This is a genomic window from Streptococcus gallinaceus (genome assembly GCF_024170225.1).
Lineage (GTDB): Bacteria > Bacillota > Bacilli > Lactobacillales > Streptococcaceae > Streptococcus > Streptococcus gallinaceus.
In genome coordinates this window covers 173,015-230,685 of record NZ_JALJXU010000004.1, presented here as the reverse complement: position 1 = coordinate 230,685, position 57,671 = coordinate 173,015, and the positions used below count along the sequence as shown (strand labels likewise).

Annotated in this window: 57 protein-coding genes, 3 tRNA genes and 2 pseudogenes (2 of these 62 running past the window's edge); 11 read left to right on the top strand and 51 right to left on the bottom strand. The window is 43.6% G+C overall.

Annotation, left to right across the window (positions count from 1 at the left end; translation table 11 throughout):
- The 12 genes from J2T50_RS06595 to J2T50_RS06540 all read right to left on the bottom strand — a co-directional run.
- On the bottom strand, window positions 1–181 hold the 5' portion of the coding sequence (locus J2T50_RS06595; RefSeq protein ID WP_253364939.1) for a PadR family transcriptional regulator. It extends 143 nt beyond the left edge of the window; the window shows 181 of its 324 coding nt (coding positions 1–181); the start codon lies at window positions 179–181; its stop codon lies beyond the left edge, outside the window.
- A gap of 105 nt (window positions 182–286) precedes the next feature.
- Window positions 287–982: a histidine phosphatase family protein gene (locus J2T50_RS06590; RefSeq protein WP_253364937.1), complete on the bottom strand. Its 696-nt coding sequence runs from the start codon at window positions 980–982 to the stop codon at window positions 287–289.
- An 89-nt stretch (window positions 983–1,071) separates the two neighbouring features.
- The gene (locus J2T50_RS06585; RefSeq protein ID WP_253364935.1) at window positions 1,072–1,653 is read right to left on the bottom strand and encodes a TlpA family protein disulfide reductase; all 582 of its coding nucleotides are present in this window, start codon (window positions 1,651–1,653) and stop codon (window positions 1,072–1,074) included.
- A gap of 74 nt (window positions 1,654–1,727) precedes the next feature.
- Window positions 1,728–2,495, bottom strand: coding sequence for a M15 family metallopeptidase (locus J2T50_RS06580; protein WP_436300185.1), 768 nt, complete (start codon window positions 2,493–2,495; stop codon window positions 1,728–1,730).
- Window positions 2,496–2,781: 286 nt separating this feature from the next.
- On the bottom strand, window positions 2,782–4,119 hold the full coding sequence (locus J2T50_RS06575; protein WP_253364933.1) for a PFL family protein: 1,338 nt from the start codon (window positions 4,117–4,119) through the stop codon (window positions 2,782–2,784).
- A gap of 11 nt (window positions 4,120–4,130) precedes the next feature.
- Window positions 4,131–4,397 (bottom strand): ACT domain-containing protein, encoded by a 267-nt coding sequence (locus J2T50_RS06570; RefSeq protein ID WP_253364931.1) that lies wholly within the window; start codon window positions 4,395–4,397, stop codon window positions 4,131–4,133.
- A gap of 94 nt (window positions 4,398–4,491) precedes the next feature.
- Window positions 4,492–5,592: a type 2 isopentenyl-diphosphate Delta-isomerase gene (gene fni / locus J2T50_RS06565; protein ID WP_253364930.1), complete on the bottom strand. Its 1,101-nt coding sequence runs from the start codon at window positions 5,590–5,592 to the stop codon at window positions 4,492–4,494.
- A gap of 9 nt (window positions 5,593–5,601) precedes the next feature.
- Entirely contained in the window at window positions 5,602–6,681 is a 1,080-nt protein-coding gene (locus tag J2T50_RS06560) for a phosphomevalonate kinase (protein ID WP_253364929.1), read from the bottom strand.
- The gene (mvaD, locus tag J2T50_RS06555; RefSeq protein ID WP_253364928.1) at window positions 6,678–7,706 is read right to left on the bottom strand and encodes a diphosphomevalonate decarboxylase; all 1,029 of its coding nucleotides are present in this window, start codon (window positions 7,704–7,706) and stop codon (window positions 6,678–6,680) included. The genes J2T50_RS06560 and mvaD overlap by 4 nt, the downstream gene beginning before the upstream one ends.
- Before the next feature lies 1 nt (window position 7,707).
- Window positions 7,708–8,658 (bottom strand): mevalonate kinase, encoded by a 951-nt coding sequence (mvk, locus tag J2T50_RS06550; protein WP_253364927.1) that lies wholly within the window; start codon window positions 8,656–8,658, stop codon window positions 7,708–7,710.
- 316 nt (window positions 8,659–8,974) lie between these two features.
- On the bottom strand, window positions 8,975–9,295 hold the full coding sequence (gene yajC / locus J2T50_RS06545) for a preprotein translocase subunit YajC (RefSeq protein WP_253364920.1): 321 nt from the start codon (window positions 9,293–9,295) through the stop codon (window positions 8,975–8,977).
- A gap of 104 nt (window positions 9,296–9,399) precedes the next feature.
- Complete coding sequence (locus J2T50_RS06540) at window positions 9,400–10,059, bottom strand: MFS transporter (RefSeq protein WP_366515779.1); 660 nt, start codon at window positions 10,057–10,059, stop codon at window positions 9,400–9,402.
- A 193-nt stretch (window positions 10,060–10,252) separates the two neighbouring features.
- On the opposite strand from J2T50_RS06540, the gene J2T50_RS06535 reads away from it, so the two are divergent.
- Entirely contained in the window at window positions 10,253–10,537 is a 285-nt protein-coding gene (locus J2T50_RS06535) for a DUF2316 family protein (RefSeq protein ID WP_253364909.1), read from the top strand.
- 53 nt (window positions 10,538–10,590) lie between these two features.
- Here J2T50_RS06535 and J2T50_RS06530 read toward each other — a convergent pair whose 3' ends face one another.
- The 7 genes from J2T50_RS06530 to J2T50_RS06500 all read right to left on the bottom strand — a co-directional run bounded on the left by J2T50_RS06530 (window position 10,591) and on the right by J2T50_RS06500 (window position 17,197).
- The gene (locus J2T50_RS06530) at window positions 10,591–11,208 is read right to left on the bottom strand and encodes a hypothetical protein (RefSeq protein WP_253364908.1); all 618 of its coding nucleotides are present in this window, start codon (window positions 11,206–11,208) and stop codon (window positions 10,591–10,593) included.
- 174 nt (window positions 11,209–11,382) lie between these two features.
- On the bottom strand, window positions 11,383–13,158 hold the full coding sequence (locus tag J2T50_RS06525; RefSeq protein WP_253364907.1) for an oleate hydratase: 1,776 nt from the start codon (window positions 13,156–13,158) through the stop codon (window positions 11,383–11,385).
- A gap of 97 nt (window positions 13,159–13,255) precedes the next feature.
- The gene (locus tag J2T50_RS06520; protein WP_253364906.1) at window positions 13,256–13,795 is read right to left on the bottom strand and encodes a TetR/AcrR family transcriptional regulator C-terminal domain-containing protein; all 540 of its coding nucleotides are present in this window, start codon (window positions 13,793–13,795) and stop codon (window positions 13,256–13,258) included.
- Between the two features lie 49 nt (window positions 13,796–13,844).
- Window positions 13,845–14,204 carry a DUF2200 domain-containing protein gene (locus tag J2T50_RS06515; protein ID WP_253364905.1) on the bottom strand — a complete coding sequence of 120 codons (360 nt, stop codon included), beginning with the start codon at window positions 14,202–14,204 and terminating at the stop codon, window positions 13,845–13,847.
- Window positions 14,205–14,253: 49 nt separating this feature from the next.
- Window positions 14,254–15,546 (bottom strand): adenylosuccinate synthase, encoded by a 1,293-nt coding sequence (locus J2T50_RS06510; RefSeq protein WP_253364904.1) that lies wholly within the window; start codon window positions 15,544–15,546, stop codon window positions 14,254–14,256.
- 170 nt (window positions 15,547–15,716) lie between these two features.
- Window positions 15,717–16,337 carry a DsbA family protein gene (locus J2T50_RS06505; protein WP_253364903.1) on the bottom strand — a complete coding sequence of 207 codons (621 nt, stop codon included), beginning with the start codon at window positions 16,335–16,337 and terminating at the stop codon, window positions 15,717–15,719.
- A complete protein-coding gene (locus tag J2T50_RS06500; protein WP_253364900.1) occupies window positions 16,337–17,197 on the bottom strand; it encodes an SDR family oxidoreductase in 861 nt (286 codons plus the stop codon). Before J2T50_RS06500 ends, J2T50_RS06505 begins: the two co-directional genes overlap by 1 nt.
- Window positions 17,198–17,334: 137 nt before the next feature.
- Here J2T50_RS06500 and J2T50_RS06495 point away from each other — a divergent pair, with 137 nt between their 5' ends.
- From J2T50_RS06495 to dusB, 4 genes are all read left to right on the top strand, one after another.
- Window positions 17,335–17,769, top strand: coding sequence for an Rrf2 family transcriptional regulator (locus J2T50_RS06495; RefSeq protein WP_253364899.1), 435 nt, complete (start codon window positions 17,335–17,337; stop codon window positions 17,767–17,769).
- An 87-nt stretch (window positions 17,770–17,856) separates the two neighbouring features.
- Complete coding sequence (gshAB, locus tag J2T50_RS06490; RefSeq protein WP_253364898.1) at window positions 17,857–20,106, top strand: bifunctional glutamate--cysteine ligase GshA/glutathione synthetase GshB; 2,250 nt, start codon at window positions 17,857–17,859, stop codon at window positions 20,104–20,106.
- 69 nt (window positions 20,107–20,175) lie between these two features.
- Window positions 20,176–21,048, top strand: a complete 873-nt coding sequence (hslO, locus tag J2T50_RS06485) for an Hsp33 family molecular chaperone HslO (protein WP_253364897.1) — start codon at window positions 20,176–20,178, stop codon at window positions 21,046–21,048.
- A complete protein-coding gene (gene dusB, locus J2T50_RS06480; RefSeq protein ID WP_253364896.1) occupies window positions 21,035–22,024 on the top strand; it encodes a tRNA dihydrouridine synthase DusB in 990 nt (329 codons plus the stop codon). Before hslO ends, dusB begins: the two co-directional genes overlap by 14 nt.
- 132 nt (window positions 22,025–22,156) lie before the next feature.
- On the opposite strand, the pseudogene glpK reads toward dusB, so the two are convergent.
- The 5 genes and pseudogenes from glpK to J2T50_RS06455 all read right to left on the bottom strand — a co-directional run bounded on the left by glpK (window position 22,157) and on the right by J2T50_RS06455 (window position 28,296).
- Window positions 22,157–23,663 (bottom strand): annotated as a pseudogene (gene glpK, locus J2T50_RS06475) (glycerol kinase GlpK).
- A gap of 70 nt (window positions 23,664–23,733) precedes the next feature.
- Entirely contained in the window at window positions 23,734–24,771 is a 1,038-nt protein-coding gene (locus J2T50_RS06470) for an AAA family ATPase (protein ID WP_253364895.1), read from the bottom strand.
- A 101-nt stretch (window positions 24,772–24,872) separates the two neighbouring features.
- A complete protein-coding gene (locus tag J2T50_RS06465) occupies window positions 24,873–25,385 on the bottom strand; it encodes a GNAT family N-acetyltransferase (RefSeq protein ID WP_253364894.1) in 513 nt (170 codons plus the stop codon).
- Window positions 25,386–27,836, bottom strand: a complete 2,451-nt coding sequence (locus tag J2T50_RS06460) for an ATP-dependent Clp protease ATP-binding subunit (protein WP_253364893.1) — start codon at window positions 27,834–27,836, stop codon at window positions 25,386–25,388.
- 1 nt (window position 27,837) lies between these two features.
- Window positions 27,838–28,296, bottom strand: a complete 459-nt coding sequence (locus tag J2T50_RS06455) for a CtsR family transcriptional regulator (RefSeq protein WP_253364891.1) — start codon at window positions 28,294–28,296, stop codon at window positions 27,838–27,840.
- 143 nt (window positions 28,297–28,439) lie between these two features.
- Between J2T50_RS06455 and J2T50_RS06450 the strand changes: the two genes are divergently transcribed.
- The gene (locus tag J2T50_RS06450) at window positions 28,440–28,799 is read left to right on the top strand and encodes a DUF6568 family protein (protein ID WP_253364889.1); all 360 of its coding nucleotides are present in this window, start codon (window positions 28,440–28,442) and stop codon (window positions 28,797–28,799) included.
- 36 nt (window positions 28,800–28,835) lie between these two features.
- Here J2T50_RS06450 and J2T50_RS06445 read toward each other — a convergent pair whose 3' ends face one another.
- From J2T50_RS06445 to rpsB, 3 genes are all read right to left on the bottom strand, one after another.
- On the bottom strand, window positions 28,836–29,978 hold the full coding sequence (locus J2T50_RS06445; RefSeq protein WP_253365004.1) for an MFS transporter: 1,143 nt from the start codon (window positions 29,976–29,978) through the stop codon (window positions 28,836–28,838).
- A 75-nt stretch (window positions 29,979–30,053) separates the two neighbouring features.
- Window positions 30,054–31,094, bottom strand: a complete 1,041-nt coding sequence (tsf, locus tag J2T50_RS06440) for a translation elongation factor Ts (protein ID WP_253364887.1) — start codon at window positions 31,092–31,094, stop codon at window positions 30,054–30,056.
- A 113-nt stretch (window positions 31,095–31,207) separates the two neighbouring features.
- Complete coding sequence (gene rpsB / locus J2T50_RS06435) at window positions 31,208–31,984, bottom strand: 30S ribosomal protein S2 (protein ID WP_253364885.1); 777 nt, start codon at window positions 31,982–31,984, stop codon at window positions 31,208–31,210.
- A 247-nt stretch (window positions 31,985–32,231) separates the two neighbouring features.
- Between rpsB and J2T50_RS06430 the strand changes: the two genes are divergently transcribed.
- Window positions 32,232–32,302: transfer RNA gene (locus tag J2T50_RS06430), tRNA-Cys, on the top strand.
- 102 nt (window positions 32,303–32,404) lie between these two features.
- Here J2T50_RS06430 and nusG read toward each other — a convergent pair.
- The 4 genes from nusG to pbp2a all read right to left on the bottom strand — a co-directional run bounded on the left by nusG (window position 32,405) and on the right by pbp2a (window position 35,623).
- Window positions 32,405–32,944, bottom strand: a complete 540-nt coding sequence (gene nusG / locus J2T50_RS06425) for a transcription termination/antitermination protein NusG (protein ID WP_253364883.1) — start codon at window positions 32,942–32,944, stop codon at window positions 32,405–32,407.
- Window positions 32,945–33,055: 111 nt separating this feature from the next.
- Window positions 33,056–33,232, bottom strand: coding sequence for a preprotein translocase subunit SecE (gene secE / locus J2T50_RS06420; RefSeq protein WP_253364881.1), 177 nt, complete (start codon window positions 33,230–33,232; stop codon window positions 33,056–33,058).
- 9 nt (window positions 33,233–33,241) lie between these two features.
- Window positions 33,242–33,394, bottom strand: coding sequence for a 50S ribosomal protein L33 (rpmG, locus tag J2T50_RS06415; protein ID WP_253364879.1), 153 nt, complete (start codon window positions 33,392–33,394; stop codon window positions 33,242–33,244).
- Window positions 33,395–33,442: 48 nt separating this feature from the next.
- Complete coding sequence (gene pbp2a / locus J2T50_RS06410) at window positions 33,443–35,623, bottom strand: penicillin-binding protein PBP2A (protein WP_253364877.1); 2,181 nt, start codon at window positions 35,621–35,623, stop codon at window positions 33,443–33,445.
- 152 nt (window positions 35,624–35,775) lie between these two features.
- Between pbp2a and J2T50_RS06405 the strand changes: the two genes are divergently transcribed.
- Both J2T50_RS06405 and J2T50_RS06400 read left to right on the top strand, forming a co-directional pair.
- On the top strand, window positions 35,776–36,744 hold the full coding sequence (locus J2T50_RS06405; protein ID WP_253364874.1) for an NAD(P)/FAD-dependent oxidoreductase: 969 nt from the start codon (window positions 35,776–35,778) through the stop codon (window positions 36,742–36,744).
- Between the two features lies 1 nt (window position 36,745).
- Window positions 36,746–37,609, top strand: a complete 864-nt coding sequence (locus J2T50_RS06400; RefSeq protein ID WP_253364872.1) for an RluA family pseudouridine synthase — start codon at window positions 36,746–36,748, stop codon at window positions 37,607–37,609.
- A 27-nt stretch (window positions 37,610–37,636) separates the two neighbouring features.
- Here the strand turns inward: J2T50_RS06400 and purR are convergent, their stop codons facing one another.
- From purR to rsgA, 6 genes are all read right to left on the bottom strand, one after another.
- Window positions 37,637–38,458 carry a pur operon repressor gene (purR, locus tag J2T50_RS06395; protein WP_253364869.1) on the bottom strand — a complete coding sequence of 274 codons (822 nt, stop codon included), beginning with the start codon at window positions 38,456–38,458 and terminating at the stop codon, window positions 37,637–37,639.
- Between the two features lie 93 nt (window positions 38,459–38,551).
- A complete protein-coding gene (locus tag J2T50_RS06390; protein ID WP_253365002.1) occupies window positions 38,552–39,493 on the bottom strand; it encodes a 3'-5' exoribonuclease YhaM family protein in 942 nt (313 codons plus the stop codon).
- Window positions 39,483–40,721, bottom strand: a complete 1,239-nt coding sequence (locus J2T50_RS06385; protein WP_253364868.1) for a DNA recombination protein RmuC — start codon at window positions 40,719–40,721, stop codon at window positions 39,483–39,485. The genes J2T50_RS06390 and J2T50_RS06385 overlap by 11 nt, the downstream gene beginning before the upstream one ends.
- A gap of 1 nt (window position 40,722) precedes the next feature.
- Window positions 40,723–41,355, bottom strand: coding sequence for a thiamine diphosphokinase (locus J2T50_RS06380; protein WP_253364866.1), 633 nt, complete (start codon window positions 41,353–41,355; stop codon window positions 40,723–40,725).
- Complete coding sequence (gene rpe, locus J2T50_RS06375) at window positions 41,348–42,007, bottom strand: ribulose-phosphate 3-epimerase (RefSeq protein ID WP_253364864.1); 660 nt, start codon at window positions 42,005–42,007, stop codon at window positions 41,348–41,350. Before rpe ends, J2T50_RS06380 begins: the two co-directional genes overlap by 8 nt.
- A gap of 14 nt (window positions 42,008–42,021) precedes the next feature.
- Window positions 42,022–42,894 carry a ribosome small subunit-dependent GTPase A gene (gene rsgA, locus J2T50_RS06370; RefSeq protein WP_253364862.1) on the bottom strand — a complete coding sequence of 291 codons (873 nt, stop codon included), beginning with the start codon at window positions 42,892–42,894 and terminating at the stop codon, window positions 42,022–42,024.
- A gap of 116 nt (window positions 42,895–43,010) precedes the next feature.
- Here rsgA and J2T50_RS06365 point away from each other — a divergent pair.
- A tRNA-Leu gene (locus J2T50_RS06365) sits at window positions 43,011–43,093 on the top strand.
- A 90-nt stretch (window positions 43,094–43,183) separates the two neighbouring features.
- A tRNA-Ser gene (locus J2T50_RS06360) sits at window positions 43,184–43,272 on the top strand.
- Window positions 43,273–43,310: 38 nt separating this feature from the next.
- On the opposite strand, the gene J2T50_RS06355 is transcribed toward J2T50_RS06360, so the two are convergent.
- From J2T50_RS06355 to J2T50_RS06290, 14 genes and pseudogenes are all read right to left on the bottom strand, one after another.
- Window positions 43,311–44,153 (bottom strand): methyltransferase domain-containing protein, encoded by an 843-nt coding sequence (locus tag J2T50_RS06355; protein WP_253364860.1) that lies wholly within the window; start codon window positions 44,151–44,153, stop codon window positions 43,311–43,313.
- A 1-nt stretch (window position 44,154) separates the two neighbouring features.
- On the bottom strand, window positions 44,155–45,027 hold the full coding sequence (rsmA, locus tag J2T50_RS06350) for a 16S rRNA (adenine(1518)-N(6)/adenine(1519)-N(6))-dimethyltransferase RsmA (protein ID WP_253364857.1): 873 nt from the start codon (window positions 45,025–45,027) through the stop codon (window positions 44,155–44,157).
- Window positions 45,028–45,264, bottom strand: a complete 237-nt coding sequence (locus J2T50_RS06345; RefSeq protein ID WP_253364849.1) for a hypothetical protein — start codon at window positions 45,262–45,264, stop codon at window positions 45,028–45,030. It abuts the gene before it with no gap.
- A complete protein-coding gene (locus J2T50_RS06340) occupies window positions 45,261–45,587 on the bottom strand; it encodes a hypothetical protein (RefSeq protein WP_253364847.1) in 327 nt (108 codons plus the stop codon). The genes J2T50_RS06345 and J2T50_RS06340 overlap by 4 nt, the downstream gene beginning before the upstream one ends.
- Before the next feature lie 217 nt (window positions 45,588–45,804).
- The gene (locus J2T50_RS06335) at window positions 45,805–45,957 is read right to left on the bottom strand and encodes a hypothetical protein (RefSeq protein WP_253364845.1); all 153 of its coding nucleotides are present in this window, start codon (window positions 45,955–45,957) and stop codon (window positions 45,805–45,807) included.
- Window positions 45,958–46,236: 279 nt separating this feature from the next.
- Window positions 46,237–46,806, bottom strand: coding sequence for a ribonuclease M5 (gene rnmV / locus J2T50_RS06330; RefSeq protein ID WP_253364837.1), 570 nt, complete (start codon window positions 46,804–46,806; stop codon window positions 46,237–46,239).
- Window positions 46,799–47,572 (bottom strand): TatD family hydrolase, encoded by a 774-nt coding sequence (locus tag J2T50_RS06325; protein ID WP_253364832.1) that lies wholly within the window; start codon window positions 47,570–47,572, stop codon window positions 46,799–46,801. Before J2T50_RS06325 ends, rnmV begins: the two co-directional genes overlap by 8 nt.
- A gap of 73 nt (window positions 47,573–47,645) precedes the next feature.
- Window positions 47,646–49,310 (bottom strand): annotated as a pseudogene (locus J2T50_RS06320) (glycoside hydrolase family 13 protein).
- Window positions 49,311–49,417: 107 nt separating this feature from the next.
- Window positions 49,418–49,555, bottom strand: a complete 138-nt coding sequence (rpmH, locus tag J2T50_RS06315) for a 50S ribosomal protein L34 (RefSeq protein WP_082781213.1) — start codon at window positions 49,553–49,555, stop codon at window positions 49,418–49,420.
- Between the two features lie 193 nt (window positions 49,556–49,748).
- Window positions 49,749–50,381, bottom strand: a complete 633-nt coding sequence (locus J2T50_RS06310) for a ribonuclease P (RefSeq protein WP_253364831.1) — start codon at window positions 50,379–50,381, stop codon at window positions 49,749–49,751.
- Complete coding sequence (gene jag / locus J2T50_RS06305) at window positions 50,374–51,321, bottom strand: RNA-binding cell elongation regulator Jag/EloR (RefSeq protein WP_253364830.1); 948 nt, start codon at window positions 51,319–51,321, stop codon at window positions 50,374–50,376. The genes J2T50_RS06310 and jag overlap by 8 nt, the downstream gene beginning before the upstream one ends.
- A gap of 21 nt (window positions 51,322–51,342) precedes the next feature.
- Window positions 51,343–52,155 carry a YidC/Oxa1 family membrane protein insertase gene (locus J2T50_RS06300; protein ID WP_253364829.1) on the bottom strand — a complete coding sequence of 271 codons (813 nt, stop codon included), beginning with the start codon at window positions 52,153–52,155 and terminating at the stop codon, window positions 51,343–51,345.
- Complete coding sequence (rnpA, locus tag J2T50_RS06295; RefSeq protein WP_253364827.1) at window positions 52,139–52,498, bottom strand: ribonuclease P protein component; 360 nt, start codon at window positions 52,496–52,498, stop codon at window positions 52,139–52,141. The genes J2T50_RS06300 and rnpA overlap by 17 nt, the downstream gene beginning before the upstream one ends.
- A 177-nt stretch (window positions 52,499–52,675) precedes the next feature.
- Window positions 52,676–57,671, bottom strand: the 3' portion of a protein-coding gene (locus tag J2T50_RS06290; RefSeq protein WP_253364825.1) for an isopeptide-forming domain-containing fimbrial protein. Its footprint extends 4,160 nt past the window's final position; the window shows 4,996 of its 9,156 coding nt (coding positions 4,161–9,156); its start codon lies off the right edge, out of view; its stop codon occupies window positions 52,676–52,678.

The window sequence follows — 57,671 nt, the reverse complement described above, 5'->3', positions numbered from 1 at the left end:
CCTTTTCCATCTTTGCCAAGGTACCGTACATGGTTCCAGGACTGATGATCACCTGCCCTTTTGTCATCTCCTTAGTCCGCAAGGTAATGTCGTAGCCGTGTCGTTCCTCTTGCAAGGCAAATAAGATATAGAAGGCCGTCTCGGTCATGGGAATATATATCCGCTTCAATTTTTGATCCATACTACCTCCCAATTCGATATATCGAGCCTCTATATAAAATATATCGCAACTCGATGTATTTGTCAATGAGAAAATAAAAAAAGAATGCATAAAGCATTCTTTCCCCTATTCCTCTGCAGCGATAATTTCTGCGCCGCGGTGGCGATAAGACATATCTCCGACAGCTTCGATGTGGAGTTTGCCATCTTTGTAATGTAAAACTGTGATAGAGCCATTATCAAGAGAGAGGTTTGTTGGACGCTCTGGCTCCAGAAGATCCACCAAGGTTGCAATGGTCATACCGTGGCTGACAACCAAAGCATTGCCGCCCCCTTGTTTTTCGAGATTTTCTGCGATAGAAGTAAATCCATCCAAGATACGACCACTCAACTGCTCCCACGTTTCAGCCCAGTTAGCTGTATCTGCTTCATAGACACCATTACAGATTTGCTCGAAATCCATCTTATCTGCTTCAACAATCCCATTGATACGAGGGAGCACACCACTAAAGAGCTCCACGTCGTACATTCCTTCAAAACTACCAAAACACCACTCACGAATCCGTTTGTCCTGATAGTAAGGAATTTGCCCTAGAATCCCTAGTTCACGCTGGGCAATGGTAATCGTCTGAACCGTCCGACCCAGGTCGCTTGAAACGGCTAGCTTGAATTGCAATCCAGCATCCTTTAGCCCCAAACCAAGCTCACGGATTCCCTCTTCACCATTTTTTGTCAAAGGCGTGTCTGCCCAGCCTTGGATACGACCAATGGTATTAAACATGGTTTTACCGTGACGGGAAATGTACAATTTTGTCTCTGTCATTTTACTTCCTCCGAATATTCCTTATCTTATTATAGCACGAAATAACACTTCTATTCAGAAAAAAATCGCCTCTAGAGAGACGATTCCGATTAGATAACGGCTTTGAAGTTAGACTCCAATTGTTTTTGAGATTGGTTTACTTCGTAAGCAAATTTGATTTCACCATCTTTATCCAAAATATACATAGTTGGAATGTATTGGACACCTACTGAATCTGCTGCTACGAGATTATTGTCATAATAATAGGTAAAGTCATACCCTTTGTCCGCAAAGTACTTCTGACCAGCACCCAATTTTTCACGGCTACCATCTACGATATTGATCATGACAAAGTTAACATCATCTTTATACTTTTTGTACATGCTGTCAATGATTGGCAACTGCGCTTGGCAATCAGGACACCAGCTAGCCCAAAACATAACAAATGTTGGCTTATCTGATGTCTGCAAACTAGAAAATGCAACTTTTTTATCATTTTCATCTGTAAATGACATCGTCTTGATATTGGTCCGAATCGTGTCCGTTACTTTCTTTTGAACACCGTCGTTCTTACTCGACGAAGCTGTCGTAGAACTAGTCGTAGACGGACTTGAGTCCTGTACTAAGAAATACACACCACCTACAAGAGCAAGGCCTGCAAGCAGAGTTAAAATCCAATACTTGATTTTCATAAATTCCTCCATTTCTGAAAAACTATTATATCATACTTTTTCAAAGACAGCTTTTTCGAGGTTTTCTTTTTTTCTTATTTTCTATTTTTCTGAAGCAAGGCGACGTATTCTTCCAAGCTCAACTGATGTTCCGTCATATATTTGGCCGATTCGACACCGACATAACGATAATGCCAGTCTTCATAGCCAACCCCTGTCGATTCTGTCTTTCCTTCTTGAAAACGCAGAACAAATCCGTATTCTGGGGCGATTTGTTGAACTTGACTCGCAATCTGCGGGTCACTTTCGTTCAAGGAATTCACCGTGCTCATGTCGATAGCCAGCCCCGTCATATGCTCACTCGCCCCCGCTGGTTGTGAATACGTCTGCACTTTGGCCTCAGCAGCCTCCCGACTGAGACTGGTATCCGCCGCCATTTCTTGCTGGATATAGGAATTGTAAATCGTTTCCTGATAAGCGACGCTGCGGTAGCCAGAAATAAGGTGTTCATTTGGGTCAATCGCTTGCGCTGCTGCTAAAAACTTAGTCACATTTTCTGCAATTCGAGCATCTACCGGTATCCCACTAACCTCTGCCAACTGGGGATTCAACTCTGCACGAACATGTTCCCGATTGACCAAGAGCAACTCCCAGTCACTCGATGAAACCGCCGGCAAATCCGCTTGCTGGCTGGAAGAGGTTGAGGAGGTTCTGGTCGACTGGCTTGTCTTAGAAACCGAACTTGCTTGTCTTTGAGACTTTTTATCCGTTACAACTACCACCATGCTTGTCAAAGCGAGAACAAACAGCACTACTATACAAACTATCTGATACCCCTTATTTTTCATCCGATATCCCTCCATCATTTTCCTTCATTATAGCAGGATAGCAAACGAAAGAAAAGAGAGAGTGGGACAAAAATCGTGATTTCGCAGAAATCGATTTTGTCGTCCCGCCTCAGCACAGTTGACTAGCTTCAAAGGTTCGAGGAACTTTTGAAGGTTGGAGATAGGGCTAACAAAGTTAGCCTCAAATATTCGAAATTGCTTGCATAGCAAGGAATGAGAACACTCAGTCAACCACTGCGTTAAACTGTTAAACTTATTAAAAAATTGAAGAAGCTAGGACTGATTCCCGGGTTCTTCACTGCTAATTTTTAAAACTGTGAATCGGTGCTGGAATTTGTCCCCCACGCGCAATGAAATCAGCTGATGAATTTTGATTAACGCGCATGACAGGAGCAGTTCCTAGCAAGCCACCAAATTCAATCATATCGTCTTCTTTTCCTTTAGGAATAATCCGTACAGCTGTCGTTTTTTGATTGATCACACCGATGGCTGCTTCATCCGCAATCATAGCTGCAATAGTCTCATAAGGCGTATCCTCTGGAATGGCGATCATGTCCAAACCAACCGAGCAGATAGCTGTCATGGCTTCCAATTTTTCAAGATTGAGTGAGCCATTTTGCACCGCAGCAATCATGCCCTCATCTTCTGAGACAGGAATGAAGGCACCTGATAAGCCACCGACTTGGTTACAAGCCATTACGCCACCTTTTTTAACGGCATCATTGAGAAGGGCAAGCGCAGCTGTTGTCCCATGAGTCCCGACCGCTTCAAGTCCCATTTCTTCCAAGACGCGAGCGACAGAATCCCCAACTGCTGGAGTAGGAGCCAGTGACAGGTCCACAATCCCGAACTTAACGCCCAAGCGTTCGCTGGCCATTTGCCCAACCAACTGACCAATACGGGTGATCTTGAAGGCCGTCTTTTTAACCGTTTCTGCAACGACATCAAAAGATTCCCCGCGCACTTTTTCAAGGGCACGTTTTACCACACCAGGTCCTGAGACACCGACATTGATGACCACATCCGCTTCGCCAACGCCATGGAAAGCCCCTGCCATAAAGGGATTGTCTTCAACAGCATTGGCAAATACAACCAGCTTGGCAGCTCCCATATCAGAAGCTTGAGCCGTTTCCTTGATAATGCGTCCCATGTCTCGCACTGCCGTCATGTTGATGCCTGACTTGGTGGAGCCGATATTGACAGAGGAGCAAACCTTGCTCGTTTGAGCCAAGGCTTGAGGAATCGAGTTAATCAAGATTTCATCCCCTTTTTGGTAGCCTTTTTGCACCAAAGCCGAAAATCCACCAATGAAATCCACACCAATCTCATGTGCAGCCTTATCCAAGGCCTTAGCAAGAGGCAAATAGTCTGTAGCATCCGTTGCTGCACCGATTAAGGCAATAGGCGTCACCGATACACGCTTGTTCACAATAGGAATCCCCAACTCAGCTGCAATCTCATCTCCAACAGCCACTAGATTTTTAGCCTTGCTAGCCACTTTTTTGTAAATTTTTTCAGCCGCACGGTCAATATCTGGGTCGATGCAATCAAGAAGCGAAATCCCCATAGTAATGGTCCGAATGTCGAAATTCTGCTCCTCGATCATGGCAATTGTTTCCGTAACTTGTCTAATATCCATGAATCAACCTCCTAGATATTGTACATAGCGTCAAAAATAGCCGCACTTTGAATGTTGATTTTCACTTGAAGCGACGCTCCAAAAGTTTCTAATTCTGAACGTAAGAAGCTGAAATCCTGCTGTTCATCACTAGACACGACGGCCATCATGGTGAAGTATTCATCCAAAACAGTCTGCGAAATATCATCGATATTTAAATTCAAGTCAGCCAACTTACCTGCTACACCTGCCACGATTCCTTTACTGTCTTTTCCAACAACGGTTACAATTGCTTTCATTTGTCTGCTCCTTTTATTTTTATCATTTTATCATAAATATACGGCTTATTATATTAAAAGTAAACAAAAAAGGGAATAACTATCCCTTTTTCTATTATTTACGAACATTTCTGTGATTTGCAGAACGACTTGCATATTGTTTCCAATCAATTCCACGCGCTTCACACCATCTCTGTACATTGGCTCCTAAAATGATGTCTTTCTGGCGCAATTCAGCAACGTTACGGGCACCAACCAAGGTCATCAAGGAACGAGTATAGTCTTTAAAGCTATTTAGCTCACTCAGCATCGGCTCTAAACCTCGCTCACTGGTGAAAATCTTCAAGAAACGATTGGATAGACCCACTGCATCCGCCCCCAAAGAAAGAGCCTTAATAATATCAAGCGGATTTTTTACACCGCCAGAAGCAAGAACTTGCGGACGAATCTGGTCAGGCATATTCATGGCTTCAACCAGAGAAGCCACGGTTGAATTTCCCCATCCTTCTAAGAAATCATAAGAATCCAACACGCGACGGGCACTTTCGATTTTCACAAAATCTGTCCCACCTGTGCCTGAAACATCAATGGTCTGAACACCTACAGATGTCAATTGCTCGACTGTTTCACGACTCATCCCAAAGCCAACTTCTTTGACAATCACCGGCACTTCAATTTCCTTGACGATTTTTTCAATATTGGTCAGCCACATAGAGAAATCGCGGTCTCCTTCAGACATGACCAGTTCTTGTGGTGCATTGAGGTGGATTTGCAAGGCATTAGCCTCAAGCAAGTCAACTGCTCGCTTGGCATTTTCTACATCATGATGCGCGCCAAGGTTGGCAAAAATAATCCCCTTTGGATTTTCAAAACGCAGAACCGAAAATGTCTTGGCCACTTCTGAGTCCTTAATAGCTGCGCTAACCGAGCCAGAGGCTACTGGCGTTTTACTAAGGCAAGACATAATCCCAATCGTTTGGTTGATTTCACCTGTTTTTTTAGTTCCACCTGTCATGGCGTTGATGTAATAAGGGGTAGGAAGTTCAATTCCAGCAACGGTCGTTGAAATATCAACATCTTCCACACTCATTTGAGGTAGGGATTGATGAACAAATCGAGCTTCCTCAAAATCACGAGCTGTTTCTTCACAGTATTGGTGAAGGGCTAAATCCACATGCTGGTCCTTTCTATTTGCAAAGTAATCGTAAATAAACATCTTTTCTCCTTACTGCCTTGCGGCGATCGATAGGGGCAATACTTGAATTTTTTCTTTTGCCCAAGCAGCGATAATGGCTTCTTTTTGCTCAGCTTTTTCCACAAAACAAATCCCGCAGTCGCCACCACCAGCTCCTGATGATTTAGCGGCCGCTTGATACCTTTCTGCGATACGACAGAGGGTTTCCAAAGTCTCTGTCTCAATCACCATCTCCATATCCTCGGCAAACTGCCTGAGCAGAGCCCGATTTTCAGAAATAGCTAGTTGGAACTTTTGGGCATCATCTAGTCGACAGGCTGCAATCAACTGTTCAACACAGACCTGGCTGGCTGCTAAAAATCCTTGGTAGGCAACTTCTTTTTCTGCTTCATTCAAATGACCTTGTACATGACTTACCAAGTCTGCTGTTGAAGCAGCAGCACCTGTCCAGCCCACCATCATTTCCACATGACGAGGGAGGTCTAGACTCTCAATTGCCAAACCTGCCCAAGGCTGCTCAATCAGTTCTGATATGTTTAGCTGAGCCATTTTTTCAAAAAGCCAGGAACGATCTACTGAGTGATAGGCAATCACTCCACCAAAACTAGAGGCTGCAATATCTCCAAAAGAGCCTTTTATCCCCAAACTCACCTGAGCCAATACGGACAATTTGTAGACCAAGTCCGGTCTTGCGTCCTGCCCAAAAAAGGTCAGGACAGCCTGAACCACTGCTACAGTCACCGCACCAGATGAGCCCAATCCGTACTTTTGACCCGTCCGTTCATTATCCAACTCAGAGGAGATAGATAGCTTATAAAGTACGTTTACCTCTACTCGTTGTGAAGCCAGATAATCTTCTGTCGTCTGCATAGCGGACTCAACCAGGGCGTAGGGATGACTGGTGTGGCAATGAATTTTTGCATTTTTCCGAGTCCAGTCCACAAGCAACTGAGGATTCTGACTGGAAAAAATGGTCCCCGTTTCTGCTGATTCCATAGTCACACAGATGGTTTGATCAAGAGCAGCAATCACAGCTGGGTAACCCGCTTCCACCACCGCATACTCTCCAGCTAGATAGAGTTTTCCTGGTACTCTTATCGCTACCTTCATCTAGGCTCTCCTGTAAATGTTGCAAGTGACGCTTGCCACTCTTCCTCTGTCAAGACAAAGGCAGCCTTGCCTGGCAAGCTTGGAATGATTTTTTCCGCTGGTAAGTAGTCTTGTAAGGCTCGGATCAGTCGCTCCATGTCTGATTGGCGGCACAAAACTTTCACATTTGGGCCTGCATCCATAGTCATATAGGCCGAGATTCCCAGCTCTTCTCGAATGATCCGAACAGCTTCTTGCACCTCTAAGCTTTGGGCTGAAAAATAGGTAAATGGCGGATTAGCAGAAAGGGTTGTGGCATGCATCTTCATACCGTTGTGCTCCGTAATCTTACCAAGTGTTTCAAAATCACGAAGAGCAATGGCTTTCTTGATATTCTCCAAATCTTCTGCAGCAGTGTCCACCCAAGCCTGGTAAAAAGAGGAAGTCGCAACCGTATGCTCCATTCCCACACGACTCGCAATCTTCTTCTGACCTGTATTGACCGCTAAAATAATCATTCCAATATCCCAGCTAGCGTCATCCACAGGACGAGCCATCGAGTCAGCTGAACAAGTTCCCTTGTCCCACTCGACAAAGCCTCCAAACAAACTACGGGTACTTGAACCTGACCCACGACGAGCAAATGTCGAAAGTTCCTCAGGACTCAGCTCCAACTCAAGCGCTGTTGCAGTTGCCAGAGCCAGAGCAGCAAAAGCTGAAGCTGAGCTAGCCAGTCCTGCTGCCGTTGGCACAAAATTCAAACTCTCAACACGAGCAAATCTGCTCTCATCTTTATATTCGCGAAACAAATCCAAAAAACGAGAAATTTTTGAAATTTCTTTTTCTGATTGCAATTTTCCATTGAGAGAAAAACGATCTTCCGTCAAATTATCGTCAAAAACAACCTTCGTATCTGTGTAAAATGCATCCAGTGTCAAGGATAAGCTTGAATTCATGGGCAAAAATAAGTCCTTGTCCCGCTTTCCCCAGTACTTGATAAGGGCAATATTGGTATGGGCACGAGCCCGGCTAACTGCTTGTGTCATATTATTCTCCTAAATATTGTATCCACGTCCGACGTGCCCCAGCATCTGTCAAGGTTGCCGCAATCATTTGGGCGGTTTTCTGGTCAGCTGCAAGAGCAATCATACAACCTCCGCGGCCACCACCCGTCAACTTAGCACCAAGCGCACCTTGTTGACGAGAAATGGTCACATACTCATCTAAGGTGTCCATCGAAACACCTAGCTTTTGCAAATAGATCTGAGCTTGATTCATCAAGTCACCTAGCACGCCCACCTGCCCCTTTGCTAGAGCATCACGCGTTGCTTGGGTTAACCGTCCCAACTCCTTAATCCAGGTCTCCGCCTCAGGATTTTCAGCTACCAGACGAGCCACATCCGAAATGGCTTGATGGGTATTGCCTGTGATTCCCGTATCTGCTACGACTAGATAGGCATCCAAGCGGAGCGAAATAGCCTCTATCGTTTGCCTTTTGACAAAGTAAATCGGAGATTTCCCGCTGGTTGTCAGAGCGTCGATGCCCGAAGGATTCCCGTGGGCTATTTTTTCTGAGGACTGGACAATCTCCCACAACTCTTGGTCTGTTAATTCTTTCTGATAAAAGGCGAATAAGGACCTAGCAACGGCTACAGCCACAGCTGCACTTGAGCCCATGCCTCGCTCAGCTGGAATACTGGAGCGAATCTCAATATGAATGGCTGGATCTGTCGGAGCCCCAATACGATAGAGGGAAAACCGAATGGCATGCTTCAAACTTTCCCACACCTTGGGCATTTGATGAACCAATCCCTCATAAAAGGCACAGGAAACAGACAAGGCATCCCCTTTTTTACTGACCTGAGACACAATTTCTACCGCCGAAAAAGGCATGGCAATAGCTGGTTGCCCATAGACAACCGCATGTTCACCCATTAAAATGATCTTGCCACTTGCTTTTCCAATCGCCACATCAGAACCTTCTTTCTCAGATTTCATCTTTACTATTGTACCATTTTCTATAAAAAACTTCTAAACAAAGAAAATCACCCAACAGTCGTTAGGTGATTCTCTAGGAGATTTATGAAAAGAAAATTTTAGGATTGAACTTAGTATACAAAGACAAGCTTAATCTTTTCTGAAGAATTTCTAAAAGAAAACTGAAACAGATAATCAGGCAAACAACAAAGAAAGACAGCCCAACCGAACTACCTTTCTGGAGATATATGAAAAAGAATAGACTAAGTATAGCGTTGCTTCCTTAAAGAAGTCTTAAACTAGTGATTTTTTTACAAAAAAAAATAAAGAGTAGGAACTACTCTTCATTTGATTCTACTGCAGACTCGATCTGTTCAGTTGCTGACTCAACAACAGGGCTTGCTTCAACTTTTGCTTCTGTCACGCGCTCACGAATGGCAAAACGAGCAAATGTCAAGTAAACACCGTCTACATCCAAGACAACTTTTTTATCGTCGATTTCATCAACAATACCATACAAGCCACCAATTGTAAGGACTTCATCCCCTTTTTGGATAGCACTCATCTTTTCTTGCTGTTTCTTTTGTTGTTTGCGTTGGCTATAAAACATCCAAGCAATCATTGCAAGCATAAGGATGGGAAAAAGAAATTGATTCATTCTGACACCTCAAAATATTTAATAAGTTCATTATAACAGATTGAAGGAAAATTGCAAAAAGAACTAAATCTTCTCAAAACCTTCTGATCGAAGAATGGCCAGGGTCATGATGACAGTTGTAACGAGAAGAAAAATGACAGCTGGTTGCCATGAACCAAAAAAGGAATACGTATAGCCGAATAAAACAGGGTCAGAAATACCCGCCTGATTGCGCCAGATAGAAGTCTGTTTTCCTGCTTAACAGCTGTTGAAATGGGCGGGTATTTGCCAAAATTCGGCAACCATACTAGAAATACAATCACAATAACCGTCGTCAGCTCCCAAATGAAGCCCCACCAAGAAGTCAGCTCCGTAATCGGAACAGCAATCATAGAAGCCAGCGCGGAAACTAACCCCATGGTAGTCGTGTAAACAGTTGTCATCAGGCCGATTTTTTCTGGAAAATGCGCCACGATGAGGCTTGGTAACAGTACATTTAAAACAGCGATGGAAGCCCCTAACACCATGGCTCCCATGTAAAACAAGGGAAGATTGACCAAACGGATAGCCGAGCCGATCGCCATGATAAACAGAACGAGGACGAAGAGCCGTTCCACTCCCATTTTCCGTGCCAACTGAGGGGCAAAGGATGAACAGACCGCAAACATTACTAAAGGAAGGGAGGTAACCAGTCCCAAGGAACTGATGGATACGCCAAAGGCTGCTGCAACCTGCGGTAAAATAATCGGAATGGTGGTAAAGGGGATTCTCAAGACGAACCCAATTACAATAACTCCAAGAAAAATAAGCCAATTTGTCGATGTTTCAATCTTTTCTCCTGTCTGCCATTATAGCACAGAAATAGAAATATATGAAAAAATAGCAGAATATGACACCTTTCTTGAAGAGATTGACGTCCTGTGATATATTAGATAGCAACCTATGTATTTATTTTCTAAAAACCTAAAGGAGAAAACAATGTTAACTAGACAAGAAGTCATTCATACTGCTCAGGAATTACAGGAAAATTACCGTCGACTTGCCTATCCCGAAGAGCGAGTTCTGGCAGATACCAAACTCTCCAGCCGACAGTTGCAGCGCGTCCTCCAAGTCAACGGAGCAGATCCCGGCCATGTATGGATGGTGCGTGATTACCTAGAAGAAATGCTGCAAAAAGAGGGAAAAGAAGTATATCCATTTAGCCGCTTGGCTGATCATAGTGCCAATCGTTGGTTTTCTTATGAAAAACCTTGGAAATACTGACAAAGACAAAAAAGCTCAACTTAGACAGGCTAGCTGCTAGGCTGAGCTTTTTATTATTGCAAGCTACGGATAATTTCCACACGGGTAATCCGGTCGCCGTGCATATTGTCGATACGAAGGGCAAAATTATTGTAGTAGAGGCAGGCCCCAATCGCAATCGTTTTTTCCTCTTCTTCCAAACGACGAACCATGAAGTCGCGCAAAGTCTCATGTTTCTCACCCGGAATCGATACGCGGGCAAGGACATTGGCGATTTTCACCTTTTGGCTAGCACGGACAACGATGCTGTTTGAAGTGTCAAATTGAGTAAAGAGGTATTTCCGAACGGCAAAGAGAACGGCTACGGAGACAATCCCGATGAGGAAATCCGTTTCACTTGGATGATTGACAACTAACTGACGGGCAATGGCAAAGAGCAATACCTCGATAACCGTGTTTGGAGATGGTTTTGAAAACATCTTAATCAACTCGATACCAACGGCAATCGTCATCGCTCGAGCCAAGAAGTCTCCAAATAAATTGTCCACATTTCCAGTTGCAACCACGATTCCCATCAAACTCTGAACGAGTGAGAAGGTGAAAAATACCAGCGCAATAGCTAAAATAACAGACAATAAAATTTCAAGGTAATAAGCGATTTCAGTGACTAATTCTTGTAAAAACTTTCTCATAAACTTCCTTTTCTTTCCTATTCATTGGGTGAAGCCCTCTATTTATTATAGCATGATAACGCTTGTATCTCTATCAGAAGGTTTTGTGAGATTTTTTACATAGCCTCCCAACGCCCATTTTCTAAAGTTTTTGAATAAAAAAACGGAGAGAATCCTCTCCGGAAAATGCATTTCTTATAGCAAATGATAGCGTTCAAGTAATTCTTCGACAACTGTTCCCTTTAATTTCTTGCTCAGGCCCTTTTCAGCAACTTTGGCAAACCAAGGAAGATTCATGTCGCGTAATGTTTTACCATCCATCATCTTAGCTGTCGCATCCAGCAAGCAACGGATATCGTAGACAGAGTTGAAGACTTCAGGCACACCACGGTCGATATCCAACAAGGTATAAACAGCTTCCATGGCTGTCCGAACAGATGTTTCTGTTGTGAAAACACAATCTCTTTCCACTTCTACAAATTGACCGATAAAGGCAAAGTTAATGCAATCATCTGGCACAACTTTTGGCCTATCACCAACTGCCCGTGGCATAAAGAAGGCTGTAATATAAGGCATCATACATGGAATGCAGGTCACATCTTCCTTAGCCAAGGTGTCGATTTGATTTTTTGGCACACCAAGATGATAAAGCCATTCTCTTGTGATATCGTAGCCACTACAATTTTTCATTGGCTTCTTCACATAATCACCAAGACGGTCTGTGTACAGTCCATAAATCCAGACGACCAGTTGGTCCTTAGATTGATTCTTAAAATGAGGTTGGCGATTCAAAGTATAACTCATGAGCCAACTAGAATCCTTGGCCGTCACGATGCCTCCAGTCACGACTTTTCCACTAAACGGATCGCGTTTACAAACGGCTTCAATATATTTTGGAATGACATCTCCGCGAACTGTTGCTGTAGCGGATTCCCAGTTGGTTTGAGCGATGTTGGTGCAGAACTTTTCAGGACGTCCAAAAGCTCGGTCTTGCCCTGCAATCTTCCGCCAAAGTTGCCAACTAGCACCCTCACCATTTGCGACCTTGGCCTGTGGTGCGTGTTCATGGTCTCCCAAGCTAGCCTCTTCTACACAAGAACCATTGGTCACAAAGACCAAATCATCAGACGTGAGTTCAATGTGTTCTTCTTGACCTTCACGAATCCAGTCCATCCCAACAGCTACTTGCTTCCCATTGCGACGTTCAAAATGGACATTGGTCACTTGCGTTTGGTATTGGAAATGGACATTGTGCGCTTCCAGATACGAAATCAATGGCAAAATCAAGGATTCGTATTGATTGTACTTGGTGAATTTCAAGGCAGAAAAATCAGGTAGTCCACCGATATGATGCACAAAGCGATGCAAATAGCGTTTCATCTCAATCGCACTATGCCATGTTTCGAAGGCAAACATGGTTTGCCAATAGAGCCAAAAATTGGATGCATAAAAATCTTCTGAGAAGACATCGTCAATTGTCTTATCTTCCAACTCCTTGTCGCTTGTCAAAAACAATTTGACCAATTCTTGCGAAGCCTTGTCAGACAAGGTAAACTTGCCATCTGTATGAGCATCTTGGCCTTGGTTGACAGTTGCACGACAGAGAGAGTAGTTGGGGTCCCGTTTATTGAGCCAATAAAATTCATCCAAGACAGAAGCATCTTCTACTTCTAGAGAGGGAATGGAGCGGAACAGATCCCACAAGCACTCAAAATGATTTTCCATTTCCCGGCCGCCACGAATGATAAATCCTTTTTGACTGTCTTCAATCCCGTCGCAGGCACCGCCTGGAATCTCAGCCATTTCCAAAACGTGAATGTGTTCTCCCTTCATCTGTCCATCACGAACCAAGAAAGCAGCCGTTGCCAAAGCACCAAGCCCCGCACCAACAATATAAGCCTGCTTTTCATCAACTCGTTCTGGTTTTAAAGGACGAGCAAATGCTTCATAATTCCCATTTGAATAATACATAGGACAAAACTCCTTTACCTTTTGATAGCTCTATTAAACACCTTTTTAGAGACGAAAAAAATAGACAATGTCTGCGACTTGTCTAAATTTTTTATATTTATCCATGATTATTTGACAAAATAGTGACAGTCTGAGAAATCCGTTGCACCAAAGACTGAGCTGACTCACGATGTCCCGCAGCAATCCAGTCCAGCAAAAATCCCACAAAAGCATACTTGTAAAAATCCGTGATATTCTCCACTTGCTGAGCGGATAATCGAGCTGACTGGTGATTAGCAAGCACCACTGGCTTAATCAGTGACGCAGCCCGTTCATAGAGAAAGTGCTCAAGATAGGACCGATTAACCGAATGATAACTGTGGTAAATGAAGAGCTCATTGGCTTCGATATAGTGGCAAATAGACAAGAGGCCTTCCTGCCAAGAGGTAGACGTTCGATTTGCCCCAATCATAGCTTCGCCATCATTGATAAAGACCCATTCCAATAGATCGTAAATGTCCTTAAAATGATAATAAAATGTTTGGCGATTGACCCCCATGAACTGGACTAGCTCGGTCACTGTGATTTTATCAAACGATTTAGTCTGCATCAGGTCTTTCAATGCTTGCTCAAAGGCTAATTTTGTCAGTAATTTCATCTTGTCACCTCTGACTTATTGTAACACAGTGAGCTGGAAATACATAGACCTAGTCTTTGGCGTACTTGTCTATCACTTGCTCAACGGTTTTCCCCTTGGCTAGCCAGTCGACTAATTTATCCAGACGACGCAGTTCTTGCATGGTTGGGTCTTCTATTGTTTCAATCTGCACATCACAGATTTTCCCTGTGATATTTGTCCGGGCGGGATGATAGGCTGGACCTTGATTGATAAAATCTCCATAGGTTGTTTCAGACTGCTTGAGCTCTGCCAATTGCTCCAAGGAATAGCCCGTCAACCAACTCGTGATGGCATCAACATCTGCCTCACTCCCCCCTTTTCGCTCCACCTTGGCCACCAAAGCCTTATAGACCGATGGAAAGGTCATCTGATAAATACGATGTGTCATGTTTCTCCTTTGAAAAAGTCACGGCATGCCGTGACTCTCATCTTCTATATTAAATATTTGCCCAAACAGACTCAAGAATGTTTGTCTGTTCACGACCTGGGCCTACTGAGAAGGTTGAAATGCGAACACCAACCAATTCACCTACACGACGAACATAGTTACGTGCATTTTCTGGTAGGTCTTCTAAGCTACGACATGCTGTGATGTCTTCTTCCCAACCTGGAAGTTCTTCGTAGATTGGCTTACAACGTTTGAGCTGCTCAAGACTTGCTGGGTAATGGTCGATACGCTCTCCATCCAAGTCGTAAGCCACACAGATTTTCACAGTGTCAAGTCCTGACAAGACGTCGATTGAGTTCAGAGACAAGTTTGTAATCCCTGATACGCGACGGCTATGACGCATGACAACTGAGTCAAACCAACCTACACGACGTGGACGACCTGTTGTTGTTCCGTATTCTTTACCGATTTCACGGATACGGTCTCCGGTTGCATCGAAGAGTTCTGTTGGAAATGGTCCGTCACCAACACGGCTAGTGTAGGCTTTACATACCCCAACAACCTTGTTGATTTTTGATGGTCCAACACCTGAACCAATGGTTACGCCACCGGCAACTGGGTTTGAAGAGGTAACAAATGGATAGGTTCCTTGGTCAATATCCAACATGACACCTTGTGCCCCTTCGAAAAGGACACGTTTGCCATTGTCAAGAGCATCGTTCAAGATAACAGATGTATCTGTTACATATTGCTTGATTTGTTGACCGTATTCATAGTATTCTTCGAAGATATCATCAAATGCGATGGATTCTGAATCGTACATTTTCTCAAAGAGACGGTTTTTCTCTGCCAAGTTTGTTTTCAAGCGTTCTGCAAAAATCTCTTTATCCAGAAGGTCAGCGATACGGATACCAACACGCGCAGCCTTGTCCATATAAGCTGGGCCAATCCCTTTGATGGTCGTACCGATTTTGTTGTCGCCTTTGGCATCTTCTTGTAATTGGTCAAGCTTGATGTGGTAGGGCAAGATAACGTGGGCACGGTCTGAAATCCGAAGATTGTCCGTCGTCACCCCTTCTTCATGTAGATAAGCCAGTTCTTTCACCAATGACTTGGGATTGACCACCACACCGTTCCCGATCACAGAAATTTTCTCTTTGAAGAAAATACCTGATGGAATCAAGTGCAATTTGAACTTTTTACCGTCAATCACGATGGTATGTCCTGCGTTGTCACCACCTTGGTAACGTGCAATCACTTCTGCATCGGCTGATAAGAAGTCTGTAATTTTCCCTTTACCTTCATCGCCCCATTGCGTTCCTACAACTACTACTGATGTCATATTGTGTATACCGGGCAACTCAGTGCCCAATCCTTTCCTGATCAACTAGGCAGGAGTTTCACCTGCAAGTTTTACATTACACTCTATTTTATAAAAAAAACGAACATTTTTCAAGAAGATACCTTAAAAAAGAGTGAACAGGCCACTCTTTTTCTTATTTTTTGATGATATTATGCCATTTGCTGAACAAGTCTGTAATGACTTTCCAACTCTTCCAGCGTCATAGCTTCGCTACGCAAATCGTAAATTTTCCCATTTTTTTCAATTAGGAGTGTTGGATAAGATTGGACACCAAATGCACGCGCCTTGGCAATGTCTGAGTGGTTTTTCCCGCTGGCTTGCTCACCCAGAAAGGCTTGAGCCAGACTATCTTCTTCTAGTCCGTAGGCTTGGGCTAGGTCTGTGTAGGTTGCGACGTCAGAGAGGGATTTTCCATCTTGGTAAAAGGCCATTTGTAGATCTTGGGCTAGGTCCAAATGCTTGTCCATAGGAAGTTGATCTCGCAATAATCCATAGCCAATCGCGGCATCATTGGAAGACAAAACCAAGTCGCCTACTTCCAATAGTTTCTCATAGGTTGAACCAAAGGTAACACCAAACAACTCTTGAATCTGCTGATTGGCTTCTGGGAGGTGTGGGTACTGAGACAGACTGGCCCCGCGGTCAAACAATCCTCCAGAGATGACTTCCATATCAAGCTCAGGATGTGCTTTCATAAATGGAAGTAAGACCGCTCCGAAACCATAACACCAGCCACAATAAGCATCCCAAATATAGTAAACTTTCATCATTAAGCCTCCAATAAGGTGCGAAGGCTCTCTACAACAGGAGTCGCTGGGCGTCCCAAGATGGCTTCCAAATCTGAACTCTGAGCATCTAAGTAATTTTCAGCGATGGCTGCTTGCAAGCCTGCAAAATCAGGAGCAGCTTGTTCTGGGAAGCCTCCTGCTACTAAGGCTGCAACGACATCATCAAGACTACCTTTTTCAGCTACCATGTCTTTTCCTGTCGCTTGTGATAGAGCAGCAGCCAAGTCAGGATAGGCCAAGCTTTGACCAGATAATTCAAGAATTTCTTGTGGACGATCAGCTAGCAATACTTTTGCACCCGCTTCTGCCAAATCCTTACGAGACACCCAAGCGACCTTGCTGTCTGCATTGGCACCGTAGACTAATTTTCCTGATGTCAGGGCTGGCAAGATGAGCGGCATTTCATTTTCCAAGTACCAGTTGTTGCGTAGGCTAGTGAAGGCGAGACCCGATGCTTTCAAGGCTGCCTCAGTATAACGATGGTCGTCTCCGAGGGCAAAGTCTTTTGCAACTGTATCTGCACCTGCAAGTGAGGTATAGGCCATGTAGCTCACACCTGCTGCTACTGCTGCATCAATCACATTTTGATGCTCTGCCTGACGATTGCCGGGAACACCTGAAACTAACAAGACTTTATCAATCCCTTTAAAAGCCGCGAGCAGACTATCCTTATCTGTGTAATCTCCAATACGAATCTGAATACCAGCCTCTTTCAGAGCTTTCCCTTTTTCCTCTGAACGCACCAAGGAAAAAATATTTTCCTTATCAATGGCTGTTTGTAAGTAATCAATCACAGCACGACCATAGCCACCATTTGCACCTGTAATAAGATAATTTGTCATCGCTATACCTCTTTTGTTGTATTTTTATTTTATACATGCAGTTTACAAGATAAAAACTAACTTGTCAAGAGAAATGTTTTTTTATTTTATACAAGTGTGCTATAATAAGTCTACATTCTGAAAGGAAAGGTTTTCTTATGAAACAATCCGTCTTATTAAGCGATAGTGTCCATATCATGGTCTACCTAGCCACTGTGACCGAGCCTCATTTGCTAAAAAGCGATGCCATTGCAGATAGTATCCTGACCAATCCATCCAATGTCCGAAAAATCATGGGGCAATTAAAAAAAGCAGGTCTCATCACTAGTCAACAAGGCAAGGCTAGCCCACAGATTACAAAGCCCTTGACTGACATCAGTCTACTCGATATTTTCAAATCACTTCCTGGTGAGAACGAGCTCTTGTCCGTTGATAAAAAAACCAATCTCGAGTGCAAAGTCGGAGCAAATATCCAAGCAATTCTGCAGGAACGCTACCAAGAAATTCAAAAAATTGCTGAGGAAGAAATGGCCAAAACAAGCCTTGCAGAGCTAGTCAGTGACCTGACAGCGCAGACCGCCACTTGCCCCTGACAAGCCAGTTCAGCCGTAGCGGAAATTTGTCATTCAGCGCCAAAGAGTTTACAATAAAACTAACGAATAAAGCAAGGTAAGACACGCATGAAACTTTCACAACTTTTACAAAATGCACCCGCAAATTTGCCTATTTTGCAAGCAACTTTTGGTCTGGAAAGAGAATCCCTCCGCATCAATACCCAGCACCGAGTTGCCCAAACACCACACCCATCTGCTTTTGGTTCTCGAAATTATCATCCTTATATCCAAACAGACTACAGCGAGCCACAAATCGAGCTCATCACACCAATCGCTCAATCAACCGAGGAAGCACGTCGGTTTTTGGGAGCTATTACCGACGTAGCGCAACGCTCATTGGAACATGATGAGTACCTTTGGCCTCTTTCCATGCCACCATACATCACGGCAGATGATATTCAGATTGCTGCTTTAGAGGACCCTGTCGAATACTGCTACCGTCAAGGATTGGCAGAACGTTACGGCAAACTCCTCCAGTCCATGAGCGGCATTCATTACAATATGGAGCTGGGAAAAGACCTGACTGCTCAGCTTTTTTCACTCAGTGGTTACTCAGATAAACTGGCTTTTAAAAATGACCTCTATCTGAAAATCGCGCAAAACTTTCTCTACTATCGCTGGTTTTTGACCTACCTCTATGGCGCAACACCAATTTCTGAAAAAGGATTTTTAGAAAAAGACTTGACGCGCCCTGTTCGTTCTCTGCGCAATAGTTCCTACGGCTATGTCAACCACGAAGACATCCATGTCTCCTTTGCCAGCTTGGAAAACTACATTTCCGACCTAGAGGGTTATGTGCAGTCGGGGCAATTATCCGCAGAAAAAGAATTTTACTCTGCTGTTCGTCTACGTGGTAGTAAGTTTGTCCGTGACTATCTAGAAAATGGAATTCAGTATATGGAATTCCGCTCCTTTGACCTCAATCCATTTGACCATCTGGCCATCAGCCAAGAAACCATTGATACTGTTCACCTCTTTATCCTTAGCTTGATTTGGATGGAAAATTTGGACAATGTTGATGAGAAATTATCTTGGGCGACTGACCTCAACGAAGCCATTGCCCTTGCTCATCCTTTGGATCCACTACCTGACCAAGCCCCTATACAGGATATTTTGACTGCCATGACAGCTATCATTGATCAGTTCCAGCTGGGGGATTACTACCTTAGCTTGTTGGAAAAAGTCAAAGCGGCACTTGCAAATCCAGAGTTGACACTTGGTGGGCAGCTTTTTGCTCAGATTGACCAACTATCATTGGAAGTATTTGGACGCAACCAAGGCGCAGCCTTTCATCAGCATGCCTGGACGGCACCTTATGCGCTCAAGGGCTACGAAAGCATGGAACTCTCTACTCAGATGCTCTTGATTGACATCATCCAAAAAGGGGTTCATTTTGAGATTCTGGATGAAAATGACCAATTCCTCAAACTCTGGCATGGCAACCATGTCGAATACGTCAAAAATGGCAATATGACTTCTAAAGATAACTACGTTGTCCCACTGGCTATGGCCAATAAAACTGTCACCAAGAAAATTTTGGATCAGGCTGGTTTTCCAGTTCCAGCAGGTAGCGAGTTTGCTACCAAGGAAGAGGCCCTCAACTACTATCGCTTAGTTGCGGATAAGGCCATTGTCGTCAAACCAAAGTCTACTAATTTTGGTCTAGGGATTTCCATTTTCCAAGAACCAGCTAGCTTGGCGGATTATGAAAAAGCCATTGATATCGCCTTTGCGGAAGACTCTGATGTCTTGGTGGAAGAATTCATCCCGGGAACTGAATACCGTTTCTTCGTTCTTGATGGTAAATGTGAGGCAGTTCTGCTCCGCGTCGCTGCCAATGTCGTTGGAGATGGTCGGCAGACCATTCGCGAGTTAGTCGCAGAGAAGAATAAAAATCCTCTCCGCGGACGTGACCACCGCTCTCCCCTTGAAATCATCAACCTTGGTGACATCGAACTTCTCATGCTCGAACAGCAAGGCTACACAGCCGATACCATTTTACCTACTGGTGTCAAAGCTGACTTGCGTGGCAACTCCAACATCTCAACGGGTGGTGATTCCATTGATATGACAGAGCAAATGGATCCTTCTTACAAGCAACTGGCTGCTGATATGGCTAGCGCCATAGGAGCTTGGGTCTGTGGGGTCGATCTCATCATCCCTGACCGCCACCTAATCTCCACAAAAGAAGTGCCAAACTGTACCTGTATCGAGCTCAATTTCAACCCGTCCATGTACATGCACACCTATTGTCATGAAGGACCAGGCCAAATTGTAACACGAAAGATTTTAGATAAATTATTTCCTGAGGTTTAATGACCAGCTTGCCATTTGGCAAGCTTTTTCTCTTCGCTCCCACCTTGCTTTTGTGCTATAATATTCCTTATGGACAAACTGATTAAAACTATTTCAAGTAATGGGCATTTCCGTGCTTTTGTGCTCGATAGCACAGAGACTGTACGGACTGCTCAGGAAAAACATGACACAATGGCTTCTTCTACAGTGGCTTTGGGGCGAACTTTGATTGCCAGCCAAATTTTAGCTGCAAATGAAAAAGGGGATACAAAAATCACCCTAAAAATTCTCGGAGATGGTGGTCTTGGTGCAGTCATTGCCGTTGCAAATTCTAAGGGACAGGTCAAGGGCTACATCCAAAACCCCGATGCTGACTACAAACGGACTTCTACAGGTGAGGTTATCATAGGCCCACTCATCGGTGCAGGGCAATTTTTGGTCATTACCGACTATGGAACAGGCCATCCTTACCATTCTATGACTCCGCTCATTTCCGGGGAAATCGGTGAAGACTTCGCCTACTACATGACAGAAAGTCAGCAGACACCATCTGCCATCGGGCTCAATGTCCTCTTGGACCAAGATGATAAAGTCAAGGTCGCTGGAGGCTTCATGTTGCAAGTCTTGCCTGGTGCGACCGACGCTGAGATTAGCCGCTTTGAAAAACGGATTCAAGACATGCCTGCTATTTCTAGCCTCTTGGCCTCTGAGAATCCTAGTCAAGCTCTCTTACAAGCCATTTATGGTCAAGATGAGTACAAACTCTTATCAGAAGAGCCCTTGCACTTCGTTTGTGACTGTTCAAAAGAGCGCTTTATGGATGCACTCGCTAGCTTGCTAACCTCTGACCTACAAGAAATGAAAGAGGAAGATAAGGGAGCTGACATTACCTGCCAATTCTGCGGCAGCCACTACCACTTTGATGAAACAGACTTGGAGGAACTCATTCATGACAAATCTTAACACCCCCTTCATGATTGGAAATGTTGAAATTCCCAATCGTACCGTACTAGCTCCTATGGCTGGTGTGACAAACTCTGCCTTTCGTACCATTGCCAAGGAAATGGGTGCTGGACTGGTTGTCATGGAAATGATTTCCGAAAAAGGCTTGCTTTACAATAACGAAAAAACCCTCCACATGCTTCATATCGATGACAATGAAGCTCCAGTTTCCATCCAACTTTTCGGCGGAGATGCTGAAGGGCTCAAGCGTGCGGCGAACTTTATCCAAAACAACACTAAAACCAACATCGTTGACATCAACATGGGTTGTCCCGTTAACAAGGTCGTAAAAAATGAAGCTGGCGCTAAATGGCTCAAAGACCCTGAAAAAATTTACCATATCGTCAAGGAAGTGACTTCTGTTCTCGACATTCCCTTGACAGTTAAAATGCGGACTGGCTGGAATAGCCCTGACCTAGCTGTTGAAAACGCCCTGGCTGCTGAGTCTGCCGGTGTTGCTGCCTTGGCCATGCACGGACGTACCCGTGAGCAAATGTATACAGGGACAGCGGACTTAGAAACTCTGACCAAGGTTGCCAAGGCCATTACCAAGATTCCATTCATCGCAAACGGCGATATCCGTACTGTCCAAGATGCTCGTCAGCGTATCGAAGAAGTCGGAGCCGATGCCGTCATGGTTGGACGTACTGCCATGGGGAATCCTTACATTTTCAATCAGATTAACCACTATTTGGAAACTGGCGAAATCCTGCCTGACCTCTCTTTCGATGATAAACTCAACATCGCATTTGAACACTTGACACGTCTGACAGCCCTCAAAGGGGAAGGCATTGCTGTTCGTGAATTCCGTGGACTAGCACCTCACTACCTTCGTGGAACAGCCGGTGCTGCAAAAATCCGCGGAGCCGTTGCCCGTGCCGAATCCATCGCAGAAGTCCAAGACCTCTTTGATCAAGCACGCGCACATGCCAAATAAAACCTAGATAAGCCATATTTATTAAAATAAAAGGAGTTGGAACAAAAGTTCCCAACTCCTTTTTTGTACTAGAAAACAGTGATTTAGTGAAAAGAGACTTCTACGAAATCACGATTTTTTCCTACTCTTTTTTTATTCATCCTCGGCAAAAACCTGAGTAGCCTTGACTGCTTGTTTCCAGCCTTTATAAAGCCGTTCTTTTCTCTCCTCTTCCATCATTGGTTGGAAGATTTGCCCGAGTTGATTTAAGGATTGGAGTTCGTCCAAATCTTGCCAAAATCCTACTGCTAGACCTGCCAGTAAAGCTGCACCCAAAGCTGTCGTTTCCAGATTTTTAGCACGCGCGATTTCAATACCTAGAATATCTGCCTGAAACTGCATCAGATAGCTATTCATAGCTGCACCACCATCCACTTTTAACCGAGGAATTTCAATCCCCGAATCCAGACGCATAGTATCTACCACATCCCGAACCTGATAGGCAATCGATTGGAGAGTAGCCTTCACAAAGTCTTCCTTGCTGCTCCCCCGCGTCAAGCCAAAGACAGCTCCACGCGCTTCTGAATTCCAATAAGGTGCCCCCAAGCCCGTAAAGGCAGGTACAACATAGACTTCATCATCACTTTTTGAATTCTGCGCCAGGTCCTCAGATTCCTTGGAGCTCTCAATCATCTGCAAACCATCACGAAGCCATTGAACTGCACTCCCTGCAATGAAAATCGACCCTTCCAGCGCATAATTGACCTGACCATTAATGCCGTAAGCAATTGTCATCACCAAATTATTTTCAGACAGTTGCATCTCCTGACCTGTATTCATGATGATGAAAGAGCCTGTGCCATAGGTATTCTTGATCATGCCCGGTTCAAAAGCCAGCTGACCAAATAAGGCTGCCTGCTGGTCGCCTGCCATCCCCGCAATCGGCAACCTGTCCACCATAGAAATGATAGGCTACTGTCGTCCCATAAATCTCTGAATTTGACTTCACCTCTGGCAACATGGCAAGTGGAATGTTAAGCAAATCCAAGATTTCTTGGTCCCATTTGAGTTCTTTAATATTGTAGAGCATGGTCCGCGACGCATTGGAATAATCTGTCACGTGCACTTGCCCACCGGTCATTTTCCAGACAAGCCAAGTATCAATGGTGCCAAAGAGCAATTCTCCCTTTTCCGCACGCTCCTGTGCTCCATCAATATGGTCCAAAATCCAGCGAACCTTTGTCGCTGAAAAATAAGCATCTATCATCAAGCCCGTCTTCTCATGAATCATGTCAAGATGACCAGCCGACTTGAGGTCCTCAGCTAAATCCGCTGTCTGACGTGACTGCCAGACAATGGCATGGTAAATCGGTGCTCCTGTCTGTTTGTCCCAGACAACCGTTGTTTCACGCTGATTGGTAATCCCGATCGCCGCAATCTGGTCTGGCTTAATCCCGCTTTCAATAAAAGCATCCGCAATCACCGACTGCACCGAATGCCAGATTTGATTGGCATCATGTTCTACCCAACCTGCTTGTGGAAAAATTTGTGGAAACTCTTTTTGGCTACTTGCCACTTGTTGGCCATCGTGATTGAAAATAATGGCTCTCGAACTGGTTGTTCCTTGGTCAATAGCCATAATATAAGGCGCTGTTGTCATATCAACCTCTCGTAAACGTTTTCTTTTATTATACCTCAAAAGAGTAAAAAAAGCAGGATGAACCTGCTTACTAGTCTCCTTGATAAATGGCATCAATCAACTCAATGGCTGTTTGATAATTTTCAGCATAGCTTCCATCTAAGAAATGCAGAGGCACCTGCGGATGATTGCGCATCACCAATTCTTTCAAGAGCTCAGTAAATGCTTGACGAATCGACTCATCGGCCATGGACATATCACGGAATCCATCATCCACATAAGACCCCGTTGGCAATACAAAGAGAATCAAAGCCCATTTCTCACTCTTGGCAGTATCTGCACAAAGCGAGTGAAAAGAGGTCGACGTCTTACCGATATAGTAATCGTAGTAAGCCTGAGTCACTGTCGAGTTGGTATCAGCAATAACCAGCCCTTGATTGCTATCTGAGTCAATCAGGTCTGCCGTTTGACGGTACTGCCCCGTCAAGAGATAATTGTAGTCCTTGCCTGTCAACTCATCATCGCGGACATTGTAGCGCTGCTGGTAATAGCGCGAGTACTCAAGCGACACCGGACTAGAATAATACCGCCCCAAATCACGTGCCAAAGTCGTTTTCCCATTAGAGGCCGAGCCAACAATCAAGGCATTTTTTGAGAAATGGCGTCGAAAAGGTCTCGCAATCTCATTCCAATACTTGATTGGATTTTCTCGAATCAAGGTCGCTGAAATTCCAAAATTTCGCTCTGTAAAATGTGCCTTAAAGCCACGGCTTTCGAGTTCCTCAGCATAATTTTTTTCTGAAACATAGAAATACAACTCTTCGTCATCAGCGATGTCCGTCATCGCTGTCAAAGCATTCAGCCAGGGAGTCCAGCCTTTTGGATAAGGAGGCATTCCAGTCTCATCCAGCATCAGCACCGTCACCGAAGACTCATCATTAAAGGTCTCACGGATATAGCGGAAGCGCTTCTGCAAACCCAATCCAATCTTGTGGCCACGGTCATTTCCATAACCAGAAACGATCACAATGGCACGGCTACATTCTCGCTTAGCGCGCTGAATGAGGTCAATGTGTCCCTTATGCATGGGTGCAAAAGTCCCAAAAATTACTGCAACTTGTTTTTTCATAGTCTTCCCTTTTAAACTTACTCCCTCTATTTTACAGAAATGACGCGCCTTTGCCAATTATTTGGCACATAAAAGAGACTGGACTTTCGTCCAATCTCTGCTTACAAATCCTTCAGATAGATATAATCCGTATCCACCGTGTCTCCCATCTGAAAATGATGCTCACCGACATGGCGGAATCCATGACTTTTGTAAAATGCAAGAGCAGATTGATTGTGTTCCCAGACACCTAACCAGACGGACTGGCATTCCTTTTCACGTGCTCGCTCCAAAGAAAATGCCATTAGTCGACTACCATAGCCACGACGTTTTCTATTGGCACGCACATAAATCCGCTGAATTTCCAAGGTATTGTCCGCGACATATTCTGTCTGGGCAGCTCCCGTATTGAGCTTGAGATAGCCGGCTATCCCCATCTCATCCTTCAAAAAGTACACTTCTGACTCTGGATTTTCCAACTCAGCGACCAATACATCTCTGCTATAAACATCATCCATGTAGGCTTGAATATCCTCTTCCCGATTAACCGCTCCAAATGTATCATAGTAAGTTTCTCGGCAGACTTCCTGTAAGGACACCACCTCATCTGGCCCGATTTTAATCAATTCTAACATCTAGTTCTCCACAATGTCAAACTTAAGCTGTCCAGCCTTCACACCAATCTTGAGTGTCTGACCCGACTTGACTTCCTCGCGTAGCAACATTTCTGCCAGCTGGTCTTCCACCTTGTTCTGAATCAATCTACGCAAAGGACGGGCTCCCATCTCAGGGTCGTAGCCCTCTTTAGCCAGCAATTTCAGTGCAGATGGTTGGAATTTGAGGTCAATCCCTTTCTCAGCTGTCACAGCATAAAGTGGTTTAACCATGACTTTGACAACTTCTTCCATATCCTTGTCTGACAGGCTGTGAAAAACAACTTTCTCATCAATCCGGTTGATAAATTCTGGACGATATGCTTTTTTCAATTCTTCAAAAATTCGTTTTTCCACATGGGCTTGATTGTGAGACAGATCCGTCGCCCCAAAACCAACCGTCTTATCATCTCGCAAGGCTGTCGCGCCTAGATTTGATGTCATGATAATAATGGTATTTGAAAAATCAACCTTACGTCCCTTATTGTCCGTCAAGACCCCATCATCCAAGACTTGCAAGAGGACATTGAAGATATCCGGATGCGCTTTTTCCACCTCATCAAACAAGAGAACCGCATACGGTTTATTCCGCACTTTTTCAGTCAACTCACCGCCCTCATCATATCCAACATAGCCTGGAGGCGCACCGTTAAGACGAGATGCCGCAAATTTTTCCATGTATTCTGACATGTCAAAGCGGATAAGCGAGGACTCATCATCAAAGAGCACTTCTGCCAATGCCTTGGCTAACTCGGTCTTCCCAACCCCAGTTGGCCCCAAGAACAGGAAGGAACCAATTGGGCGTTTTCCTGTACGGATACCAGATTGGTTTCGACGGATAGCACGGCTAATGGCTGAAATAGCTTTGTCTTGCCCAATCACACGTTGGTGCAGTTCTTTTTCAAGATTAAGGTATTTCCTGGCATCTGTTTTACTCAACTTCGTAACAGGAATACCTGAAAGGCGGCTCAGGGTCACTAAGACATGATCTTCTGTCACTTGAAGATTGTAATGGCTAGATGGCTGCTCATCTTCTAACTCTTTGACTAGAAGGCTTGCGACCGTCTTGTACTTACCAGCTAGTAAGGCACGGTCAGCAGCTGACATACTGGCATCTTCCACCGCTACTTTCCGACTATTTTGGACGGTGGCACTTGCTTCATCCAAGAGGTCAATCGCAGAGTCTGGAAGATTTTTCCCCGTCAAATACCGTTTGGCAAATTTTACAGCCGTTACAATGGCTTCATCTGTAATTTCCACCTTATGGTGTTTCTCATACGATTGCTTCAAGCCACGCAAAATAGCAATGCTATCTTCCACGCTCGGCTCTTCTACCGTTACTTTGGCAAATCGACGCGAGAGAGCCGCATCTTTTTCAATGTGCTTTTGGTACTCATCCTGCGTTGTCGCACCAACCATATGCAAGGTTCCACGAGATAAGGCCGGTTTTAAAATATTGGCCGCGTCCAGAGTCGAGTCAATCCCCGAACCAGACCCCATGATGGTGTGCAATTCATCGATGAACAAAATAACCTTACCATCTTCTTCAATATCATTGATGATATTGTTCATTCGCTCTTCAAAGTCCCCACGAAAACGAGTTCCAGCTACCACTGCCATCAATTCTAATTCCAGCACCCGCATACCAGCCAAGCTTGCGGGCACATCGCCACTTGCTACTCGCTGCGCCAAACCAAGCGCCAAAGCTGTTTTACCGACACCTGCTTCACCAACTAGGACAGGGTTATTTTTCGTTTTCCGAGACAAGATTTGGATCATCCGCGAAATCTCTTGGTCACGTCCGATGACAGGCTCCATCTTGCCTTCCTTAGCCAAGGCTGTCAAATCACGACTGTAATCTTCCAAACCGCCACTTTGAGCCTGGGGCATTCCCATCATTCCCGCAGCAGAATTCTGTGGACTAGGATTGCCACGAAGCAACTGGCGAATGGCCTTCAAATCATCCTTGCTGAAGCCAGCCTTGATTTCCAAATTCTTCCGCAAATCCACCAAGCGAATCTTATCGTCCGAGTCCTCCAAATGAAAACCAACTCTATCTAAAATCAGCACCGCAGCCGAACGCTTGTCCAAAAGCATGGCAAGAAAAAGATGTTCTGTCCCAAGCTGACTTGCCTTGACAACATCTGCAATCTTTTCAGCCCAGTCCAAGGTTTCCTTTGACTTCTTAGAAAGCGGCAAAATGCCTTCAAAGGCAATATGATCCTGGTAAAGGTGGTCTGTAATCACGTAGGCCGCATCTTCAAAATCACTCCCATCAATAGGGTATTCCGCCAACACTGTCCCTGCAATGGTATCTTGATTAACTACAAAGGCTAGCAAAAAATGCCATGTCTCAACAAAATCACTTCCATAGCGACGTGCAATAATCTGCGCATCTTCAAGCGCACGCTCCACTCCAATCGAATACTTCATTCTAGTCCTCTTTCCTATCAATAGCACTTAATATCTCACGCATCATTCGAGCACGAATATAGGAAGCCTCTTCTCCCAGCACCTCATTTCCAGCAGTCGCTAAGAAAAGATTTCCCTCTCTCTCTGTAATCAATCCCTCATCAAACAAGAGCTGCATCAGGTCTTGAAAGACTGCCCAAGACAGGCTAATCCCCATATTTTTTTGTAAATCGCGAATGAGCTCATGCTTATCCGAAAAAGTCACCCGACCAATCCGAATATAGCCTCCTCCACCGCGCTTACTCTCAACGATATAGCCTCGACTGGCTGTAAACCGTGTTTTAATCACATAGTTGATCTGGCTTGGTACCACCTCAAAACGACTGGCCAACTCACTTCGTTTGAGTTCTGCAACACTCGCTGTCTCTAAAATGGCCTTGATGTGTTCTTCAATATAATCCGATGTATTCTTCATGGCCAACTCTTCCTTTCCATACTGACTAACTTTGACTATTCTTTTATTATATCGAAAATAGCCCTATTTGGAAAGCAAAGACCACTTTTGCTATCCCTTACTTGAAAAATCACCGTCTTTTTCATATACTAAAACAAAAAGGAGAAATTATGTTTACACCACAAGAATTTTTAGAACAAGTCCAGCAATTTACAACTGTTACTCCTGCAGAAGCTAAAGAATTATTGCAAAAAAAGGACGGTAGCATCCTCTTTATCGGGCGTGAAACCTGCCAATATTGCCGACGTTTCTGCAAAACATTGGCTCAATTTGCAGCTGAAGACAAGCAAACCATCTACTTCCTCCACAGCCAAAGCCCTGACTATTCCGCAGCAGAAATTGCTGACCTGCGCAACCAATACCAAGTTGTGACCGTTCCAGGCTTTCTTTTTGCCACTCCAGACGGTGTCCGAGTTCGCTGCGATTCTAGCATGACCATCGATGACATCCGCACTTTTACAAGCCTATAAAAAAATAAGAAGCTGGAATAAAAATTCCAGCTTCTTTTATTTTCTTGCCAAACGGTAACAGACCAAGGCCAATACCATCATCCCAGCAGTTACAAAAAATGGAAGGACGTATACATCCAGAGCCAAGGCCGCCAAGGCTTTTGTCAATACTAAAGGTGTCAAGATAACCCCGACATTTCCAGCAGTAAGTGCCATACTAGTGATAAAATTGATTTGTTTTGGTTTATATTGTTTAGCAATCGCATTAAAGATTGCTGACATGCCACCCACAAAACTCGCGCCAATCAAGATAGAAGCAATGTAGAAGACAATCAGGTGATCGCCGAAAGTAAACAGCAGATTTCCCACACCCATCGCTACCAACATAACTGGCAAAGTTGCTTCCTGCAAAGCTTTGGCCAATTTCCCGAAGAAAACTCCCAAGATAATTCCTGAAAATGCCAACACGGTCAACATCTGACTTGAGGCTAATTCACTGTAGCCATAGCAAGTCACAAGAAGGCTCGGAATCTTCACTGTCGCGCCAATATAGGCAAGCCCAATAAAGAAAGTTATCAACATCCAGAGGATTACTCCCTTATCAAATACGACTGACTTTTCCACACTTTCCCCTGCAGAAGGAATTTCATCCACAAGTTTGTGGAAAACAAACAAGACTGGCAGAGCCAATAGATAAACCAAGAAAATATAGCGCACTCCGACCAACAAGGCCAAGCCAACTAAAAAGGTCGTAACCGTTTTGCCCACATTCAACACAGCTGTACGTAGGCCAATCATGCTCGCCCGTTTTTCCCCATCAAAATAGTCACTAATCAAGCTGATTGACAGAGAATTGTAGAGACCAATCCCTACTCCCAACAAGAGACGACTAATGAGGACCAACTGAAATTGCTGGCTCGAAAAGGATAGAATTCCCGAAAGCAAGATTAAGACGAGACCCAGTTCTACTGTATTTTTCTTGCCTAATTTCGTCACAATCAAGTTGCTCAAAATCACCACAATCGTGATGGTCATCGCTGGAATCGTCACCAATGTTTCCACAGAAGCTAGACTAATTTGGGGATTACTAGCATGATAAAAAGTATAAAGCTTTGGAGTAGCCGGCGCAATCACCAAATGCGACATCAAAAAGAAAGAGATAGAGAGCAAGGCTGCACTCAAATAATTTTGTTTTTTCATCATTCCTCATCATTCCTAAACAATAGAAAAGGCTGACGACTTGCGTCAGCCTTTTCCTGCATAAATGTAAATTTCTTATTTACCAAGAGCTGCCGCCATTGTAGCTGCAACTTCTGCTTCAAAGTCATTTGAAGCTTTTTCAATACCATCACCAACTTCGAAACGAGCGAATGTTACGGCTTTAGCATTTACTGACTCAAGGTAAGCTTCAACTGTCTTGCTGTCATCCATGATGTACACTTGTGCAAGAAGTGTGTAAGCTTGGTCAACTTTAGTGTTGTCAAGCATGAAGCGGTCCATTTTACCTGGAAGGATTTTGTCCCAGATTTTTTCTGGTTTGCCTTCAGCAGCCAATTCAGCTTTGATAGCTTCTTCAGCAGCAGCAATTACTTCGTCAGACAATTGAGCTTTTGAACCGTATTGAAGGTGTGGAAGAGCTGGTTTATCAACCATTGCACGGCTTTCGTTATCTTGATCGATGACGTGGTTCAATTGAGCCAATTCGTCTTTCACAAATTGTGGGTCCAATTCAGTGTATGAAAGAACTTGTGGTTTCATGGCTGCAACGTGCATTGAAACTTGTTTAGCAAGCGCATCGTCGCCACCTTCGATAACAGTGATAACACCGATACGACCACCGTTGTGTTGGTAAGCACCGAAGTGTTGCTCATCCGTTTTTTCAACCAATGCAAAACGACGGAATGAGATTTTTTCTCCGATTGTAGCAGTTGCTGATACAAATGCTTGTTCCAATGTTTCACCTGAAGGCATTGTCAAAGCAAGTGCTTCTTCGTTGTTAGCAGGTTTGCCTTCTGCGATAACTTTAGCTGTTTCGTTTACCAAAGTAACGAATTGGTCGTTTTTCGCAACAAAGTCAGTTTCTGCATTCACTTCGATAACTGCTGCAACGTTACCGTTAACGTAAACACCTGTCAAACCTTCAGCAGCAACGCGGTCTGCTTTTTTAGCAGCCTTAGCCATACCTTTTTCACGAAGTAATTCGATTGCTTTTTCGATATCACCGTCAGTTTCTACCAATGCTTTTTTAGCGTCCATAACGCCAGCACCTGATTTTTCACGCAATTCTTTAACAAGTTTAGCTGTGATTTCTGCCATGTCTATTCTCCTATTATTTTTTATTGATGAATAATAAAACGAGACAGAGCGGTCTGCATCTGCCCCGTTTTAATGTTTATTTACTTATGTTGAACTGTACTCAAACGTACTGATTATTTACCTTCAACAACTTCAACCAATTCTTCGATTGATTCAGTTGATGCTGGTTCAGCAGCCAATTCAGCTTCTACTGCTGCAACGCTGTCTTCACCTTGGTTACCTTCGATGATAGCGTCAGCCATTTTAGCTGTGATCAATTTAACAGCGCGGATAGCGTCGTCGTTTGCTGGGATGATTACATCAATATCATCTGGGTCAGTGTTTGTATCGACCATCGCTACAACTGGGATACCCAATTTTTTAGCTTCTTTAACAGCGATTTGTTCTTTATGTGGGTCAACAACAAACATTACGTCTGGAATACGTGGCATATCTGCGATACCGCCCAAGAATTTTTCAAGACGAGCGCGTTGTTTGTTAAGAAGTGCAACTTCTTTCTTAGGAAGAACTTCAAAAGTTCCTTCTTCTTCCATACGGTTGATTTCTTTCAAACGAGCGATACGTTTTTGGATTGTACCCCAGTTTGTAAGAGTTCCACCCAACCAACGGTGGTTGATGAAGTATTGACCAGCACGGATAGCTTCGTCTTTAACTGCTTCTGCAGCTTGTTTTTTAGTACCAACGAACAAGATAACAGCGTCGTTTGCTGCTGCATCACGAACGAATTCGTAAGCTTGGTCAGCCAATTTTACAGTTTGTTGCAAGTCGATAACGTGGATACCGTTACGTTCTGTGAAGATGTATTTAGCCATCTTAGGGTTCCAGCGACGAGTCTGGTGACCGAAGTGTACACCAGCCTCAAGAAGTTGTTTCATTGAAATTACTGCCATGAGTATTTCTCCTTTTGTTTTTTCTCCTCTCCCAAACGTCAGCTTGCAGAGCAACCACAAGGGCAACAGCCCCACAATGGATTCAGGATGAGTATTTGTTGCATACACAACCTCATCAGTATAACAGATTTTGCTCCATTTATCAAGTGAAATCAACCATTTTCAGCCCAAATACCAATATTTTCATTCGCTAGCAATTTTTCCACTTGACCAAAAATCTATTTTACGGTAGAATAGTTTCTGTTATGGCGGTATAGCCAAGTGGTAAGGCACGGCTCTGCAAAAGCTTGATCGTCGGTTCAAATCCGTCTACCGCCTTTATGTGTCTAAAGAAAAGTTCGATGTTTCGGGCTTTTTTGTTTTATCGGCAAGTATACTGCACTCCACATTCAAAAAACCAGTCCAAAGGACTGGTTTTTCTTACAATTCTGCGATTTGGTTTAGGCTAACTTCTGCTACAGTATCGTTACCAAACATAGAGATAATCATTTTCACCTTGTTGTTATCAATCTCAGAAATCTTGCCTTCATATCCAGAAAAGGCTCCGTCGATGATACGAACAGTATCACCAACTTGTACCTTAATATCAAATTCCTGAACAGTTTGTCCCATTGATACGAGGATTTGACGGATTTCTTCTTCCAAAAGCGGAGTTGGTTTTGAACGGTTTCCGTGTGACCCAACGAAACCTGTAACGTTTGGTGTGTTACGTACAACAAACCAAGCTTCGTCTGTCATGACCATCTCAACCAAGACATAACCTGGGAAACGGTTTTCTTCTACTTCTTTTTTCTCGCCATTTTTCTCAACTTGGACAGTCTGAGTGGGAATTTCTACGCGCAAGATATTGTCCAACATGTCATAAGTGTGGGCACGTTGAAGAAGGTTCTCCTTGACTTTATTTTCATAACCAGAGTAAGTTTGAAGGACAAACCAGCCCTTATCAAAAGAATCTAACATAATTTGCTTCCTTTCGTTTTTAGGAATTTTTTAATTTTTTCATAAGAAAAAAGCCCGAAGGCTTTCGCTGTCTTCATTATATCATGGCAAGAATGCCCACGCAAGTATTTACTAGAAAAGATTAAGCATGGCAATCAAACCTTTTGACAATACTAAGTCAAAAAGGTAGATGATGATCACAAAGAAAGCTGAGTATTGCAAAACAGAAACAAAGTCTGTCCATCCTTGCTTTTTCGTCGGCCAAGTCGTGTCTTTAAGAATTTGAATCGTATCTTTCAAAAATTTCACGTCATTCTCCTATCTGGTTTCTTTGTGGACCGTATACTGACCACAATGTTTACAATATTTATTTACTTCTAATCGTGTTGGTTTTGGAGTGCTAGAAAGCTTAATTGAGTAGTTTCTAGAACCGCAAATGGTACACGCTAGGCTTGCTTTTTTTAATGCCATAGAGCCCTCCATCCCAACTATTTTACCATTTTTTTATCCATTTGACAACTAGTTAAACCAAGAGGTTACTGTATCCCAGAGTGTTTTTGCACGTCCTGGCAGATTAGCATCCTCTAATCCCTTTTTGGTTTGCTCTAACAGATTTTTTGCCTTATCTGAAATATCTTTGATATTGGCATCAATATCTACCTTGCTCTTGTGGCCTGTATCTGGTGTCGTCGCTACAATTCCGTTAGCAACATAGGCATTTTCTACATTAAAGCTAGTTCCAGCCGTATTTGGCAAGATTGCACCCGCCACCGTCTGAAAGACGACTGGCGCCATCCACGAATTGCTGCCGTCAATATAATGGTGCTCATCTGTTTTTTCAAAACCGACCCACTGGGTCATGACCAAATCAGGTGTGTAGGCGATAATCCATTGGTCATTAATCAAGTCTGCATTGAAACTGGTCTCCGTTGTCCCTGTTTTCCCAGCAAGATTGTAGCCATAAACATCTGCATTGGCACCTGTACCATTTGTGTAAGTCCCTAGCATCATCGAAGTCATCTTGTCCGCGACGGATTTGTCAATCACGCGCTTGCTGGTTGATTTGTGCTGTGCCAACACTTGTCCACTTGCTGATTCAATTTTTGTAATCAGATGGGCATCTTTCATCACGCCACCATTTGCAAAGGTTGAATAAGCCTGAGCCATCTGCAATGGATTCGTTGAAACACCGCTACCGATTGAAACTCCTAGAACACGGTCAACCTTGTCCATATTGAGACCAAACTTACTACCGTACTCAAAGGCTGTATCTACTCCCAGTTGATGGACAATCGAAGCTGCTGGAAGGTTGTAGGACAGGGCTAGGGCTTGGTACATGGGGATGGTTTCCGATGTGTTGTAATCGTAGTTGTGGAGGGTGTAATTGCCATAGGTCTCCGTATGATTATCCAGAGCCTTATCAATGGCCCATCCAGCAGAAACGGCTGGTGCATAGGCTACTAATGGCTTAATGGTCGATCCTGGACTACGTGCAGATTGGGTTACAAAGTTAAAACTACGAAAGGTTGCATTTTCAGAACTATTGACACGGCCAACCAGAGCACGAACACCGCCAGTTTTAGGATCCAAAGCAACATGAGCTGACTCTGCAATTTCTCCATCATGAGGTGACGCTGGGAACATACTTTCATCATTGTAAATCAACTGCACGCTGGCTTGAGAATTTTGGTCCATCTCTGTGTAAATGCGGTAGCCGTTGTTAATGATATCACTTTCTTTGAAGCCGTATTTTTCAATAGCTTCTGCCACCACCGCATCAAAATAAGATGGGTAGTTGTAGTCGTCCTGCTTGCCTGTATAGGCATCATGGAGCTGACTAGACAAGTCTACGGCTTTTTCTGCCTTCAAGGTTGCATCATCGATATAACCTGCTTCCTTCATCACGCCCAGCACCGTATTGCGGCGATTGGTTGCATTTTCAAGCGAATAATAGGGATTGTAAATCTCCGGACCTTTTAGCATCCCCGCGATAACAGCTGATTGTTCGATGGATAAATCTGCAGCGCTGATGCCAAAGTATTTCTTACTGGCATCTTCTACACCCCAGACACCATTCCCAAAATAAGCGTTGTTGAGATACATGGTGAGGATTTCATTTTTACTGTACTTTTTATTGATTTCCAGCGCTAAAAAATATTCCTTGGCCTTACGGCTCACTGTTTGTTCTTGGGTTAGGAAGGCATTTTTTGCCAACTGCTGGGTAATGGTCGACCCACCACCTGAGCGCCCCAAAGTCACAAGAGCCAACAGAGTCCGCTTGTAGTTAATTCCCGAATTTTTATAAAAAGTGCGGTCTTCTGTAGCAATGACGGCATGTTCCAGATTATCTGAAATGGCATCTAGCTCCACATAGGTCCCCTTTTGACCCGAAAGCGTACCAGCCTCTTTTCCATCTTTATCATAAATGACCGTACGCGCCTTCAGCGCAGCCTGCAAATCTCCCACATTCGCAGTTTTTGCCAAGTAGAATAAATAACCCCCAACAGTCAAGACCACAACTCCGATGACAATCAAAAAAATCTTAGTCAGTTGATAGCGACGCCAAAAACGACGAATAGGTTCTGGAATCTTTGACTTTTTCTTTGGGTGATCAGCTAGCTCTCCGCGACGGCTGCGGCGACTGAGTCGCTCGCCTTCTTGCGAAAATTCATCATCATATAGATTTCTATCTTCTTGCATGACATTCCTCTTTCTTATCTATTTAGTTCATTATACTACATTCTATTCTTTCTTAGGAAAATTTACTGGGCTCGGTGTTCCAGCGGATTTTCCCAAGTCAATCCCCTAGAATTATGATAAAATGGATGTATTCTGTTTTGAAAGGGAACATTATGTCTGAAACTTTTGATATTACGATTATTGGCGGCGGTCCTGTCGGACTTTTTGCCGCTTTCTACGCTCATTTACGTCAAGCCAAGGTCAAAATCATTGATTCCTTGCCACAATTAGGCGGGCAACCTGCCATCCTCTATCCTGAAAAAGTGATTTTGGATATCCCTGCCTATCACCGCATCACTGGTCAAGAATTGACCGAACGCCTCTTGGAACAACTGGAAAGCTTTGACACAACTATCTGCCTCAATGAAACTGTAACAGCTATTCATCACGGCGAAACTATCACTCTTGATACAAGCAAAGGTAGCCACCAAACCAAAACCGTTATCGTTGCAATGGGTGGAGGAGCTTTCAAACCACGTCCGCTTGAAATTGAACATGCTGACCAATTTGAAAATGTCCGCTACCACGTTTCTAATCTGCAGCAGTATTCCGACCAAGACTTAGTCATTTTAGGCGGTGGAGACTCTGCTGTGGACTGGTCTTTGGCCTTCGAACCAATCGCCAATAAAACGAGCATCGTTCATCGTCGCGATAATTTCCGAGCTTTAGAGCATAGTGTAGAAGCCCTTAAGCAATCCAGCGTTGACATCTATACACCATTTACTCCCAAAGCCCTTATCGGCGAGGGAAAACGAGCTACTCATATTGAGTTTAACAAAGGAAAAAGTGATGAAACACTCACTTTGCCTTTTGACCAACTCTTTGTCAACTACGGCTTCAAGTCCTCCGTCGGTACCCTCAAAGAATGGGGCCTGGACTTGCAACGCAATCGCATTATTGTCAATAGCAAACAAGAAGCCTCTCTTCCAGGTATCTATGCAATTGGAGATTGCTGTTTCTACGAAGGAAAAGTTGACCTCATCGCAACTGGCTTAGGTGAAGCTCCTACAGCCGTTAACAACGCGATGAACTTTATCAACCCCGCAGAAAAAATCCAACCAAAACACTCTACGAGCTTGTAATATGAAATACACCATCCTCATCCCACCAGCTTTTCCACAAGCAACGGTCAAGGAAGTCTTAGAAGACTACTTTCTCATTCCACGGAAAATCCGTCACTTTTTGCGCACAAAAAAACACGTCCGTGTCAACGGGCAGCCCATCAATTGGCAAAGTAGGATTTCAGCTGGTGACCTTTTGGAACTGACCTTTGACGAAGAAGACTATCCTGAAAAATCTATCCCTTTCGGCGACGCTGACTTAGTGGATTGCCTTTATCAGGACCAACACCTTATTATCGTCAATAAACCCGAGGGCATGAAAACTCATGGCAATGAACCAACGGAAATTGCCCTACTCAACCACGTTTCCGCCTTTGTCGGCCAGACTTGTTATGTGGTTCATCGGCTCGATATGGAAACAAGCGGCGCTGTTCTTTTCGCAAAAAATCCATTTATCCTTCCCATTCTCAACCGCCTCTTGGAAGACAAAAAAATAAGCCGACAGTATCTGGCTCTCTGCCAAGGAAGTTTTGAATCCGAAAAAGTGACTTATCGCGATAAGATTGGGCGCCATCGCCACGATAGGAGAAAACGAGTGGTTGACCCGCGCCAAGGACAAAGGGCAACAACCCACGTCCAAGTACTAGAAAAAATTGGACGCAACAGCCTTGTCCAATGCAGACTCGAAACCGGTCGAACACATCAAATCCGCGTCCATCTTTCTCACCACGGACACCCCATCATTGGCGACCCACTCTATCATCCACAAAATGGAAGTCGACTGATGCTTCACGCTCAAAAACTAAGCTTGGTGCACCCATTGACGCTAGAAACCATTTCCGTCACCGCACATTCAGATAGTTTTGAGAAAAATCTAAAGAAATAAAAAAGACGAACCGCTTGGTTCGTCTTTTTATTTCATATCATCAAAGATATTTCCCAACTCAACACTGACTTTATTTTCTTTCACGTTGATGTCCGTTACTGCCAGCAAGGATTTGTAATTGGCAACATTACGGTCACCGTTTTGATTTTCAGCAAAAACAGCAACTCCGGCTAGACTACTATCAAATTCTTTCAAAAGGCTGATCATCCCGTTGATGGTACCCCCATTTTTCAAGAAGTCATCGACAATCAATACACGGCTTCCAGCTGGTAAACTCCGTTTTGACAAGAACATTTTTTCAATGCGGTCGCTGGAACCTGACACGTAATTGACAGAAACGGTTGAGCCTTCTGTGATTTTCAAGTCACGACGCACAATGACAAATGGTACATTGAGGACATTGGCTACAGCATTTGCCAAAGGAACTCCTTTTGTCGCTACGGTCATAACAGCGTCAATCTGCTGGTCCTTAAAGCTTTCTGCAATGATGCGACCAATATTTTTCAAGGTAATAGGCGTAGACAAAAAGTCTGAAGAATAGATGTAACCGCCAGGCAAGATACGGCTACTTTCAGCCATACGATTACGCAGCCCCTCTGCAATCTCAAGCGCCTCTTCCTTAGACATAGACGGTGTGAAAACCACGCCACCGCTAGCACCTGTGATGGTTTCAATATTCCCAATCGAGCTTTCTTCAAAAGCTTTTTTGATGATGGCAATATCTTCTGAAATGGAAGACTTAGCAGACTCGTACTTGTCAGCAAAAAGATTCAAACTGGTCAACTGGTAAGGGTGGTTGATGAGGTAATTTGAAATTACAACCATCCGTTCACTTCTTCTTAATTTCATAAAACTTCCTTTTTGTTTTTTCCAATTATTATACCATAAAAAAGAAAAAAGGCGAACTTTTTATTTAAAAAAATCATCCTTTTTCGTTGTTTTTTAATCAATATTCGGTTTATAGAAGGTACGATTGTCCATTGCGAAGATACGATTGGTCATTTCACCCGGTCCCACCTTGTCCAGAGCTGTCATCATCATCATCATTTCCGCATCGATATTGTCAATCATGTGAATAATCTCCGCTTCCATGATTTGTGGGCGAACAGGGCTACCGTATTCGAGTAAGCCATGGTGGCTGAGGATGACATGGCGCAAGACAGTTACATCCTCCTTGGCATCGTCAATTTTGAGCTCTATCAACACCTTGGTAATCTCTTCGTCAATCAGAGAAATATGTCCAATTAGATTGCCTCGAACGGTATAGCCAGTATTGTCTGGACCCGTTAGCTCGATGACCTTGGCCAAGTCATGCAGCATGATTCCTGCAAAAAGAAGGCTCTTATTAAGCTGTGGATAGACATCCCCAATCTTATCCGCTAAGCGAACCATGGTTGCCGTATGGAAAGACAAGCCTGAATAAAAGGCATGGTGGTTTGTCTTAGCCGCAGGATAAGAATAAAACTCCTTGTCGTATTTGCTGTATAGGGCACGCACAATTCGTTGCCAAACAGCATTTTCAATACGGAAAATGGTTTGACTGAGGTATTCACGCGTATCTTGGACATCCACTGGTGGTTTCTCCTTAAAATCAGCTGGGTCACTTGGCTCACCATTTTTCGGCAAACGTAGCGTGATTTGATTGACCTGAGGCATATTGTTGTAGACCTCGCGGCGCCCTTGCATATGAACGACTGCTCCAGCCACAAAATCTTTTATTTTTCCCGGTTGTGCATCCCAGATATTTCCGGAAATTTCACCCGTATCATCTTGGAATGTTAGAGCTAGAAAGTCTTTCCCAGCTCTGGTTTGTCGCAATTCAGCCGACTTAATCAGGTAGAATCCTTCAAAGAATTCGTCCTTTTTCATTTGGTTAATTTTCATCTTCATTCTCACTTATTTCTGGAATATTGAGCAGAGAGCGGGTCGTCTCATCCTCGTATAATTCGATATTTCGAAGCGTCCGTTCAATGGCATTGGTGCGACGTGTCAGCAGTTCATCTAGATTGCTGCTAGCATTGTTGAGGTGCTTTTGAGCCTTAACCAAAATCCCACCAAACTTGCCAAATTCAGTTTTGACATTGCCCAAGACCTTACTGATATCATCTGCCGAGCGCTGAATATTGAGCGTTTTGAAGCCGACAGACAAGGAGTTAAGCAAGGCAGACAAGGTCGATGGCCCCGCCACAACAATTTGCTCACTACGACGCAAGTCGTCGAAAAATTCAGGATTGCGTACAACTTCCGAGTAGAGCCCTTCCGTCGGTAAAAAGAGAATCCCAAAATTAGTCGTCTCAGGCGGATTGAGGTACTTGGTCTTGATGTCATTGGCAAAACGTTTGACGCTGGCCAAGAGATTTTTCCGGTGGAGCTCAATCTTTTCCTTGCTCCCCGCCTCGTAAGCATCTTCCAAGCGGTAATAATCCGCCAACGGAAACTTGGAGTCAATGGGAAGATAGACGGTTTCGTCCTGGGATTGCCCCGGAAGCTTAATAGCATACTCAACTCGTTCGCTAGAGCCCGCTACCGTAGCAAATTCGCGTTCGTACTGGCTGGGCGTTAAAATATCCTCGATAATTTGCCCCAGTTGCAACTCGCCCATAATCCCACGCGTCTTGGTATTGGACAAGACTTTATTTAAAGTAGTAACATCGCGCGCGACATTTTGCATCTCACCCAAGCCACGGTTGACAGACTCCAACTGCTTGGAGACTGTTTCAAAAGAGGCTTGCAAACGTGTCTGTAGAGTCTTTTCTAACTTTTCTTCCACCGTCTGACGCATTTCTTCCAAACGTTTTTCATTGGAATCTTGTAGCACCAAGAGACGGCGTTCGGTCACTTCACTATTTTGTTGCAAACTTTTCTGAATATCCTGACGAATGTCCGTTAAATGCTGAAAAAGCTCTCTGCGCAGCTCTGTCATTTCCTTATGAATGGCCTGTTCTTGCAATAATTGCTGGCGCTCCAACTGGAATGTCAGCTGATCTGACAAATGGTCAGCTGTGTCTTCTGACGCCTCTTCTAATTGATGCGGCAATTGCTTGAACTGAAGATAGAGGAAAACAAGCCCTATCAAGTTCAAGATGACAAGTAAGACGATGATTCCTTCCATACTAACTCCTGTCCTTACTATAAATGACGACAACATAGCCCGAGTCCAACTCAATCACTAAGTCCTCATCTATAAATTCGTTGCTACTGTAACATTTTTTGAAAAAATAATTGCTGGTATTAAGCGGGTATTTCGCCCCCTCGATGGTCAATCTGCTACCATCCGACGGCATAAAGGAGACGTAGGTCATTCCCTTTACTGGCTCAATCAAGTGACGTCCTTGAGGGAAAAAACGTACCAGATTGAGACTATCTTGCAGCTTAATTTGCTGCATAAATGAAGCTAGACTAGGCTCGCTAGCCAGAAAAAGATTGGACATCATGTGGTCCAGACGACCACCAAAAGCCCCCAAAACACTGACTTGGGCCTCTGGATACTGCTCAAAAACCGTCTTCAGAGCCAATTCCAAGTCCGTATCATCCTTTTCGGCTGGCGCTTGTGTCAACGATTTGGCTTCCGCCTTAATCCACTGTAACTCCTCTGCAGAAACTGAGTCAAAATCCCCAACCGCCATATCAAGTGGTAAGTTGTGCTTCAGAAGGAAAAGAGAACCTGCATCTACGCCGACAAAGACATCAAAGCCTGTCATCACCAGATCCAAGTCTCCGCCTGCAACTACCGCAACCTTAATCATTGAGCACTGCTCTCAAGGCATTCACACCCGTTTGCAAATCTCTCTTGAAAAGATAAGAACCCGCTACAAAAACATTGGCTCCAGCTTCCTTAGCTGAAGCAATAGTCTTGTCATCAATCCCACCATCCACTTCAATATCAAAGCTGAGACCTTTTTCTTGGCGCATCTGAACCAAAGCTGCAATCTTATCTGCCATCTCTGGGATATAAGCCTGACCACCAAAACCTGGATTCACAGTCATAATCAAGACTTGGTCTACCAAGTTCAAAACATGCTCAATCGCAGCCAAAGGCGTTCCCGGATTGATAACGACACCGGCTTTCATACCAGCAGCCTTAATTTTTTGTAGACTACCGTGGATATGGACCGTCGCTTCTGCATGAATGGTCATGATATCCGCCCCTGCACGCGCAAAACTGTCAATATGATTTTCTGGATTAGACACCATGAGATGACAGTCAAAAACAAGCTTGCTGTGGGGACGCATAGCGGCGACGACATCTGCACCAAAGCTAATATTTGGCACAAAATGACCATCCATAATATCAATATGAACATACTCGACACCTGTTTCTTCCAAGCGTTTGAGCTCTGTTTCAAAGTTTGCATAATCTGCTGCTAAGATGGATGGGGCGATTTTGTAATGTGACATAGATGACCAACTTTCTATGGTTTTTTAGAAACTTTCTTATAGGTTTCTCGTTTATTTTGGATTTCGCTGAGAAACTGTAGATAATTATCGTAGCGACTTTGGGCAATCTTGCCAGCTTCAACGGCTGGTTTGACAGCGCAAGACGGCTCGTGGGTATGGGTACAAGTACGGAATTTGCATGCTTGACTGCTCTCGGCGATTTCGGGGAAGCAATCCGTCAACATTTCTGCCTCTGTCACTTCGTAGTCCAAGGACGAAAAGCCTGGAGTATCAGCGATTTTCCCACCATTGACCGTATAAAAACTAACCGCACGTGTCGTATGACGACCACGACCAAGACTCTCGGAAATTTCTCCCGTTCCCAAGGCCAAATCCGGTGCTATCTTGTTGAGAAGAGTCGATTTTCCAACCCCAGTTTGCCCCATAAAGACAGTCACCTTATCGGTCAAGAGAGGCAATAACTCCTCCAACGAGTAACAAAAATCATAACCAATGGCTTGGTAATCCTTGCGAATCTGATTCATACTAGACAGGTCATCCAACAAGTCCATTTTAGAAATGTAGACAATAGGATGAATGTCCTTGTGCTCCAGTAAAACCAAGAAACGGTCCAGGAGATTAGCATTAAAATCCGGCTCCTTGGCAGACATGATGACCACTGCCTGATCAATATTGACAATGGGAGGTCGGACCAAGCTGTTTTTTCGCTCCTCAATACTGAGAATATAGCCTTCTGACTGCTCCTCCGCAGAAAACTCCACAAAGTCCCCTACGTATGGTTTCTGACCTTTTTTTCTAAAATTTCCACGTGCTCTTGTCTGATACACCTGTCCGTCTGATTCTACATAATAAAATCCGGCAAGTGCCTTGATAATTCTACCTTGCATCTTTCTCCTTTGGTCTTTTGACCACTCTAATAGCCCTATTATATCAAATTTTTAGCTAAATTTGTGTCTGGCTACTAGCCAAATCTTGTTTTTTAGCGTATAATGAAAGAGTTCCAGCGGAGGTGGTGGAACGGCAGACACGCATGCTTCAGGCGCATGTGCCCGTACGGGTGTGAGGGTTCAAATCCCTTCCTCCGCATCTTTTGCGAGCTAGGTCTTCATTATCAAAATGAAACTCACAAATCTATTTTTTCTTAATTTCATCTCTGAAATTATTTTTTTATTTTTTGGAAAGGTGGCCCAGCCTGGTACGGCACCGGACTCGAAATCCGGCAAGTGGATTTTATTCACGCGCGGGTTCAAATCCCGTCCTTTCCTTAGAAAACTACAAAAAGACGCATACTCTATTGCGTCTTTTATTTATTTTTAGCTTTTCCCACCAATACGAGCGCGCTGACGGTGATTTCTGTCACATCCGACCAATCAATCTGGCTACTGTCAACATGAAACAACAAGGGCGTCATTTCGATGAAAGCCTGACGTTCTGCAGCCGAACAAGCAGTCGTTTGCGAAACTTCTTCTTGAAAAAGGATATCAAAGGATTCCTGAAAATGGTCGATAATTTTCTGGTTTGAATATTCCTTCTGCTGGAGTTGGTCGTTGGCTTTCGCCCGTAGCTCCTTGACATGGTCTGCAGTTGGCACGACCTTTAGAATCAAGCCATCCTCTGCCAACACACGCTGAAATTCACCGTAGTTAGCTGGAGAAAAAATGTCTAAAATAAGGTCAATCTTGCCATCTTGTACGGGCAAATGAGCCAAATCCGATACAAACCATTTCCCACGGTGTGTCCTATCACTCTTGGCCGCAATCTGGACCGAATCTTTGGAAATATCAAAAGCCAAGATTTCTTTGTCTCTAACCTGCAAAAGCTGACGCGAGTAATAGCCTTCTCCACAGCCGATGTCTAATATAGTCTGCACCTGCGGATGCTGGTCTACCACCCGTTCAACAGCCTTTAAGACAGGCTCATAAAAACCCTTGTCCAAAATCAATTGACGATTTTCAAAGGATTTCTTACTGTAATGGTCATCTACCTTTTTCCCACCGTGCAGGTTCACATAGCCAAATTTTGACAGGTCATAGGTATGATTATTGGCGCACTTTAGGCTATTTTCCACTTTCTCAAGGACATTTTGACAAATAGGACAGGCAAAAAACACCGCACTATTTTCAAAACGCTGCCGCTTATCCACCATCCTACAATCCAACTTCCTTGAGAGCATCTGCTAGTGCTCCAAAATCCTCAATTGAGAGCGCTTCTCCCCGCACACTTGGTGTCAGACCTGCTTTTTCAAGTGCCACTTCCAATTGTGCCTTAACTTGGTCAGACTTGCCAAAACGATTGGTCAAGTTGTTCCATAAGGTCTTACGGCGGTGTACGAAGCTAGCTTTTGCTACATCAAATAGAAAATCTTCATCCTGCACCCTTACCAAGGGTGCTTCGCGGCGAACCATTTTCAAAATGGCCGAATCCACGTTTGGCGCGGGCACAAAGACCGTACGAGGTACGATAAAGGCAACCTTAGCCGTCATGTAGTACTGGACAGCGATGGACAAACTACCGTAGGCCTTGGTATCTGGCTCTGCTGAAATGCGGTCTGCCACCTCTTTTTGCATCATGACGACAAACTCTTGAAAAGGAATCTTGCTCTCAATCAAGTGCATCAAAATCGGCGTTGTGATGTAGTAAGGAAGGTTAGCCACCACCTTGATCGGCAGGTCTGGATTAGCAAACTCCTTGATACGGCTCTGCAAATCTGACTTGAGGATGTCTTCATTGATAACCTTGACATTGTCAAAGTCACGAAGTGTATCCGCCAAAATCGGAATAAGACGGTCGTCGATTTCAAAAGCCATAACCTCGGCAGCATTTTCTGCCAAAAACTCCGTCAAAGCACCGATACCCGGGCCAATCTCGATGACATTGACACTCTTGTCAATGGCTGCCGTGTCCACAATCTTCTGCAAAATATTGGTATCGGTCAAAAAATTCTGACCGAACGATTTCTTAAAAGTAAACCCATGGCACTCAAGCACCGCGCGGGTCACGCTATAATCTGCAATTCTCATTTAATTTCCACCTAAAATATTCCTTAACACTACCACTATCCCTACAACACCTCCAAAAATATACCATTTATATTTTTCAAAAAAACTTGGTTGAATAGACTCCCCGACATTTCCCTCTTCTCCATCCACTTCTAGAATAACAGAACCTGTTTGACTTTCAAACGATATTGACGGACTGTAGCCGTCTAGATAGCCGATAATATCTGCCCTATCAGCCAGAGAAAAATTATCCCTCAACTTAGATACTTTTTTTCAGTAAATGCTTCTTGATTTCCAAGCATCTCATCAGAAAAAACAGTATAGTCATCGTCCATCAACAAAATGTCTGTCACATCAACTCCAACATACTCGTATCCCTGACAATTTGCAAAAACGAAGGAGATAAATTGATCATAGAGAGCTAAACTTTCAGGAAAACAGCTCTCAATAAATTTTCGATTTTTCTTTGCATACCGTTTACTATCTTCAATAGGAATGCGAACTGCTAATATTTTGCGACAAATATTCCTCAATGTACTCAGAATCCTCACTAAAAATATCTCTCCAATGAGAAATCCCATGCTTTATTTCTTTCTCACTCCACAAACATTGCCAAAAAGCAGGTATCTGATAAATACTTTCTGAAAGTGTTTGGTACTTTTGCTTGTCAAATACATACAAAAGGCTACGGTTCGCCATACTTTCTCTATTCTCCCTCTAATTTTTACTATTTTTATCAAAATTATCGCCATTACTTTCCCCCATTATACCATATTTCCGAAAGGGAGTTAGACTGGATTATTCTACTGATTTTGTATCAATTTTTTGATACTTTTTCTCAACTATTTGTTTTTCAGTTGATTTTATATAATAATTTCCTAGTATTATCTTTAGTTTAACTATTCTGTATGAAAATCCCAACTCAACCAGTTTGTTCAGCCCATTTTTCATGATGATTTTCCTCAATCACTTATCTTTCAATCATTTGGAAAGAACTCGTAACAGGTGCATAAAGAGTTTCTCTTCCCCCACGCAGTTGATTAGGTTATCTTTGGAGCACGAAAAACTAACAAAGGTCCCAATCAACCACTGCGTCTGGTTATTCAATCTAACATAAATTTAGGAGCTAGGCTTTTCACCCAACTCCTTTTCCTTCTTTATGGTGTCAATGACTGCTCACTTCATCAAATTCAAAACCCCAGTCAAATACTGCAATTCTCCACTAATAGCTTAAAAAGAGTATCTCCCCATCACAGCTTCCAACTCAGCCAAGGTCACCCCAAACAATTCCAAGCGTTTAAGAAGTTGCTTGCCATTGCAATAACCGATACGGAGCTCTTCCCCTAGATATTCACGGCGTTTGCGACTATCTGCTCCCATGAGCAAGCCAAAACGAATAAGGTCTGCTCGGCTAATGTCAAAATTATTCTGATCATCGTAGTGCCCCATGACTGACGAGAGAGCTTTTTGCAGGTCTTCAAAGCTGGCATGTTCGATACCGAGTGAGCGCCCCTTTGTTTTTGATTTTGGGACTGCTTCGCCTCGGTTGAGAAAGGCGTGTTTTGCGGTCGGAACAGCTTGCATAATCATTTTCCGAATCCGCTCACCATTGTAGTCTGGGTCAGTAAATACGATGACACCGCGCAGGTCATTGAGTTTTTCGATGCGCTCTAGGTCTTCGTCTGTGATGGCAGAGCCACGGGTTTCGTAGGTGTCCACATCATAGAAGCGACGCAAATTGGCAGTGTCGTCTTTTCCCTCGACGACCACCACTTCTTGTATTTTAATTTTCTCAGTCAAGATTAAACATCCTCATAGCATTTCGATAAGTCGCGTCAGCTACTTCTTCCACAGTCATGCCTCGCAACTCTGCGATTTTCTCCACCACATAGCGAGTGTAGGCTGTTTTGTTCTCGCGACCACGTTTTGGTACCGGCGCAAGATATGGTGCGTCCGTCTCAACCAAAATTTTATCCAGTGGCAAATGCTGCGCTGCTTCTTGGATATCCAGTGCTTTTTTGAAGGTTACAACACCAGAAAAAGAAATCATCATGCCCAGGTCAACAAATTTCTGTGCGTCAGCCAGACTTCCAGAGAAGGAATGCATGATACCACCTCGTGGTCCGACACCTGCTTCTTTGATGATTTGGTAGGTATCTTCAAGGGCATCACGGGTGTGAACAACGAAAGGTAGGTCGTGGTCTTTAGACAACTGAATTTGACGTTTGAAAACTTCAAATTGAACTTCTTTTGGGTCTTCCATCCAGTGATAGTCCAGGCCAATTTCACCAAGTGCGATAACCTTGGGATTAGGCAGATTCTTGACAATCATGCCTTCAATCTCTTGAGTGTAAGAGCCCGCTTCAGTTGGATGCCAACCAATCGTACTATAAACCTCAGGAAATTGATCTGACAACTTTAGACTACGCTCAATCGTTTCTTGATCAAAACCGACCACATTCATCTTGGTCACACCAAGCTCACGCGCAAGGTTAATTTCTTCTTGTTCTATTCCTTTAAAATTTTCCACATTCAGGTGGGTGTGGGTATCAAAAATTTCTAACATATCTCCATTATAGCATAATTTAAGGGATTTTATGGACTTGAAAAAGAGCCTGAAAACCAGACTCTTTCTCCAACTATAGGGCAACTACCACTGCTTGGTAAGGCTGCAAGTGCACTACATTTTCCTGTAAATCGACCTCGTGACTATTTTGCAAAATAATCTCTTTAGGAACCGCTGATAGAGTCAGCAAAGTTGCTTCCGGCTGAAAATTGACCACTACTTGAATAATTTCTTCCCCGGAACGCTCATAGGCGATAACATTTTTCACCTCTTCATAAAGTGGTCGGAAGGCTCCCGAACGAATGGTTTCTCCGTAGACAGGATGACGATAAAGCGCCGTCAAAGCCCGATAATAGCCAAGTACTGACTTCGCTTCCTTTTCCTGATCTGCAACGTTGATAGCCGTATTAGGATAGGGACTTATCAACCAAGGCTTGATCGTCGAAAATCCTAAACACTCTTCATCGGTCCATTGCATGGGAGTACGGGCATTATCTCGGCTATATTTCCCCGCGGCCTGCAGTGCTGCTTCAGCTGAGACACCGTATTCCAAGGCAACATGATATTCATTGAGAGTGCTAATATCATCAAAGTCCTCTAGGCGTGTAAAGACTTGATTTTCCATACCAATCTCTTGTCCTTGGTAAATAAACGGAATCCCTTTCCGCAACAACTGAATGGTCGCCAAGGCTTTCTTACTTTGGTCCGACAAGTCTGCCTTAGGGATAAAATGAGATACCCCACGCGATTCATCATGATTTTCAATAATAGTAGATAAGACACCAATTTCATCTGCACGCTTATGCGCATCAAAAATACTTCTCTTGATTTCTTCTGCACTAGGCTCTACAAAATCATGCCAGCCATTGCCCTTTTGCCCCAAAATAGCCTGCTTAAAGTCAAAGATAGACGAAAACATCCCATCTTCCCCGATAAAGAAATGCAGTTCCTCCTCCGTCTCATTAAAGACCTCACCAACTGTGAAAGCATTGTGAGGATCAAAGCAAGTCTCTTTCAACTCACGCAAAAATGGCTCAATGGGTTGAGCATTCTCTAGCGAAGCTTGAACAGCTACCAAACCATCTTCCCCATCTGCTGGAAGAGATGTCCAGCTCAAATCTTTTTTAATATTGATAATAGCATCAATCCGAAAACCTGCAATCCCCTTTTCCAACCACCAGTTAATCATGTCAAATAATTTCTGACGCACAAGAGGATTTTTCCAGTTCAAATCAGGCTGCGCCTTATGAAAGGAATGCAGGTAGTATTTCGTAGTATTGGGTACAGGCTCCTAGACACTTCCACCAAAATAACTCCGCCAGTTACTTGGTGCCGCACCATCTTTCCCCTCAACAAAGTAGAAATAGTCCGCATATTCCCCATCTGGATCTGCCAAGGCTTTTTGAAACCACTCATGCTGGTCAGAGCAATGATTGATGACCAAGTCCATGATGATGGAAATTCCCCGATTTTTCGCCTCTGCAATCAGCTCATCCATATCTTCCATGATCCCAAAAATCGGGTCAATGACATAATAATCTGCAATATCATATCCCTGATCAATAAAAGAACTCTTGTAAACAGGCGATAGCCATAAAATATCAATCCCCAAATCTTGTAAATAATCTAATTTCTCCGTAATCCCACGCAAGTCCCCAATACCATCGTGGTTACTGTCATTGAAACTTTTAGGATAAATCTGGTAAGCAACCTTACCCTTCCACCAATTTTTTTCCATTATTTCCCTCTTCCTATTCAGTCAATCAACTTCTGAAAACGCTATCATATACTGTAGCAAAAAAACCAACAGACTCGAGTTTCTGCTGGTTTTTTATTTTGTTCATCTTATGCAGCTGTAAGCACTTTGCGCCCTTTACGGCGACGAGCTGCTAATACGCGACGTCCATTTTTTGTAGACATACGGTTACGGAAACCGTGTTTACGCGCGCGACGGATTTTACTTGGTTGAAAAGTACGTTTCACGATGAATACCTCCTGATAGATTTTCGTATTCGTTTAGCCGGCTAGATTGATCAGATACTAAACATACTAGACTAGTCTACAGTATTTCCCTACTTTTGTCAAGCACATCTACCTTTTCATGTAAATTTTCAACAATTTTAAATCGAAAATAGACCCTTTTACAAAATTCACAAGAAAAACTACACTCCTGGAACTAACTAACTCTTGTAGCCGCGTAATAAGGCTTTAACAGCTCCATTCCTTGGTAGAGATGCTCAATCAAGTCAGCCATATTCAAGTCCTCTGTCAAAGGAATATCGGTCTTTGCTAAGACTTTTCGAATTTTGCCACTTTCAAGCCCTGCTCTTAAATACAAGCGATTTTCCTCAGTCGCTGGTAAACGGACAACCTCATCGTCAGCTAGATACTGGTAATAACTGCCCGGCAACGCAGCTGTCTTGACAACTTTAGCCTGCTTTTGTAAGCTTTGGTCATCCCGCTTGCGTTCAATGATACTCACTTCAACTGAAATGCCAAACTCTGACGGATTTCCATAGAGTCGAAAGGCAAACATGGGCTCCGACCACACCTCTCCTTGGTTTAAATAGACCCAGAAATGCGGGCGAGCGACCTGCGCTTGGTTGGCCCAATTACTCACTCGGTCCAGCTGAAAATGTGGATAAGCTTCTTGAAAAGCTTTGGCAATTTGAGAAAAAGCGAGACGAGCAGCTTGCCCCTCCCGCTTTAATTCATTCATCGTTTCTTTCAGATTGCCTGCTTTTTCTGGCATGATGTACTTGGTCCCCTGAGCGCCCAAATACCTTGATAAATCTGAAAAATTAATCACGGCTACCCTCGATATCTACTACTACGTAACGATTTGGCTCACTGCCTTCTGAGTAACTTGTTAAGCCATCCATTTTAGAAATAATACGGTGGATGATTTTACGTTCGCTGCTAGACATTGGGTCAGTGTGGTAAGCCTCCTGGTCTTCCAAAACACGCTCAGCTAGTTTTTGCGCATAGCCTTGCAAGACTTCTGCACGGTGCTCTACATAGTCGTTGACATTGATAGTAATGTAGAAATTACGCTCGTAACGATTGTAAAGGAAGTTTTGCGCCAAGAGTTGCAAAGCTTTCAACACCTTACCATGATAGCCGATAACGCGGCCTGGTTCATTGGTATCAACTTGAATATTAATGGTGCGGCGATTATGACTAGCTTCAATCTGAGCATCCACATCCATGTCATCTAAGATTTCTTGGACGTAGCCAGAAACCTCAACCACAACTTGGTCAATATCGTAGCTTTTCTCGACTTGAATATCCAGATTATCAAAACTATTAGATGGTTTCGGTGTATCTCCCAAATGCTCATCCTTGATGATTTCGATGCGGCCTGTTTCTTCTAAGATTGTCTTAGCTTCTTTATCGTTTTTAAGAATTTCCGCCTTGATGTCTTCTTCTAAAACTTGACCAGATTTTTCAAATTCTTTTACAGCTGCTACAACTTTCCCAAGATCAATCGTTGCCTCAGACACGCTCTTAACAGGTTCGTTTAATTCATTGATTTCACTTGGGACACCACGAACAGCCTTTTGATTAGCTCTTGCGACTGTTGTCTCATTGATGACATCAATATCTACTTGGGCTGGTTTTTTACCAAAACCAAGGAAACCACGCTTTTCACGTGCTAAAACAGTAATGTGTGCTTTCTTGCGTGGAATATTCAACTCATTCAAGCCATTTTGAATGGCTTCTTCCACAGTAGTTCCTGTAAATTTCATACTCTTATCTCCTATTTCAGATTATTTTTTCTTACGAGCTTTCTTCTGAGCACGACGAATCTTCGCTTCGCGCTCTTTTTCTGCATCGATTTTAGCTTGACGCTCTGCAATAATTTTAAATGGATTGTTCAATAGTAAGGTTTGGAATACTTGGTAAGCGTTGGAAACAACCCAGTAAAGTGAAACCCCACTGGCAGCCGTTAGAGCAAACCAAAAAATCATAATGGGGAAAATAATCATCATGGCGACCATAGCGCCATTCTTTTCAGGAGCAGCCTTATTGGTCAACCACATGCTCAAAAGGGTGAAGCCAGCTGCTAATATTGGCAAAATAAAGTAAGGATCTGTTGCACCGAGATTGAGCCAGAGGAAGTGCCCAACCTTAAGCTCTGGTACACGACTAAGCGCTTGGAAAAGGGCAATCAGAATCGGCATTTGAATGAGAATCGGCCACATAGAAGCCGTCAGACTCACACCATGCTCTTTGTAGAGTTTAGAAGTCGCTTCACTCAAAGCTTGACGACTAGCCATATCTGTGCCAGGATACTGGGCTTGCAGTTCCTTGAGCTTAGGCTGCAACTCCTGCATTTGACGCGATGACTTCATCTGAATCTGAAATAGTGGCAACAAGAGGGTTCGAATAATCAAGGTAAAGAGAATAATCCCGATACCGATGTGTCCACCGATTGATAAGTGCTGGATGAATTGACCAAACCAATAAACAAGTTTGTCCCATGCTCCCGTAGACTGACTCGTCACAGCTCCTGTCCCGCAGGCAGCCAATACGGGGAGTGACAAGCTCAGCAAGCCTGCCAATTTAATTTTCTTTTTCAAGAGATACACCTTCCTGGTAAATAGTTGCTAATTTCAAAACATGCAGTAGATTTTTTCGTACTTCTTGGTAGGACAAGTCCTCCACCCCTTTTCGGGCAATTACCACAAAGTCATCCGTTGTTAGGTAGGGGGCAAATTCCATCAAAACATGACGTAATTTCCGCTTGACACTATTCCGCACTACAGCATTTCCCAGTTTCTTACTGACTGACAAACCCACCCGATAATGGCCTTGTTCTTTGGGCAATCGATAGACGACAAATCTGCGATTGGCAACGTTTTTCCCTTGTGTAAAAATATCGTTAAAATCGCGTTTTCGCTTGACACGATAGCTTTTTCTCATCGTCCACTCCATCTTTCAAAATTAACACTATTATAACACATTTGTAATAAAAATTTCAAAAAAAGCCAATAAACTGCATGTTTACCGACTTTTTTGAACGATTTATTTGAAAATCTAAGCATCTTTAAATAAAAAACAGAGGAACTGAGTTCCCCTGTTTTTACTTAGAAAGAGATATTAAATATCTTTTCTTTTTTTACCGTAGGCGTAAGCCAAAATACCTGCAATTCCGAGACCAACAAGTGTCCAGATATCTGATTTCGTTGAACCAGTACGTGGCAAGATCTTCTTAGGAGTTGGTGCTTGTGGTGTTGGTGGAGTTGGTAATTCACCTTTCGGTTTTTCTGGAACCGTTGGAGGTGGAGTTGGTGTTTTTGGTTTAGGTGGGTAAACTTTGACAGGATTTGTCTTCTTCGTCAAGTCGCTATCTGGATTGTGGTTGAATTGTACAGTAGCTGTATTTTCAATACCTTTTGTAAAGTGTATATCCTTCAAGGCTTTAACGTCCTTGATAGATGAGTAGATGATAACACTTACTTTACGTCCTTTGAGGGCTTCCATTGTGTACTCGTCTGAGAAGTCAACTGTAACAAGTTGGCCTTCCACCTTAATTGTACCACCCAAAGCTGCAATAGCTTCAGAAGTCAATTCGCCTTTTTCGTTGACTTTCGCAAGTTCAGCAAGTTTCGCTTGAAGCTTAGCTTGTTTGTCCTTAGCTTGGTCAAGTGCTTTTTGTTTTTCATCAACAACTTTTTGTTGGTTAGCTGCTTCCACCTTCACTTCAGCTTCTGTTTTAGCAGTTGCCAAAGTTTCTTGTGCCTTAGTCAATGTTGCTTTCGCTTCAGTCACCTTAACTTCAAGGTCTGTTACAACTTTTTCTTGCTCAGCAAGAGCCGCTTTATCCGCTGCAGGCGCTGAGCTTGAAGTTGTGGTAGTAGTATCCGTTGTTGATGGAGTTGTTGTATCAGTTGAAGCTGCTGCTTTCAACTCAGCCAATTTCGCTTTCGCTTGAGTCAATTGTGCTTCTAGGTCAGCAACAGTTGCCTGTGCTTCTGTTACCTTATCTTTTGCTGCTGCCGCAGTTGAAGAAGCGTTGATTTCATCAAGTTTTGCTTTTTCCGCATCAAGAGCCGCTTGTGCTTTTTCGACATCTTCGTCAATAAAGTTAGCTGTAGCTGCAGGTGTACCTGTCACCTTAACAGCAACTTGTTCTTTCTTCACAGTGAAGAGAGCGTCCAAGTTATCTGTAACTGTCAAGCTTGTCAAGTTCATACGTTTATCATCAGCCTGATCTGCTGGAATAACTGAATGAATATCGAAGCGGAATGCGTCAGTGGCTTGTGCCAAGAGTTTGCTCAATGCTTGCTCTTTACCATCCACACCGCTCACTGTCTTCTTAGGAGCTTCTGGAGTTGGCTCTTCTGGAGTTGGTGGCGTTGGTGGGTTTGGAGTTGGCGGTGTTACTGTTACAGGAACGGTATCTTTGTGTTTCTTCACACTGTTGCTATCTGTGAAGTCAAGATTTGCAGTATTTGGAATCTTGTGACCGTTATTCACATACGGTGTCAAATCTGCATCCTCTTTGATATAAGCGGGGATGTAGAGTTGAAGTTGCTTGTAGCCTGCAAGTTTTGCAAAGTCTACAACTGTCGCAACAACACGATTGCCTTCAACTGTTACCTTCACAGCATCAGTTGAGTATCCATCTACATAGGCAACAACTTCACCATTGATTGCCAAAGCATCTACCAATGTATCCGTTACAACAAATTCTCTATATGTAGCGATGTCTGATGGAATATCCGCATTGACATTGTACATGTAAGCTTTGTTTGTTGGGATATCCAAGTGAGTTTCTGTACGATTGATTTTCTTATCAATACCTGGCTCATTTGGTGTTGGTGGTACAACTGGAACTGTATTTGAATCTTTCTTCGTTCCTGGATCATTGTTAATGATGTAGTTAGCTGTATTTGGAATGCTTGTTTGACCGTCTGTCATGTATGGTCTCAAGTCTGCACCATCTTTGATTTTAGCAGAGAATACCACTTGCATTGCTTTACCAGCATTTGCTCGTGCTTGCTCTTTTGTCAATACAACACGTAAGTCTTGTCCTGTTGATGTGATTTGACTAGCTGGTACTGATTGGCCATTGACAGTAGCCTTAACAGCTCCTTCAAATGTCAATACATCTTTCAATGTATCTGTTACTTCAAAGGCAGTAACAGCACCTGTTGGAACAGTTGTGTCGATTGTGTAAGTAAATACTTCTGTGCGTGATTGCAATGTCGCGCTGTCAGCATTATTTACCTTCTTAGTAATCGGCGGTTGATTTGGCGTTGGCGGTGGAGTTACCGTTACCGGTGGTGTTGGCGGTGTTTCGCTATCTGGAGTTCCATCAACGTGTGATTTATTTTGGTAAGTCACTTTTGTTGTATTCGGAATTGCTTGGCGTGTTACGCCTTCGCGGATTTGTGAAACAATTACCAATTCAACTTCTTTACCTGCTAATTCTTTAGCATCTTTGAAGTTCTTCATTGTCGCTGTAACTGTTTGGCCTTCTACCTTAACATCAAAGAACTTAGCCGCGTCGCCTGTAATCGTTGGGGTACCTTGAACTACAAGTTCTTTTTCCAAAACATCGACAATTGCAAATTTCTTGTAACTTGCGATATCAACTGGCAAGGTAGTCGTAATATTGTAATTGTAGTCTGTTTCAGTATCAATATTCAACTCAGTTAAGTTTTTATTGATCTTCTTCTCTACAGTTGGTATTTCTCCTGGAGGAGTCACGGTTACTGGTGGGGTTGGTGGCGTAGTCGTCGTTGGTCCTGGGGTACCATCTGCGTTCGCTTTGTTTGTGTAAGTAATCGTAGTTTGGTTCGGGATGGCTTGACGAGTGACACCTTCACGGATTTGTGAAACAATCACCAATTCAACTTCTTTACCGGCGTAGGCTTTCGCTGCTTCGAAGTCTTTGATTGTCGCTGTGACAACTTGACCCTTAACGGCTACATTGAAGAATTTAGCTGCCTCGCCCGTAATCGTTGGTGTACCTTGAACTGCAAGTTCTTTTTCCAACTCATCGGTAATGACGAAGGTCTTATAAGACGCAATGTCACTTGGAAGAGTGGTCTTGATATTGTAGTTGTAGTTAGTTTGTGTTGCAGTGTCTAAGTGATCAAGTGTTTCATTGATTTTCTTAGTCACTGGCGGTGGGGTTACCGTTACTGGTGGCGTTGGTGGGGTTTCACTATCTGGTGTTCCATCAACGTGTGATTTGTTTTGGTAAGTCACTTTAGCTGTGTTATCAATCTTAGCGGCTGTGCTAGTTGCTTTCACTTGTGAAGTGATGACCAATTCAACTGTCTTACCAGCTAAGTCTTTGGCATCTTTGAAGTTCTTCATTGTCGCTGTAACTTTATTACCTGTTACGGTTACATCGAAGAATTTAGCTGCGTCACCCTTGACAACTGGTGTACCTTGGATGGCTAAGTTGTCATCCAAGTCGTCGACAATACTATAGGCTTTATAGCGAGTGATGTCGCTTGGAAGCGTTGAAGTAATGTTATAAGTATAGTTGGACTCTGGCAAGACAACTGCTTTTGTTTCGCTACCATTAATCTTCTTCTCTACAGTTGGAGTTTCTCCTGGAGGAGTCACGGTTACTGGTGGGGTTGGTGGGGTTTCCTTATCCGGATCGCCGTCCACATGTGATTTATTTTGGTAAACCACTTTTGTCGTATTTGGAATTGCTTGGCGAGTAACGCCTGCACGGATTTGTGAAACAATCACCAACTCAACAGTCTTCCCTGCCAAGTCCTTGGCATTCTTGAAGTCTTTCATGCTAGCAGTGACTGTTTGGCCATCTACCTTCGCATCGAAGAAGGCTGCCGCATCACCGTTGATAGTTGCTGACTTCACTACCAAGTCCTTATCCAATTCATCCGCAATCACAAATTTCTTATAGCTTGCGATGTCAACTGGAAGAGTTGAAGTAATGTTATACGTGTAATCTTTCTCGGTATCGATATCCAAGTGATCAAGGGTTTCATTGACCTTCTTAGATACAGTTGGATTTTCTCCTGGAGGAGTAACCGGAACTTCGTTTGAATCTTTACTTTGTTCTGGTTTGTCGCCGACTGTTAATTTCGCTTTATTTGGAATTGAACCAGACGTATTGTCTGCTGATACATATTTCGCCAACTCAGCTGAAGTTACACCTGCTTTGATGCGTGCTTTGATGGTTAATACGATTTCTTTTCCTTTGTACTCAGCAATCTTATCTGCTGGCAAGCTTGCTACTACTTTACCGTTTGCAGTATTAGCTGCATCCACCGATGTTACTTTCACCGCTGCATCAGATTGACCGTCAACCGTAGCTGATGTTTCAGTGACTGTCAAGATGTCTTCAAGGTCATCACTGATGTCAAACTTCGTAAAGCCGGTCACATTTTGTGGAACAGTTGCTTTTACGCGATAAGTAAATTCTTGATTTAGACCTGTAAGATCTAAGCTAGCTTGTTCATCAACGGTTTTCTTAGGTGTTGGTGTTTCTCCTGGAGGAGTGACCGTTACTGGTGGAGTTGGTGGAGTTTCTTTATCAGGTTCTTCATCAACAGTTGAGTTGTTGTACACAACTTTTGTAATATTTGGAATTTCAACACGCGACACGCCTTCGCGGATTTGCGCCGGAATCACCAACTCAACTTGTTTGCCGGCGAACTCATCTGCGTTCGCGAAGTCTTTCAGTGTAGCAGTAACCGTCTGTCCGTCTACTTTCACAACGAAGAACTTAGCAGCTACACCTGTAATAGTTGGTGTCCCTTTCACCATCAAGTCTTTATCAAGCGTATCCGTAATCACAAACTTCTTGTATGAAGTAATATCTGTTGGGATTGCTGTCTTGATGTTATATTTGTAGTCTGTCTTAGTCGGAATATCTAAATGTTCAAGTGTGTCATTGATCTTCTTCGTCAATGGTGGCGGTGTTACCGTTACTGGTGGAGTTAGCGGAGTTTCCTCATCTGGATCACCTTCTTGACGGATCTTATTGCGATACTGAACTTTCGCTTGGTTCGGAATACCAACTTCGCCTTCTTTAACCGTCGCACCTTTTTTCACTTGTGAAGTGATGACTAATTCAACTTCTTTCGCCGCATAAGCCTTCGCT

Excerpts from the sequence above, each read along its gene's own strand:
- J2T50_RS06590 (WP_253364937.1), bottom strand. The coding sequence starts at position 982 with ATGACAGAGACAAAATTGTACATTTCCCGTCACGGTAAAACCATGTTT.
- J2T50_RS06585 (WP_253364935.1), bottom strand. The coding sequence starts at position 1,653 with ATGAAAATCAAGTATTGGATTTTAACTCTGCTTGCAGGCCTTGCTCTT.
- J2T50_RS06580 (WP_436300185.1), bottom strand. The coding sequence starts at position 2,495 with ATGGAGGGATATCGGATGAAAAATAAGGGGTATCAGATAGTTTGTATA.
- J2T50_RS06575 (WP_253364933.1), bottom strand. The coding sequence starts at position 4,119 with ATGGATATTAGACAAGTTACGGAAACAATTGCCATGATCGAGGAGCAG.
- J2T50_RS06570 (WP_253364931.1), bottom strand. The coding sequence starts at position 4,397 with ATGAAAGCAATTGTAACCGTTGTTGGAAAAGACAGTAAAGGAATCGTG.
- fni (WP_253364930.1), bottom strand. The coding sequence starts at position 5,592 with ATGTTTATTTACGATTACTTTGCAAATAGAAAGGACCAGCATGTGGAT.
- J2T50_RS06560 (WP_253364929.1), bottom strand. The coding sequence starts at position 6,681 with ATGAAGGTAGCGATAAGAGTACCAGGAAAACTCTATCTAGCTGGAGAG.
- mvaD (WP_253364928.1), bottom strand. The coding sequence starts at position 7,706 with ATGACACAAGCAGTTAGCCGGGCTCGTGCCCATACCAATATTGCCCTT.
- mvk (WP_253364927.1), bottom strand. The coding sequence starts at position 8,658 with ATGAAATCTGAGAAAGAAGGTTCTGATGTGGCGATTGGAAAAGCAAGT.
- yajC (WP_253364920.1), bottom strand. The coding sequence starts at position 9,295 with ATGAATCAATTTCTTTTTCCCATCCTTATGCTTGCAATGATTGCTTGG.
- J2T50_RS06535 (WP_253364909.1), top strand. The coding sequence starts at position 10,253 with ATGTTAACTAGACAAGAAGTCATTCATACTGCTCAGGAATTACAGGAA.
- J2T50_RS06530 (WP_253364908.1), bottom strand. The coding sequence starts at position 11,208 with ATGAGAAAGTTTTTACAAGAATTAGTCACTGAAATCGCTTATTACCTT.
- J2T50_RS06525 (WP_253364907.1), bottom strand. The coding sequence starts at position 13,158 with ATGTATTATTCAAATGGGAATTATGAAGCATTTGCTCGTCCTTTAAAA.
- J2T50_RS06520 (WP_253364906.1), bottom strand. The coding sequence starts at position 13,795 with ATGAAATTACTGACAAAATTAGCCTTTGAGCAAGCATTGAAAGACCTG.
- J2T50_RS06515 (WP_253364905.1), bottom strand. The coding sequence starts at position 14,204 with ATGACACATCGTATTTATCAGATGACCTTTCCATCGGTCTATAAGGCT.
- J2T50_RS06510 (WP_253364904.1), bottom strand. The coding sequence starts at position 15,546 with ATGACATCAGTAGTAGTTGTAGGAACGCAATGGGGCGATGAAGGTAAA.
- J2T50_RS06505 (WP_253364903.1), bottom strand. The coding sequence starts at position 16,337 with ATGATGAAAGTTTACTATATTTGGGATGCTTATTGTGGCTGGTGTTAT.
- J2T50_RS06500 (WP_253364900.1), bottom strand. The coding sequence starts at position 17,197 with ATGACAAATTATCTTATTACAGGTGCAAATGGTGGCTATGGTCGTGCT.
- J2T50_RS06495 (WP_253364899.1), top strand. The coding sequence starts at position 17,335 with ATGAAACAATCCGTCTTATTAAGCGATAGTGTCCATATCATGGTCTAC.
- gshAB (WP_253364898.1), top strand. The coding sequence starts at position 17,857 with ATGAAACTTTCACAACTTTTACAAAATGCACCCGCAAATTTGCCTATT.
- hslO (WP_253364897.1), top strand. The coding sequence starts at position 20,176 with ATGGACAAACTGATTAAAACTATTTCAAGTAATGGGCATTTCCGTGCT.
- dusB (WP_253364896.1), top strand. The coding sequence starts at position 21,035 with ATGACAAATCTTAACACCCCCTTCATGATTGGAAATGTTGAAATTCCC.
- J2T50_RS06470 (WP_253364895.1), bottom strand. The coding sequence starts at position 24,771 with ATGAAAAAACAAGTTGCAGTAATTTTTGGGACTTTTGCACCCATGCAT.
- J2T50_RS06465 (WP_253364894.1), bottom strand. The coding sequence starts at position 25,385 with ATGTTAGAATTGATTAAAATCGGGCCAGATGAGGTGGTGTCCTTACAG.
- J2T50_RS06460 (WP_253364893.1), bottom strand. The coding sequence starts at position 27,836 with ATGAAGTATTCGATTGGAGTGGAGCGTGCGCTTGAAGATGCGCAGATT.
- J2T50_RS06450 (WP_253364889.1), top strand. The coding sequence starts at position 28,440 with ATGTTTACACCACAAGAATTTTTAGAACAAGTCCAGCAATTTACAACT.
- J2T50_RS06445 (WP_253365004.1), bottom strand. The coding sequence starts at position 29,978 with ATGAAAAAACAAAATTATTTGAGTGCAGCCTTGCTCTCTATCTCTTTC.
- tsf (WP_253364887.1), bottom strand. The coding sequence starts at position 31,094 with ATGGCAGAAATCACAGCTAAACTTGTTAAAGAATTGCGTGAAAAATCA.
- rpsB (WP_253364885.1), bottom strand. The coding sequence starts at position 31,984 with ATGGCAGTAATTTCAATGAAACAACTTCTTGAGGCTGGTGTACACTTC.
- nusG (WP_253364883.1), bottom strand. The coding sequence starts at position 32,944 with ATGTTAGATTCTTTTGATAAGGGCTGGTTTGTCCTTCAAACTTACTCT.
- rpmG (WP_253364879.1), bottom strand. The coding sequence starts at position 33,394 with ATGGCATTAAAAAAAGCAAGCCTAGCGTGTACCATTTGCGGTTCTAGA.
- pbp2a (WP_253364877.1), bottom strand. The coding sequence starts at position 35,623 with ATGCAAGAAGATAGAAATCTATATGATGATGAATTTTCGCAAGAAGGC.
- J2T50_RS06405 (WP_253364874.1), top strand. The coding sequence starts at position 35,776 with ATGTCTGAAACTTTTGATATTACGATTATTGGCGGCGGTCCTGTCGGA.
- J2T50_RS06400 (WP_253364872.1), top strand. The coding sequence starts at position 36,746 with ATGAAATACACCATCCTCATCCCACCAGCTTTTCCACAAGCAACGGTC.
- purR (WP_253364869.1), bottom strand. The coding sequence starts at position 38,458 with ATGAAATTAAGAAGAAGTGAACGGATGGTTGTAATTTCAAATTACCTC.
- J2T50_RS06390 (WP_253365002.1), bottom strand. The coding sequence starts at position 39,493 with ATGAAAATTAACCAAATGAAAAAGGACGAATTCTTTGAAGGATTCTAC.
- J2T50_RS06385 (WP_253364868.1), bottom strand. The coding sequence starts at position 40,721 with ATGGAAGGAATCATCGTCTTACTTGTCATCTTGAACTTGATAGGGCTT.
- J2T50_RS06380 (WP_253364866.1), bottom strand. The coding sequence starts at position 41,355 with ATGATTAAGGTTGCGGTAGTTGCAGGCGGAGACTTGGATCTGGTGATG.
- rpe (WP_253364864.1), bottom strand. The coding sequence starts at position 42,007 with ATGTCACATTACAAAATCGCCCCATCCATCTTAGCAGCAGATTATGCA.
- rsgA (WP_253364862.1), bottom strand. The coding sequence starts at position 42,894 with ATGCAAGGTAGAATTATCAAGGCACTTGCCGGATTTTATTATGTAGAA.
- J2T50_RS06355 (WP_253364860.1), bottom strand. The coding sequence starts at position 44,153 with ATGGTGGATAAGCGGCAGCGTTTTGAAAATAGTGCGGTGTTTTTTGCC.
- rsmA (WP_253364857.1), bottom strand. The coding sequence starts at position 45,027 with ATGAGAATTGCAGATTATAGCGTGACCCGCGCGGTGCTTGAGTGCCAT.
- J2T50_RS06340 (WP_253364847.1), bottom strand. The coding sequence starts at position 45,587 with ATGGGATTTCTCATTGGAGAGATATTTTTAGTGAGGATTCTGAGTACA.
- J2T50_RS06335 (WP_253364845.1), bottom strand. The coding sequence starts at position 45,957 with ATGAAAAATGGGCTGAACAAACTGGTTGAGTTGGGATTTTCATACAGA.
- J2T50_RS06325 (WP_253364832.1), bottom strand. The coding sequence starts at position 47,572 with ATGTTAGAAATTTTTGATACCCACACCCACCTGAATGTGGAAAATTTT.
- jag (WP_253364830.1), bottom strand. The coding sequence starts at position 51,321 with ATGAAATTTACAGGAACTACTGTGGAAGAAGCCATTCAAAATGGCTTG.
- rnpA (WP_253364827.1), bottom strand. The coding sequence starts at position 52,498 with ATGAGAAAAAGCTATCGTGTCAAGCGAAAACGCGATTTTAACGATATT.